This is a genomic window from Rhodobacter ferrooxidans (genome assembly GCF_000176015.1).
GTDB lineage: Bacteria > Pseudomonadota > Alphaproteobacteria > Rhodobacterales > Rhodobacteraceae > Pseudorhodobacter_B > Pseudorhodobacter_B ferrooxidans.
This window is the reverse complement of record NZ_ACYY01000028.1, coordinates 1-43,114: the sequence shown is the minus strand read 5'-3', so window position 1 is coordinate 43,114 and position 43,114 is coordinate 1. Positions and strand designations below refer to the sequence as shown.

The window sequence follows — 43,114 nt, the reverse complement described above, 5'->3', positions numbered from 1 at the left end:
GGGAGGGGGCCGAAACAGGATCGACGAACGTCTAAAGGGGCCAGCTTTCGCTCGGTGAGCCACCACCGTTATCGGTGCAAAATGTACAGTTGCCAATGACAACCGTGCTCCGGCAATGGCTCTGGCTGCGTAAGCAGTTCGAGTCGCCGAAACTAAGTCCTTGGGCTTAGCAGCTCAAGGCGGGGTCCGCAGGCACCTGGCAACAGAAGCCTGCACTCTAATTTCCGATCCGTAACATCCTGATTTTGCATCATTCCTGTTTTCCACTTTTCCACGGTTTTACAGGCTGCTTGGTTTCGCGTTCTCGGATTTCCCTCAGAACAGCCTGCCCGCTAGCCTTCCGGTCCGAGTGACGGCAGTAGTGCTCCACCATCTCAACCGACATTCCGACCATGTCCGAGATTTGCAGGGCGGAGTATCCGCCGACCCTCAGCCGGATCACCGCGTTTGCGCGCAGCCCGTGCGGAACCGCTCCGGCTAGGATCGGGTGCTTGGCCCGTTCCGCGTCGAAGGCCTTCCACATTTGATTCGTGCTGAAAGGCTTGCCCGCGCTTTTGCCGATTTCCTGCAAAAGGTAGGGCCCAAGCCGCCGCTCCCACGTCGCCATTTCCGTTTCGAGTTCCGCAAAGATCGGGCACCACGGCTTCACGCCGGTCTTCTTCTGTCGAAGGCTGAAACCGCCGTCATCCACATCACCGGGATTGAGCCGCACCACATCGCTGATCCGCTGCCCTGTGTAGCGGGACAGGAAGTAATAACGCCGCAGTGGCCCGGTGAAAGTCTGTTCCGCAAAGGCAAGTTGCGCCTCAGTCCAAGGCTCATGCCCAGCACCCTTTTCGAAGCGGTGGACGCCTTTCGTCGGATCATGCGCCAGCAGGTCAACCGGCCCGTTCGCCCACCGGCAGAGCGCCTTGAGCGCATCCAGGACGTTGTTTGCGGCACCAGGGCGTTCGGCCCCAATCTTGCGGATCAGGGCATCAACGTGCTTCGGGCGCAGATCGCGCGCGGGCAGATCGCCCCAAGCCTTGCGGCTCGGTTTAAGGTTTCGCCGGTATTGTTCCTGCGTCCCCTTGGACAGCTTGCGCTGTAGCGTCGGCCAGGCTCCCTCATAGGCGTCGATCAGCGCGCCCACAGTATCGGTCGGGGTCGGGCCGAACGTGCCCTGCGCCTGGCGCACGGCGTTCCAAAACTCGGGGGTCTGCGGTTTGTCGGGCAGGCGGATGCGTTCGCCTTGATGCGGGGTTCCCCGGCCTTCCTGATAATAAAAATAGTCCCGCCCGCCTGATATGACGTGATGGACGTGGCGGGGTAGCGATATCTTAGACATTTTTCAGCCCTGCCATGAATTTATCATCTTCGCCGCCGCCCTGCGGCTTCATGGACGCATCCACGGCAGCCCAACACCAGCGAAGGGAGCCGCCTAGCTTGATCGGCTTGGGCAACAATCCGCGCTTAGTCAAATCGTCAACTGTGCTCTCGCTCATGTCCAGTTCCGCCGCCAGGGTTGCCTTGGAGGGGTAAGCCGGGGGGCGATCACCAGTCAGGGCACGGCGGGCTGCCATCACAGGCCTTTGGAGCTTGAGAAAAGAACGACCCCTGTGCGGGTCATTGAGGCGCGACGGATGCGCGCCTCAATGTCGTTGATTGCGGCGGTCATTTCCGCATCGGACTTATATTCGACCCGCTCAGTGTCCATCTGAACACTGCGCACGCCCCGCGCTCGCGCCCGGATCAGCTCGTCGCGCAGGGCTTCCAGTTCTCCGGGTTCAAGTGCCATCAGCCCACCCGATACCAGCCGCGATGGTCAATCCAGCCGCAGCCGAAGTCCAGCCGGACCTTGATCTGGACCCCGTCCACTTCGAAGCCGGCGCGAGTTTCGATCTGCGGGCCGGGCGCGCCTTCCAGATAGGCGTATTCCAGCCCGTCAATCGTCGCCGGATCGGCCAGCACATACCACTGCGTTCCCGAGGTCAGGCGGGGTTCGACCACCAGAGTCAGATTGGCGAAGGGGTTGGCATCTGCGGTTTTCGTGGCGGCGATGGTGGCAAGCGTTTGCTCGCCCAGCGTTTCCAGTTCGGGCGGCACCAGCAGATATTTCGGAACAACGTCGATCAGTGCGCCGGAAAGCCCGGTCTGTTTGCGCATGGCCAGACGGGCAGCGGAAAGCGAGGTCACTGACAGTTCTGCGGTGGCGGCAAGGTTGCCATGGTCAGCGTGAAACACGGCAACCGCGTCGCTCATGGCCGGGTTGCTGGCAACTTTGGCTGTGAGCTGCGCCGCCTCGAACACAGCGGCAGCGGTGCCCATCATGGCCGGAACGCGGGTAAAAGCCCCAAGATCGTCGTTCACCAGCGCCTGCCGCGAGATTGCGAATATCTTGCCGAAGGTGGCCAAGCTGTAGGATTCGGCGGATTCGTCAAGCGTGCCGTTCTTGAATTCACCGCCCTCTGGCACCTTTTCCAGTTCCGATGCTTCGCCCATCATGATGGACCTCTTGGCGCGGAAGTCGCGAGCGGTGGTCTGCCGCGCAAGGGTGCGGACGCCGGACGCAGGGGCCGCATAGGCGCGGCGCAGCTCGCGCCCCACCGCATCGCCCAGGATCAGCGGGAAGTCGGACGTGCTGTGCAGCGCGCGGGTTATCAGCGTCTCGCTGGTCATGGCGAGGGTCGAGACGCCCCGCAGGTGCAGGACTTCGCGCGCCACGTCACCGATGCTGCGCCACGCCCACGGGCGGGCCGCTTCGGACAACTGGTGCTCAGGGTGCGAACGGGCGAAAATCGCCTCACCCGCCCGCGTGGCAATCACAGCCGGGTCGGTGTTATCGGCGGTGATGACCGCCCGCGTGGTGCGGGTCTGGGTCTGTGCGCTGCGCGTCTGCATCGCGGCAAAGGCCGCGGCACGGGCCGCATCGGGTTCGGCCTGCGCGTCGATCTGGGCGTCGGCCCAATCGCGGGTCAAGCCTGCGGTTTCAGCGATGCTGCGAATCTCGGCATTCGTCTGGGCGCGGGTCAATACCGCGCCGTTGTTGGCCGACTGATCGGCCGTCTGCGTTTCGACTTCCATTTGATGCTCTCCTGCTCGGAAGTGTGCCCCTGCGTCGGCCGGGACGGGAACGATGGAAACCTCGAGTGGCGTCCACCGGGTTGCGGTGCGGATGCGGCGTTCGCCGTCCCGCGTCTCTTTCCATTCGGCAACCGTGTAGCCGATGGACAGGCCGCGCAGCGTTCCTTCGCCGATATCTGTCAGAACGGATTGCGCGGCGTCGTTGCTGCGAAACTTGATGCGGACCCAAAGGCCCTCCGCGCGCAGCTCGGCGGCTTCGACAACCCCGAGCTGATCTTCGATAGAACCGGCGCGGTGAGCGTTCAGGACAGCCGATCCGATCAGGCGCGACAGGTCAGCGCCGCGCAGGTCCAGGCGTTCGACAAAGCCCGGCCTTGCCGTGTCGGCTCCGGTCGAAACTATGGCTTCAACGGTCCGGCTAACTTGGTCGAGGCTTTTCGGGCGCGGTGTCAGCGCGCGAAGATGAATGGTCATTCCTGCCCCCCTTGAGCCGCGCGGCGCGCGTCGGCTGCAATCTCTTCGTCCAGTTCGTCAATGTCGCGCCCACGCCCGGCCACCACCTCTTGCCGGGATTTCAGGCCTGCCGCGATTGCGGCAACCTCTGCGTCAACCTCGTTTTGCGGATCGACCCACTGCCAGCCCGGTGCCACAAACCGCACGGCGTGGTAGTCGGCCAATGCACCGGCGTCGGACGGAATCAGCCCGGCAAGCGCCTGGGTGTCGATCCAGCGCCGCCAAAGCGGACGCAAGTATTGCGCCCGGATCAGTGCACCTTGCAGCATTTCGGCGCGCCGCCTGAATTCCAGCAGGCCAACACGGGCGGACGAATAGTTGGCTTCGCCCAGATCGCCTGTAAGCGCCTCGAAGGTCACGCCTGCCCCAGCGGCAATCTCGCGGTCCTGGGCGCGCAGGAAGTCCACCGCCTGGGCAAGACCCTGACCCGGCTGCGAGAACGTCACATCAGCGCCGGGGGGCAGAATACGCATTGCGCCGGGTTCCAGGGCGACGTTGATCGCTGCGCCGCTGGTGTCGCCGTCCAGACCCGCCGCGCCGCCCTCGGGGTCGCGCACAAATCCGGTGATCAGGCTTTGGGTTTTCAGGCTCATCAGCATGGCATCGGAAGCCGCGTCGCGGTCGGCCAGCTTCAACAGCACCGGGGCCAGCCACGACAGGCCGCGCACCTGACCGGGGAAAAGCAGGTCGAACACATGCAACATGTCAGCAGCCGGGATGCGCAGCGCCTGACCGAAGACCGCAAAGGGCGCGCCGGGGGCTTCGCGCAAGACGTGATAGGCCACCACCCGGTCGGATGCGTCGAATTCGACGCCTGCCACGATCCGGGCACCGTTGCCAAGCTCGCGCGACAGCGAAGCATCCACCTGATCAGCCGGGATGAGTTTCAGCCGCAGCGCGCCAGTCTCTTCGATGATGATTTGCACAAAGGCTTCACCGTCGCGCACCAGTGCCCGCGCCAGCGCAATAAGAATCGGGTTGGCCAGTTCTTCAAAGGCTTCATTCAAGGCGCGCCGGATCGCGGAGTCGGAGTGTTTGGAACGAGTTTGCCAGCCTTTGCCGACAAGCGCCGCGACCCATGTTTCCACCAGGCGGTTGCCGTAGGGGGTGTTGATGTAAAGTCCAGTTGCCCGCGCCTTCGTCACGCCACGCGCCGCAAGAGCCGATTGCTGCGGCATTCCCAGCAGCGGCGTTCCATCCCAGCGCCGCCCGCCGCCGCCCGCTTCGATCTGGCGTTTGGATACGGAGTCCGTGACGCGAAACATGAGGCGGGAGAAAAAGCCCATCAGATTGCCTCGGAAAAATCGCTGCCTTCCGGCAGCCCGTGTTCAAAGGCGCGACGGCGCACAAACGCGGCGGCGCGCGAGGCGTTGGCGAGGAAAGTCCGCACCGGCGATGCGCGCAGCCCCTGATACTCGCCCTCAGCCTTGGCAGTTTCCGCGCTCAACCAGTCGCCAAAGTCGCTGATCGGGCCAAAATACCATGAGGAAAACCGATAGGGCGTGCCTTTAGTCGGCCTGTGTTCGAAGATCACGACACCGGCCCACAGGTCCGGTTGGGCGATAGTGTTCAACGGGTGCCTCTCGGCATAGCCCATCGCGTTGGTGATGACTTTGGGGACGTAGGACGGGGCGAGTCCGCCCAACTGATCATCGCCCGTGCCTTCGCCGCCAATCATGTCGAGCGTCAGCCGCAGGCGAAAAGCGTCGTCGAGCGTGAAGTCGGACCAGCCCCCCTCTTCTGACTGCCCATCGGTCCAGAACGGCAATTGATCGCGCTGTTTCAGGACTTTGTAGCGCGGCGCGTCGATATCGGCGCAGTAAAGCATCGCGGCACGTTTCATTGGCATGTCTCCAAAATGGTATCACTTGATGCTAATCTGCGCCGATCACCAAAGGGTGTCAAGAGATACCTTTATGGCGCCTCAGCTATTCCCGCCCTCGCCACCAACCGATGTGTCTCCTCAAGCCGTTCGATCTTCCATTGCAGCGCGGCGCAAAGGTCGCGCTGCAGCCACACAAGCGCGCCCATTTGCTCTCTGGCGTGAACATCGGACGTGCCACTGGCCATGACTTTCATCCAAGCATCCGCGACACATTCGGCGACTTGCGTCAGTGTGCCTGCGTCGAGGATTGCCGCAGAAAGGTCAAAGTTCTTGAACGAGACTGGCAGGTCTTCGATTGCAACAAAGCCGGGGGCAATTTGTGTATGGGCTGTTTGGTCGGCCATGGTCACAGGTTCCCTTCAATCGGCCTAAGCGCCTCATATCGGGCGATGCAGGTTTTCAGGCGCTGCTCCAGAGCAGACGTAGTGCCAGACAGGGCGTCTCTCGCATTCCGGTCATCACTTTTGAAGAGCGGGACCTGATCGAAGTGATTTTTGATCATCTTCAAGCAGGCGATCATTTCCTTCATGTCGCCAAGTGCAAACTCTAGGTCTTGCAGAAGGTGGAGGAAGGTCGGTTCGGCAGACAAGCCAAGATCGTTCCCCGGGGCTGGGGGTTTGGTGGTCATAATGTTCTCCGTTGCTGAGACAGTATATTTTCTATAACCTAGCCAAGCCATCAAGACAATAGAAAAACTACAAGGTTGAACATGACGCCCGCACAGTCCAGAGCAGCCCGCGCGATGATTGGACTTTCCCAAGAGGAAATAGCGAAGGCTTCCGGGGTCGGCATTCAAACCCTGATTGCCTTTGAAAGCGGGAAGCGCCAGCCCTACGCCCGGACACTGGACGCTATCCGTGCCGCCCTCGAGGCATCTGGCGTCGTGTTCCTGCCAGAGAATGGAAACGGCCCCGGTGTGGCATTAAGAAAGGAACATAAGCAATGATGTCAGAGGAAGCCCGGCTCATCCTCTCAACGCTAAATATGAACCTTGAGGCAAAGGCACTAGTTTCGCGCCAAGCTTTTCAGATCCTTCTGCAAGTGATTGAGCAGACCACGGATCAGACAGTCCGCCCTGCCGTTTTAAAGGCATTTCACAAACTGCGCGAAAGCAGCAGCCTCCTAAGTGACGAGGAAGGCGATTTCCGCGATTTAGTAGCTGAAGAAGTGATGGGCTACATTGACGATCTAACTGACGACTAAGGCCGGGCGCACCTACCCGATTCCGCTCACCTTTTCATCCATTGCGAGGTCAGCACCGGCGCAGGACGCGCCACCGGCTGCGCGCCTGCTACCAGCTCGGCCCGCCGTGCGTCCCAATCCGGGTTGACGATCTGGCGCGCGGCGATGGCATACACCAGGCAGTCCAGCGCCTCGGCCCGCCGCCCTGGGATGCGTTCGAAGTTGCGCACCGGCTGACCGCGCCGGTAGCGCAGCACCGCCCGCTCGCTGGCCACCTGTTCATGCCAGACGCGAGGCAGATCGGATGACAGCCGCATGGATGCGCCGCGCGACAGCCGGGCAAACACCATCGTCTTGATCGTGTCCACTCCGACAATCCACAGCCGCGCGCCGGTCTTGGTTTTCGATCCAGCCCTTTCGATCATCGGACGGTTGCCCGGTGCGCCCTTGATGGCCATGATGCGCCGCCGCGTCCTGGGCGCGGCAAAAGCCGTGACGCGGTGCATGGTCGTGCCGTCGCCCGCGTCCACCGCCACCGCGTCCACCCCGATCCGCCCGCCCAAGGCGTGCGGGAAGCGGGTGCGCAGCAGCTCGTCCAGCTCTTGCCATGTTTCATCCGCATCCCAAGCGCCCCAGATCACCCGGTGCCCCAGCACAAAGGCAGCACCGCCTTCGGCCCAGCCGATGAACGTGCATTCAAGGCGGTCATGCTGCACGTCCACCCCAGCAGTAACGGCCAACGCATCGGCAGGCACCGCGCCCAGCCCGAACGCCTCGCCGCGTGCCGCCATTTCATCGTCGGCCAATTCGTCGCCTTCGCCGCGCCAGCCCTGACCCAAGATCGTGTTGACGAAGGTTTGAAGGGTCGAGGGATCATCCTTCGCGGTCACAAATTCCGCCGCCAGCCGCGCCCAGGACGCGTTGCTGTGCAGGGAAACCAGGGCATTCAGGCGAAAGCCCGCGTGACCGCGAACTTCGGGCCGCGTCGCGCGCCAGACACCTTGCGCGACCATGGCGGGCTTGTGGCGTTCCGCCACCTCTTCTCGGCAATGGGGACAGCGCCAACGTGCCGATTCCGGCGCGCCGTCATCCCAGATGATCTGGTCCCATAGAATCTCCGAAAGCGCGCCGCAGCCTGGGCAAGGAACCTCGAACACCCGCCCGTCAGACTGCGCCCAGGCGCGCAGGACATGGCTTGTGTCTTCGTGCACCGGGGTCGATCCAAGCACGATCTTGCGGTCGGGGAACGACAGGGTGCGGCGTTCGGCCAACAGAATTGGCGACCCTTCGGCGGTTGCCTCCATGCCGTCCACTTCGTCCATGAACAGGATACGCACGTTGTGCCGTCGCAGGTTTCGGGGTGCTTTCGCTGCCACCACCTTCAACGATCCACCAGGGAACCGGCGCGACAACAGCGTGTTGCGCTCGCCCTCTTCATCGTCGCGGGTCAGGGCATCCGCCACCGCCCGACTTGCGCCGAAGATCGGTTCAATATCTGACACCACATAGTCGCGGCAGTCCGCTTCGGCGGGAAGCAGGCACAGAATTGGTGCAGGGTCATTGGCGATGAAGGAAGCCACGGCAGAGGTCAACAACGTGGTGAAGCCGACCCGCACCGGCTTGACCAGCGTTACTCGTTCCACCATCGGATCACCGATGGCGTCGGCAATCTCGCGCTGGAATGGCCACAACCGCACGGGGCCGGGCTGTGCGCTCAGGCCCTCGGGCAGAGTGATGTTGCCCTCGATCCAATCCGAAAGGCGCAACCTGGGCGGGGGAAGCAGAGCGCGCCGGGCGCGAACGGCCACTTCGTCAAGCGTCGCCATTGGCCAACTCCGTCAAGGCGTCGCGCAGCTCGCGGTCGATCTGCTCCACGTCACCCGGTGCAAGGTGCAGCCCCTGGCGCAACCGTGACGGGACGGCAAGGATGCGGGCGCGCACTTGGCGCAGCGTGTCCGCCCAAGCCCGCTCAACTTCGGCTGCCGGGACCAGCTCCGCGCGCAGGGCGGCGTTCTTCATTTCCTGCGCCTCGGCCTGCGCCCGCGACAGCCGCGCCCGTTCGCCAGTGAGGTTAAGCGCCTGTTCTTCGCTACCCCAACCCGCCGCGATGCCACGAAGATGCATGACATAGGCCCGCACGGTCGCCTCGAGGTCGTAAGCATCGTGCCCCAGATGCACCGCGATGCCGCGTTTTTTCAGGTCGGTCAGCGCCCCGGACGATAGGCTCAGAAGGGCGCAAAGGTCCTTGCCGCCTATCCGGTGCAGCCTTTCGCCGTCCAAAGCCAGTTCGTCCAGGATGCGCAATCTCTTATCCCCTTGATTTTATTTGCACAGCTTCAACTGTCGGGGCGCGAATTACCCGCATAGGGGGTGCCCGGGAAGGACCCGCGACATGATCAGGCTCTTCCGGCAGGTGCTGCGAATGCAAGAGACGCAGCGGCAGCCGATGGCAAGTCGTGGATGCGAGCGGCAGCCCGCTTGCAGGCTTCCGCCGTTGCAGGTCCGCCAAGATGCTCGGTCATCGCCGCCACAATCTCGGCGTGGCAACCGGCGAGGATGATATCCCAGGGGACACCGGCTTCGCTGTGAAGGGCTGCGATCTGAGTGCGCAGATAGTCCGCCACTTTGATTGCAACAGTCGTCTTGGCTTCGATGCGCTCTTGGTTTGTCATGGTCTAATCCTCCGTGCTTGGGCGCTCAACGTGTGGCTTGCTTTGCCAGCAGGCGAAGCTGGTGTTCGATCTCGCTCTTCTCGGCGTGGTAGCTTTCGGGGTCGCGGTGCGACGGGGCCAGCCGCCGCACCCTCTGGGCAAGGTCTGACAGCCGATCTGAAAGCCGGGATTGGTCTGGGTCGGGATAAATGGGATATCCCCCCTTTAGGGGGGTATCCCGTTCATCCCGCCCTATCCCGGCTTTACGGGCCAACGGGATAAAGCGGGATATCCCGCATGTATCCCGGTTATCCCGCGCGGTCATGTCAGCCACCACACATCGTCAAAGCAGCGTGCCAAGTCCTTTTTCAGCAGCGCCTCTTTCGCCTGCGAGAAGGTCTTGCGCTCCGATTCCGGTTGCACGCCTTCGAACAAGCCATGCGTCGCGCAGGCTTCTTTCCAATGGTCTGCCGTGACACTGCGACACGATGGATAGTCCGGCCCTTGCCGGGTCAATCCGTGACGCTCAAGCGCCGTCTGGAGCGCCTGCAAGGCAATCATAGCCTTGCCGGTCACTTTAGCCCGCGTCGGCTTCTCGCCGCCCGCCGCCCGCTCCACTACGCATGTCGTCACGTCGTCGCCGTCACGATCCTGACCCATGGCCACTTGCCGCAGCACATAGGGGAAAGTCTTGCCCACCGGCATGTCGCGTTGCTTCGTCGCTTTCGCCTCGATGACGTCTTGTCCTGCCTCCTTTGTCAGTTCGATTTCGGTGTCGATCGCCGCGCGCAGTGAGCTGTGACCGCGCGCGCCCTGGGCGGCATTCTTGCCCATGTGGTGAATCAGCATGACATGCGCACGCGTCCGCTCTTTCAGCAGATCGACTGCGGCAATCAGCTTGCCCATGTCCTGAGAAGAATTTTCGTCGCCGCCTGTCATGGCGCGGGCAAGTGTGTCAATCACCACCAGCCCGACAGGGCCATGGGTTGCTGACAAGTCGAAAAGCGCCTCACAAAGAAAGGTCGAGTCCTTTGCCTTGTCCAAGAATGACAGCGGCATTTTCAGCACCCAGAATTCGGGCGCATCCAGCGCCTTCACACGCAGGTCGAATTGCGCGCCGCCTTCCAGGGTGATGTAGATGACCAAAGCTCGCCGCACCTTGGAACCGGCCCAAGGACGCCCTGATGCAACAGCCTGCGCCATGTCCAGGGCGAGGAAGGTCTTGCCAACATTCGGCTGCCCATACATGACGCTGATCGAATTCGGCGCAATCCAGCCCTTTATGAGATAGTCGGGATCGGTATCCACTTCGATGTGGCTGGCGTGCGTAAACTGCCCGAATATCTCTTGGGCGCGCTTGCCCCGCTTGACCTTCATCGGCGTCACATTGGCAAACGGATCTTCACTCATTGCCGCTGCCCCCGACCGCGTAGGCAAGAAAGCGGGCGCGGTCATCCGCCCCAAGGCTCTTCCACAGTTGAAAGAACAGGCGCTTGCGCATGTCGCGGTGCATTGCCAGATCGCCAAGCCGCTCCAGCGTTGCGCGCATGACAGCCATCAGTTCAACCGGCGTGGCGATGCTGGCCCACCACTTCGCATCCTCTTCGGCACAGACGAAGAGCGAACCTTGGCCGGGATTGCCTGCAGACAGGTCGATAAGCGCGGCGGTCATGATCTGCGCAGCGTCGTCGGGATGCGCGTCCGCAATGGCCTCGGCAAGCTGCGATGCCATCGCCGCCCGCATCTTGATGTCTTCCAGGGCAAGGCTGATGGAGCCTCGCACCGCGCCGGGGTTTTCGTTTTCGGGCGTGCCGGAAACCGTTTTACAAGATGCCAGTCCGTTCCCGTGCCGTTCACGAATGTTCCGGGTATCGCTGTAAATCGCATCCGCTTGATATGCCGACACAAGCGCCGTGTCAGGCAAAAGCCTGCACTTTCCCCCCTTTTCGGTGTGATACGGGTTTGCCAGTGGCAAATATCGGGAAAGACGAGCGAAAATCCTGATCTGTGCAACGGAACTGCCGCGCTGGCGCGTTATACTGGACAAAAGCTTTGCGAGGTTTGGCCGGATGAGAAAAGCATGGATAGCAGGCGCCGTGGCGCTGGTGCTGGCGGGCGGCGTTTACGGCTGGACGCTGTGGCGCGCCGATACCGCCACGGCGGTTCCGGCGACGGTGGCGGTGACGCTGGGCACGGTGGAAAAGACCGTGCTGGCCTCGGGGGTGATCGAAGCGGCAAGTCTGGTGTCGGTGGGCGCGCGGGTGTCGGGGCTGGTGGAAACCCTGGCCGTCAGCCTGGGCCAGCAGGTGCAGGCCGGGGATCTGATCGCGCAGATCGACAGCATGAACCAGCAGAACGCGGTGTTGCAGGCCGAAGCGGATCTGGCGCAGATCGAGGCCGATATCGTGGCCAAGGACGCCTCGATCCATGCCGCACAACTGGTCTATGACCGCGCGCTGAACCTGAACGAAAAGAACCTGTCCAGCACCGAGTCGCTGGAGGCCGCGCAGGCGGCGCTGGCGGTGGACAAGGCGGGGATGCTGTCGCTGCAGGCCAAGAAGGCCCGCGCCGAGGTGACCATCGCCTCGGCCCGGCTGGAACTGCAACGCACGAAGATCACCGCCCCGATTGCCGGCACCATCGTCGCCATCGTCACCAGTGCCGGCCAGACGGTGAACGCAGTCCAGGCCGCCCCGGTGATCGTCAAGATCGCGGTGCTGGACCGCATGGTGGTGAAGGCCGATATCTCCGAGGCCGACGTGGTGCAGGTGGCCCCCGGCCAGGGCGTCAGTTTCACCCTGCTGGGCGAGCCGGACGTTGCCTATGCCGCGACCGTGCGCGCCATCGAACCCGCCCCCGCCTCGATCAAGGACAGCGACGAGATCGCCACCGATCAGGCGATTTATTACAAGGGGTTGTTCGATGTGGATAATCCCGAGGGCAAGCTGCGCATCGGCATGACGGCGCAGGTGTCGATCCTGATCGACCGGGCCGAGGGCGTGCCGCTGATCCTGTCGTCGCAACTGGGGCCGCTGGAAAGCGACGGCCGCCACGTCGTGCAGGTCTATGACCCCGCCACCGGCACCACCACCGCCCGCGCCGTCCGGGTCGGGTTGAACAACAACATCCAGGCCGAGATCCGCGAGGGCCTGAAGGTGGGTGAACTGGTGGCGGCGCCGTCCTCGACCACCGTCGCGCCCACGTCCACCCGCAACGGCCCACCGATGGCATTGTGACCGCCATGTCGTTGATTTCATTACAGGGCATCGGCCGCGAGTTTCTGGCAGGCGACGAGCATATCGTGGTGCTGGACGGCATCACGCTGGACATCGACGCCGGCGAGATGGTGGCGATCATCGGCGCCTCGGGGTCGGGCAAATCGACGCTGATGAACATTCTGGGCTGTCTGGACCGGCCGACCTCTGGCACCTACACCTATGCCGGGCAGGACGTGGGCGAATTGGACGGCGAAGACCGGGCGCGGCTGCGGCGCGAGCATTTCGGCTTCATCTTCCAGCGCTACCAACTGCTGCCCGATCTGGATGCGCGGGCCAATGTCGAGGTTCCGGCGGTTTACAAGGGCACCTCACGGCGCGACCGCAAGCTGGCGGCCACGACGCTCTTGACCCAGTTGGGCCTTGGCGACCGCATGGACCACCGCCCCAACGCCCTGTCGGGGGGGCAGCAGCAGCGGGTCTCGGTGGCGCGGGCGCTGATCAACGGCGGCGAGGTCATTCTGGCCGACGAACCCACCGGCGCGCTGGACACCAAGGCCGGCGCCGACCTGATGGCGCTGCTGGCCCAGTTGCACAGCCGCGGCCACACCCTGATCATCGTCACCCACGACCCCGATGTGGCGGCACTGGCCAACCGCATCGTGGAGATTCGCGATGGCCGCATCGTTTCCGACACCCGCAAGACCGTGGCCAGCCCCGCCGACAGGCTGGTGATCGCGGAATCCCGCGACGGTCGCGGCGGCACGTTCGACCGTATCACCGAGGCGTTCAGCATGGCCACCCGCTCGATGAACGCCCACCGGCTGCGCACCTTCCTGACCATGCTGGGCATCATCATCGGCATCGCCTCGGTGGTCTTGGTGGTGGCGCTGGGGGCGGGCAGCAAGCAGAAGGTGCTGGAGGATATCTCGTCGATCGGCACTTCGACCATCTCGATCCGCGCCGGCACCGGCTTTGGCGACCGGCGGGCCGAGGCGATCACCACGCTGGTGCCCGCCGACGCCACGGCGCTGGCCAGCCAGCCCTATGCGGTGTCGGTCTCGCCCTCGGTCAACACCAATGCCATGCTGAACTACCGCAGCGTATCAACCGCGGCACAGGTGCAGGGGGTGGGCGGCGGCTATTTCGACCTCGCTTCCTATGACGTGACCGAAGGTCAGGTGTTCGGTGACGATGCGATCAGCCGCCGCGATCAGGTGGCGGTGATCGACACCGACACCGCCACCACGCTGTTCACCAGCGGCGAGGCGGCCACCGGATCGGTGATCCTGCTGGGCCGGGTGCCGGTGCGGGTGATCGGCGTCGTGAAGAACTCTGGCGCCAGTTTCGGGCCGCAGACGCTGAAGGTCTTTGTGCCCTACACCACGGTGTCCAGCCGGATCACCGGCAAGGACAGCATTGATTCGATCTCGGTCAAGATCGACGACGCCTACGGCACCAGTGCCGCCGAGGCGCTGATCACCGATCTGATGATCCAGCGCCACGGCGTGCGGGATTTCTTTCTGACCAACTCGGACACCATCCGCGAAACCATTGAAAGCACGGCCTCCTTGCTGACCATGCTGGTGTCGGCCATCGCGGTGATCTCGCTGATCGTCGGCGGCATCGGGGTGATGAACATCATGCTGGTGTCGGTGACCGAGCGCACCAAGGAGATCGGCGTGCGCATCGCCGTGGGGGCGCGCAGTTCCGACATCGTGATGCAGTTCCTGATCGAGTCGATCCTGGTCTGCCTGCTGGGCGGGATATTGGGGGTGGGGCTGGCCTGGGGGGTGGCGCTGATCGCCAGCGCCTTCCTGCCGTTCAAGCTGGTGTTCTCGCTGACCGCGGTGCTGGCGGCCTTTGCCTCATCCACCGTGATCGGCATCGCCTTCGGCTTTCTGCCCGCAAGGTCGGCCTCGAAGCTGGACCCGGTGGTGGCGCTGTCGCGGGAATGAGCGGGCGGTTGCAAGGGCGCGGGCTTGGGCTACAGTGGGGCCTTGTCCTGAAGGGGAACCGCATGAGATTTCTGATCGCCACCGCACTGGCGCTGACGCTGGGCCTGCCCGCGCTGGCGCAGGAGGAATCGCTGGCCAAGCTGGGGCCGAACGCGGTGCCGGTCACCGCCGACAACGGCTGGCTGCGCAACAACCCTGCGCCGGATTACTGGGCCTTCAACCCCTTCGTGAAGCCGCAGGTCACCACCTCGGCCTGTTCGGTGGCCGCCATCACCGCGGCGCTGAACGGCCTGAGCGGATTGCCGGCAAAGTCGGAAGACACGGTGATGACCCAGCAGCAATTGCTGGACCTGACCGCCAATGCCGACTGGGCCAAGCTGTCCGCCGAGGGCGGCGACGGCGTGACCTTCGATCAGCTTGTGGGCTTTGCCAAGGCGGCGCTGACCGCCCGGCAGATGGCGGATTACAAGGTGGACGCCTTCCACCCCGCCGTGGCCGATGCCGAAGCGGGCAAGACCATGCGCGCGCTGCTGACCGCCAACGAAGCCTCTGCCACCGATGCGCTGCTGGTCTATTTCAACCAGGGCGTGGTGACCGGCGACTGGGACGGCCCGCATGTGGCGCTGATCGGTGCCTATGATGCCACCGCCGACCGGGTGCTGGTGCTGGAGGTCGATCAGGAGTGGTATATCCCCCTACTGGACCCCGGCCGAGGTGTTGCTGGCCGCCATGCTGAAACCCGCCCCCGCCGATCAGGGCGTGCTGGCGGGGCAGACCGGCGGGCTGGTGCGTATCGGCAAATGACGGTGTCGCTGGCCGATCTGGGCCGGGTGTTCGGCCGCATCGGTCTCGTGTCGTTCGGCGGCCCTGCGGCGCAGATTGCGCTGATGCACCGCGAGCTGGTGGACTCCCGCCGCTGGCTGACCGAGGCGGAATTCCTGCAAGCCCTGTCGTTCTGCATGTTGCTGCCGGGACCAGAGGCCATGCAACTGGCCACCTGGTGCGGCTGGAAATTGCAAGGCCTGCGTGGCGGGCTGCTGGCGGGGCTGCTGTTCCTTGGCCCAGGTGCTGTGCTGGTGCTGGGTCTGGCGATGGCCTATGCCGCCTGGGGCCAGATGCCACTGACGGCGGCGCTGTTTGTCGGCGTGCAGGCCGCCGTGGTGGTGATCGTGTTCGAGGCGCTGCTGCGGGTGTCGCGCCGGGCGCTGAAGACCCGGGCACACTGGGCCATCGCCGGGCTGGCCTTTCTGGCGCTGTTCGCCTTTGACCTGCCGTTTCCGCTGGTGCTGCTGGCGGCGGCAGGGGCCGGGGCGCTGCTGGGGGCGGCAAAGCCGCCTGCCGATCGCCCGCCGCCCCTGCCCTCGCCGCCCGGCCTGTGGCGCCAGACCCTGCGCACGGCGCTGATCTGGACAGCCCTTTGGCTGCTGCCGCTGGCGCTGCTGTGGCTTTGGCCGGGCGGGTTGCTGCTGCAGATCGGCCAGTATTTTGCCAAGCTGGCGCTGCTGACCTTCGGCGGCGCCTATGCGGTGCTGGCCTGGATGGCGCAGGCGGTGGTGGCCGACCTGGGCTGGCTGCAGCCGCGGCAGATGATCGACGCGCTGGGGTTGGCCGAAACCACGCCGGGGCCGCTGATCCTGGTGACCGAGTTCGTGGCGTTTCTGGCAGCTCAGCAGCAGGGCGGCATGGCTTACGGGATGGCGGCGGCGCTGCTGACGCTGTGGGTGACCTTCGTGCCCAGCTTTCTGTTCATCTTCACCGCCGCCCCGCACCTCGCGCGCCTGATGGCGGTGCCGCAACTGGCCGCGGCGCTGGCGGGCATTACCGCGGCGGTGGTTGGGGTGATTGCCAACCTCGGGCTGTGGTTTGCCGCCCATGCCGCCTTTGGCCGGGTGGGGCACTGGTCGGCAGGCCCGCTGCATCTGATCGCACCGGATCTTTCCAGTCTGAACCCGGTCAGCCTGGGGCTGAGCCTGCTGGCCCTTTGGCTGCTGGGGCGGTGGCACTGGGGCATCCTGCCGACGCTTGGCCTTTGCGCCCTGCTGTCGGGCGGAATATCGCTGCTGGCCATCGCCTGAGATTTGGCCGCAACCGCCCCCTTCCTTTCGGCAAGCGGCGCTCCTATGGTAAAGCTGTGGACGAACAGGTGAAGCATGACGCAATCCATTGATTACGGAAATCTGATGCACCGCGCGATGCGCGGGCTGATCCAGTCGGTGCTGGCCGATGTGGCCCGCGACGGCCTGCCCGGGGCGCATCACTTCTTCATCACCTTCGACACCACCCACCCGGATGTGCAGATCGCCAAATGGCTGCACGACCGCTATCCGGCGGAAATGACCGTGGTGATCCAGCACTGGTTCGAAGACCTGATCGTGACCGACAAGGGCTTTTCCATCACCCTCAATTTCGGCAACCAGCCCGAACCCCTGGTGATTCCCTTTGATTCATTGCTGACCTTCGTTGACCCCTCGGTCGAGTTCGGTCTGCGATTTGAACCGCAGGGCGATGCCGAGGATGACGAGGACGAGGCCGGCGATATCGACGATGACGACGACGAACCCGAGGCAAAGCCGCATGCCGCCGAAGTGGTCAGCCTGGACAAGTTCCGCAAGTAGCTGCGGCGTGGCGTCTCACGGTATGCCACGGTATGCCAATTGATTTCGCAAGCCTGACGGCCTAGAACGGCGCCAACCCATTCAGGAGTTTGCGCCATGACCAACACCCGCACCGAAACCGACAGCTTTGGCCCGCTGGAGGTGCCTGCCGACAAGTATTGGGGGGCGCAGACCCAACGCTCGATCCAGAATTTCCCGATCGGCTGGGAACGTCAGCCGGTGGCGATCATCCGCGCCCTGGGCATCATCAAGAAAGCCTGCGCGCTGGTGAACATCGACCAGGGCGATATTTCTCCGGAACTGGGCAAGGTGATCGCCGCGGCGGCGACCGAGGTGATCGACGGCAAGTTCGACGACAACTTCCCGCTGGTGGTCTGGCAGACCGGCTCGGGCACCCAAAGCAACATGAACGCCAACGAGGTGATCTCGAACCGCGCCATCGAGATGCTGGGGGGCGTGAAGGGCTCGAAAAAGCCGGTGCATCCGAACGACCATGTGAACATGGGGCAAAGCTCGAACGACACCTTCCCCACCGCCATGCATGTGGCCATCGGCATGATGGCGCGCGACGTGCTGCTGCCGGGGCTGGAAAAGCTGCATGCGGCATTGGTCGACAAGGTGGTGGATTTCAAGGACATCATCAAGATCGGCCGTACCCACACCCAGGACGCGACGCCCTTGACGCTGGGGCAGGAGTTTTCCGGCTATGCGCATCAGGTCAGTCAGGGGATCTTGCGCATCCACAAGGTGCTGCCCGAGATTTACGAACTGGCGCAGGGCGGCACCGCGGTCGGCACCGGGCTGAACACCCGCGTCGGCTGGGACAAGCGGGTGGCGGCGAAGATCGCCGAAGTCTCGGGCCTGCCTTTTGTGACCGCACCGAACAAGTTCGAGGCGCTGGCGGCGCATGACGCGATGGTGATGTTCTCGGGTGCGCTGAAAACCGTCGCGGTCAGCCTGTTCAAGATCGCCAACGACATGCGCCTGCTGGGGTCTGGCCCGCGCTCGGGTCTGGGCGAGTTGATCCTGCCGGAGAACGAGCCCGGCAGTTCGATCATGCCGGGCAAGGTCAACCCGACGCAAGCCGAGGCGCTGACCATGGTCTGCGCGCAGGTGATGGGCAATGACGCGGCGGTGGGATTTGCAGGCAGTCAGGGGCATTTCGAGCTGAACGTCTACAACCCGATGATGAGCTACAACGTGCTGCAATCCATGCAGCTTCTGGGCGATGCCGCGGGGTCTTTCACCGACAACATGGTGAAGGGCACGCAGGCCAACCTGCCGCGGATCGACAAGCTGATGAAGGAAAGCCTGATGCTGGTGACGGCACTGGCCCCCACCATCGGCTATGACGCCGCGACCAAGGTCGCCAAGACCGCGCATCACAACGGCACCACCCTGCGCGAGGAGGCGATTGCGCTGGGCTATGTCGATGCCGAAACCTTCGACCGCGTGGTGCGGCCCGAGGACATGATCGGCCCCAAGGGCTAGGCCATGGGCGATCTGGTCAACCTGAACAAGGCGCGCAAGGCCAAGGCGAAGGTAGCGGCCAGGGCGCAAGCGGCTGAAAATACGGTGAAGTTCGGCCTGACCAAGGCCGAACGCGAGGCCGAGGCGGCACGGGCCGAAAAGGCGAAGCGCGATCTGGACGGGCACGAGCGGGAATGACCGGGCGACCCGAAAAGCACTCGCTGACCCTGCACGGCCACCGCACCTCGGTATCGCTGGAGGCCGAGTTCTGGCGCGCCTTCCGCGACATCGCCGCCCTGCGCGGCGTTCCGGTCAACGCGTTGGCGGTCGAGATCGACGAGGCGCGGCAGGGCGATATCGGGTTGGCATCGGCGATCAGGCTGTTCGTGCTGCGGCATTATCGCGGTTAACCACGGTTTAACCATGCCGCGGCAGGATGGGGCAAACCGCAGGGAGGAGCCCATGACCGAACTTGCCGAAATCGTGACGCCCGAACAATGGCTGCGCCATATCTTCAGCGCCCGCGCCGCAGCCGAAGGCGGCATCGTGCGCCGCAAGGTGCGGGACGTCGAACGCCTGCTGGGGCGGCAGAATTTCGAACGTGAATTGCGCAGGCGGGGCTTTCACGCCGTGGAAAATGCCGGGCAATTCGTGATCTTCTGCAACAACGAGCCGGTGCGGGTGTTGTGCTGAGTCAAAATCCTTCGAAGGATTTTGCAAAAGTTTTCGAAAACTTTTGCGCTTACCCCCGCGGCCGCAGCCTCAACCAGATGCCGTCTTTCGCCCGCACCGTCAGATGCGCCACCGGCACCGGATCGCGCCCCTCGACCCGCTCGAACCGGAAGGCTTTCAGCAGCAGCGCCAGCAGCAGCGGCCCCTCGGCCATGGCGAAGCTTGACCCCGGGCAGACCCGCTGGCCCACCGAGAACGGGATATAGGCCGACCGCAGCCCGGCGCGACCGTTTTCGGTATCGAAGCGGTCGGGGTCGAACTCGTCCGGTCTGTCCCAGATCCGCTCGTGCCGGTGCAGGTGCCAGGGCGAGATCACGATCTGCGCCCCCGGCGCTATATCGCGGCCACGGAAGGTTTCCGGGCAGGTGCTTTCGCGCACCATCATCGGCACCGGCGGGTAAAGCCGCATCGCCTCGCGGAACACCGCGCGGGCCACGCGCAGCTTGTTGACGATGGAGAAATACGGGATCTCCGGCCCGATCATCTCGTCGGCCTCGGCGGCCAGCCGGTCCTGCCATTCCGGGTAAAGCGCCAGCAGATACAGCGCCCAGGCCAGTGCCGAGGCACTGGTTTCGTGGCCGGCCAGAAAGAAGATCGCCACCTGATCGACCATCTCGGCGGTCTCGAAGGTCTCGCCCGATACCGGATCGACCGTGGTCATGATCTTGGTGGCCAGATCATCGGGCGCTTTGCCCGCGGCAATCGCCGCAGCGCGCTCGGTGGTCAGGCTGGCGATCAGCGCCCGGATGCGGGTCGCCGTGGCCTTGGTGCGGCGCGAGTGAAAGCGCGGAAACCAGCGCGGCAGCGGCAGGATGGCGCCGATGTTGACGATGGGCTGCGCCCGCTGATGCTCGCGGAACTCGGAAAATACCGCCCCCGCCACCGCATGTTCGATGGGGATGGAAAACAGCGTGCGGAAGATCACATCCGCCGCGGCATGGCTGGTTTGCGCCTCGATTTCAATTGGTTGACCATCGGCCAACCCGCGCAGCCGTTCCACCGCCGCAACCCCGGCATCCCACATCGCCGGGAAGGTGTCGCGCAAGCGGCCTCCCTCGAAGGCCGGGTCGATGATCCGACGCTGGCGTTCCCAGGTCGCGCCATTGGTGATGAACACCGACTCGCCCAAAAGCGGCTTCAGCCCCTCGCGGATGCGGTCGGATTTGGGAAAATCGCCGGGCCGTTCCTTCAGCACCAGATCGACCAGTGCCGGGTCGTTGCACATGTAGCTGCGGAAGAACGGCGTGCGGAACTCGGCCATCCAGGCGCGATACAGCCGCGCCGGTTGCGCCGACAGGATATCGGCGCGGAACAGTTGCAGGTAGCGGCGCAGCGACACCCGGTCGGGGCGAGCAAGGGGCTTGGGAGGTATCATGCCGCCATACTGGTATGCCCGGAGATCGCCCGGTCAATGCGGCTTTTTGACGGCTCCCGCCCGGCGTAGCGCGCGCCCAGCGTGATCGGCCCGGCGGTGATGCGGAAGTAGTCGTAGTCGCCGGGTCGGTCAAAGGCGCAAAGATATTGAAAATGCAGCCGGAAAAACCGCCAGCGCAGTTCCTTCCAGCGCTCCGGGCTGAGCGTCTGGGTGAAGGCCGCCGACATCACCAGCGGCCAGCGTTTGCCGGGCGGCGACACCCCCGAAACCGCCACCGGATCGCACAGCGCAAAGGCGCAGCCGTCGCCCGGCGCCGTGACATCGACCCAGGTCAGTTCCGGCCTGGCCGACAGATAGTGCAGATCGGCGCGCAGCCGCTGCGCCTTTGGCAGGAACGACACCATCGGCACCACCTGCCCCAGCGACAGGAAGGCCAGCGCAGGCCCGCCCGGCGCCAACCCATCGCGGATCAGATCGGCTAGGATCGACACCGCCAGATGCGCGCCAGAAGAATGGCCGACCACCAGCACCTCGTCGAAATCGCCCTGCATCGCCTCGGCAATCGTGTGGCGAAAGGCGGTCATCCGCGCTTCAAGCTCGGGTGGGTTGGCGCCGCCGACCTGTGCGGAATAGGCGTAATCATGCATCAGGTAATAGGCGAAGAACTTGCCATCCTTGCGGCGGAACCAGCGCAGGATCAGCCAGACCAACGCCGCGCCGGCCAGCCCCCCCGGCAGCGGCCCTGCGGCCTCGGGCAGCAGCATCCCGATGCCGATAGCCAGCCCCCAACCGGCCAGAACCGCCACGCCAAGCTGCGCCAGCAGCGCGAAAATCGGGTAAAGGGCGGCAATCATCGGCCCCTTGCGCAGCCGCATCAGCCGGAACAGCGCCCCCGAGGCGATATAGGCCCAGGCGGTGCGCAAAAGTTGCAGGTAAGTGCCGGGAATCGAAGGGTCCATGCTGTCGCGCACGATATCCGACCAGACCAGCACCTCGACATCGGCATCGGCAGCAGCACCTTCGATGCGGGCCGAGACGTGCCAGCCGTAAGGGCCTTTGACCTTTTTCGGTTTCAGTTCAAGCGTGTAGCCCGAAATTTCCGCCTGCGCCGTGCCCTCCTTGCGGTAAAGCTCGCGGTAGCGGCGCGGGTGGATCGGGTCGTAGCCGGGGATGTAGAACACCCGGCGCGAAAACGCCCGCCGAGGTTTGTCGGTGCCGTTGGTATCGGAATCCATGTTCACTCGTCCTGTTCGCCGCGCAAGCCTAGCGCGAAAATCGGGCGGAAAACAGGCGGCGGGTCAGCCAAGCTGGCCAAGGAAGGGCAGATTTTCCAGCAAATACCATGAAAACATCGACATCGCCCCGGTCAGCAGCGCGATGCCCACCAGCAAGAGCAACAGCCCCATGGCCCGCTCGATCAGCTTCATGTGGCGTTTCAGGCGGGTCATCACCCCCATGGCGCGCTCGATGAACAGGGCTGCCAGCAGGAACGGCAGGCCAAGCCCGGCGGCATAGACCGCGAGCAGCAGCGTGCCGCGGGTCAGGCTGGCTTCGGAAGCCGCCAGCGACAGGATGGCGCCCAGTTGCGGGCCGATGCAGGGGGTCCAGCCGAAGGCGAAGGCCAGCCCCAGCACATAGGCGCCCAAGGCCGAACCGCCACGGTCGCCCGCGTCCATCCGCGCCTCGCGGTCCAGAATGGGGATGCGGAACACACCCAGGAAATGCAGCCCGAAGATGATGACCACGGCGCCCGAGGCTTTGGCAAAAATCTCCTGATTTTGCAGGAAAAAGGCCCCGAAAGCCGAGGCGGTGAAGCCGAGGAACAGGAACACCGTCGAAAGCCCCAGCACGAAGAACAGCGCGGGCAGCAGCACCCGGCGGCGGGCGGTGGTGCCGGTCATCTCGCCCATCGAGATGCCGCCCATGTAGGCCAGGTAAGGCGGCACGATCGGCAGCACGCAGGGGCTGAGGAAGGACAGCACCCCGGCCAGCAGCGCCACCAAGAGCGAGGGCAGCAGGGCGGCGTCGATCAGGTCAATTCCGAACATCTGGGCTCCTGTTTTGCACGGTGATAGCGTATCGCTGTGGGGGCGTCACCGGAAGATCGGTCACAATGGCGTGGCGGTGCGGGCGGGAGCCTCCGGCGGGGATATTTGAGAACAGATGAATACCGGAGTTGGGCAAGGCGAGGTGGAACTGGATTGCGAAGGGTTGTTGTGCCCCTTGCCGGTGCTGCGGGCGCGCAAGCGGTTGCTGGCGATGGCGCCGGGGCAGGTTCTGGCGTTGCGGGCCAGCGACGCGATGGCGGCGGTGGACTTGCCGCATTTCTGCGCTGGGGCCGGGCATGAGTTTCTGGGGGCAGAAAGCGTTGGCGCGGTGACCGTTTACCGCATCCGGCGCGGGGCGGACCAGCAAAACGCCGGGGAGTGACCCCCGGCGTTTCGGATTTCAGGCAACAGGTTCAGCGGCCCAGCGACCACCAGCCCTTGCGTTTGGTTTTCGGCTCGCCGGTTTCGGTTTCCGCAGCCTCGGCCTCGGTCGGGTCGGCAACCGGCGGTTCGGCGCGGGCCAGACCGGGGTCGGGTTGCAGCGCCACCGGGGCGGCAGCGGTTTCTGCCACCGGTTCGACGGCAGCTTCGACAGCGGCTTCGGCCACCGGGGCTTCAGCCACGGGCGCTTCGGCTTTCGGCTTGCGCGACCGGCTGGATTTCGGCTTTGCCGGGGCCTCGGTTGCGGGTGCCGCTTCGGCCTCCGCGGCGTCGATCTTGGCCTTGCTGGTTCGCGCCGGTTTCGCCGGAGCCTTGGCGGCACTGTCGCTGGCAGCCCTGGCAGAAGGCTTGCGCGAGCGGCTGACGGTCAGCTTTTTCGGCGCGGCTTCGGCTTCGGCCTCGGCGGGCGCATCAGCGGCTGCGCTTTCGGCTTCGTCGCCGTCTTCCGCTTCGTCGCCGTCGTCGTCGCCATCGTCATCGCCATTGGCGGCCTGATCGGCATCACCGGCAGCCCCCGAACCCGGCTTGCGGCGGCGGCGGCGGCGGCGTTTCTTCTTGCCGGTGCCATCGCCCGCCACTTCGGGGCGCGGCTCGCGGGCTTCGGCCACCGGAGCGGCTTCGACCTCGTCTTCGTCGTCCTCGGGGATATCCTCGTCGATCAGATCGTCGTCGGCCTCGTCCACCGGCGCGCCCATCATCGCGGCATTGCCCGAGATCGCCGCCGAATGGTGTTCCGGCACCACGCGGGTGGCGGTCTTGAACTTTTCGATCAGGTAATCCGGGCTGACCAGCGCCGGATCGGCCTCGATCCGCACCGACATGGCATAGCGCGCCTCGATCAGCGCGATATGCTCGCGCTTCTGGTTCATCAGGAAGTTGATGACCGCAACCGGGCCTTTCAGCAGCACCTCCTTGCTGCGTTTGCGGGTGCCCTCCTCCTCCAGCGCCCGCAGGATCTGCAGCGCAAGCGAGTCGTCCGAGCGGATCAGCCCGGTGCCGTGGCAATGCGGGCAAGGCTGGGTGGTGCTTTCCAACATGCCGGGGCGCAGGCGTTGGCGCGACATTTCCATCAGGCCAAAGCCCGAGATGCGGCCGACCTGAATCCGGGCGCGGTCGGTTTTCAGCTTGTCTTTCAGGCGCTTCTCGACCGAGGCGTTGTTGCGCCGTTCCTCCATGTCGATGAAGTCGATCACGATCAGCCCGGCAAGGTCGCGCAGCCGCAACTGGCGGGCCACCTCTTCGGCGGCCTCCAGGTTGGTCTTCAGCGCGGTTTCCTCGATCGAGCCTTCCTTGGTGGCGCGGCCGGAGTTCACGTCGATCGCCACCAGCGCCTCGGTCACGCCGATCACGATGTAGCCACCGGATTTCAACTGCACCGTCGGGTTGAACATGCCCGCCAGATAGCCTTCCACCTGAAAGCGCGCGAACAGCGGCATCGGTTCGTTGTAAAGCTGCACCGCCTTGGCGTGGCTGGGCATGATCATCCGCATGAAATCCTTGGCGGTGCGGTAGCCCTCGGCCCCCTCCACCAGAATCTCGTCGATCTCGCGGTTGTAGAGGTCGCGGATCGAGCGTTTGATGATGTCGCCTTCTTCGTAGATCGGCGCGGGCGCCATCGAGCGCAGCGTCAGTTCGCGCACCTGTTCCCACATCCGCATCAGATATTCATAGTCGCGGCGAATCTCGGCCTTGGTGCGCTTGGCACCGGCGGTGCGGATGATCAGCCCGGCACCTTCCGGCACCTCGATCTCTTGGGCGATTTCCTTCAGCTTCTTGCGGTCGGCGGCCATGGTGATCTTGCGACTGATGCCGCCGCCACGCGCGGTGTTGGGCATCAAGACGCAGTAACGACCGGCGAGGCTGAGGTAGGTGGTCAGCGCCGCACCCTTGTTGCCGCGTTCTTCCTTGACCACCTGCACCAGCATGATCTGGCGCACCTTGACCACTTCCTGGATCTTGTAGCGCCGGATGCGCGGCTTGCGCGGGGCCTGAATTTCCTCGGCCACGTCTTCTTCGGCGATGGATTCGATCTCGTCATCGGTTTCCGAGGCGTGATCGACGGCGCGGTAGGGCTGTTCGGCCTCGTCATCGCGGCTGACTTCGGCGCGGTCGGCGTTGCGCTGCACGAACAGCGCATCGGCACCGGTTTCCTCGCCCAGATCGACGACATCCATGCCCTCGATCTCGGCGGTCTTCACCGGGTCGGCGGCAACTGCCTCGGCGCGCGGCGCATCGCGGCGCGGGCGCGGGCTGCTGCGGCGCGAGCGGTTGTTGTCTTCGTCATCCTCGGCGCGGTTCAGCGCGCGTTCTTCTTCCAGCAGGGCTTTGCGGTCGGCCACCGGGATCTGGTAATAGTCCGGGTGAATCTCGGCAAAGGCCAGAAAGCCGTGCCGGTTGCCGCCGTAATCGACGAAAGCCGCCTGCAGCGAGGGTTCGACCCGCGTTACCTTGGCAAGGTAGATGTTGCCGGCAAGCTGGCGTTTGTTGACGGTTTCAAAATCGAACTCTTCAACCTTGTTTCCGTCCACCACCACAACCCGAGTTTCCTCGGAGTGCGTGGCATCTATCAGCATTTTCTTGGCCATTGTGTTCCATGGCACCCAGACGCACCGCCCGACCCGGAGAATCCCCCGGCAAGCAGACGACAGACCTGTGGTGACTTGTTCGGGCAGGGCCGCGCCAAAGGGAAAGCGCAGCAGTGCCCGGCGGGCACCTGTCGCTTGTCACCTTGGTCGTTGCGCGGCGCATTGCGGTTCTATATCCCAGATGCCGATACCGGCATCCATCTGAAAAGCCCGTTTTGTCAACGACTTGACGGGCAAACTTGCGGCCTTGCGGCCAATCGGTCTGCCAAGTTGGCGCGTTCGGACCTGTGGCCCGCCCTGCGCACTGGGCAGCAAAACTGAAAGGCGGGGTCAGGTCGGTGCGACCTCAGACCCGCTTGACCTTACAATAAGGCCAGAGGCGGCAAAAACACAATGCCATATTTGCCGGGATATTTGCGAAGATACACGCGGGGGTTGCGCGTGGCGTCGAGGGCAGACGGGGGGCTGTCTGCCCCCCGAAGTTCCGGCGGCGCCACGGGCGCCGCGTTCCGCCCTGAAAATGGTCCACCGGACCATTTTCCGGGCGCGCGTCACCCCCGAGGATATTTGTGCAAAGGTGAATGGGAAGTTCAGACGTATTCGCCGCGGCTGAGGCCGTATTTCGCCATCTTCTCGTTCAGGGTGCGGCGGGGCAGGCACAGCTCCTCCATCACCGCGACGATGCTGCCCTTGTGGCGGCGCATGGTGTTGTCGATCAGCATGCGTTCGAAGGCATCGACGTAGTCTTTCAGCGGCTTGCCTTCGGTGGTCAGCGCCGGGCCCGAGGCCTCGTTGTCGGCCATCAACAGGCTGGCGATGGAGCCCGAGCCGCGGCGGTTCTGCAGCACGGCGCGTTCAGCGATGTTCACCAGTTGCCGCACGTTGCCGGGCCAGGGGGCTTGCAGCAGTTGTGCGGCCTCTTGTGCGGTGACCTGCGGCGCGTCGCAGCCGTATTCTTCCGAGAATTGTTCCGACATCCGGGTGAACAGCGTCAGGATATCCTCGCCGCGCTGGCGCAGCGGCGGCAGCACGATGGTCATCGCACCCAGCCGGTAGAACAGGTCGGGGCGCAGCACGTCTTCCAGCGTCTTGTCGGGCGCGTGTTCGTTGCAGATGGCGATGATCCGGGTTTCGGGCGGGGTGCCGGCCTCGTTGATCAGCGTCAGCAGCCGCGACTGCACCGGATGGCTGAGCGCCTGAATATCCTCCAGACACAGCGTGCCGCCGCGCGCCTCTTCGACCAGCGGGACGGTGCCTTCTTCCGAGGGGCCGAACAGCTTGGCCACCAGTTGATCCTCCGACCAGGCGGCGCAGGAGATGGTGACGAACTTGCGCCCGGCCCGCGGCCCCACCGCGTGCAGCGCATGCGCCACCAGCGTCTTGCCGGTGCCGGTTTCGCCGTCGATCAGCACATGGCTGTCGGCCTGCCCCAGATCGAGGATATCCTCGCGCAGCCGTTCCATCACCGGCGAGGTGCCGATCAGCTTGCGCATCAGCACGGTGCCATCGGACAATTCGCGGCGCAGCGCCCGGTTGTCCAGCGTCTGGCGGCGGCTTTGGGTGGCGCGTTTGGCCAGTTCGGTCATCCGGTCGGGGTTGAACGGCTTTTCCAGAAAGTCGAAAGCGCCGACCCGCATTGCCTCGACCGCCATCGGCACGTCGCCGTGGCCAGTGATCAGAATCACCGGCAGACCGCTGTCCATGCTCATCAGCCGTTTCAGGAAGGCCATGCCATCCATGCCGGGCATCTTGATGTCCGAGACCACGACGCCGGGGAACTCCGCGCCGATCCCGGCCAGGGCTTCCTCGGCCGAGGCATAGGTTTCGGTGTCGAACCCCGACAGGGCCAACCACTGGCTGATGGATTGCCGCATGTCGGCTTCGTCATCGACGATCGCGACTTTCATTGCACGGGCCATTTGGTCCTCATTCCGCTGCTTCGGTTTCCTTGCCCAACAGGGGCAACTGCATCTCGAACACCGCACCGCCATCTTCGGCATTATGCGCCGTCAGGCGGCCGCCCAGATCGGTGACGATACCGGACGAGATCGCAAGGCCAAGCCCCACCCCCTCGCCGGCCTTCTTGGTGGTGTAGAACGGCTCGAACAGGTTTTCGAGATCGGTGATGCCGGGGCCGTTGTCGCGCACCGTCAGGGTGGCAGTGTCGCCCGCGGTCAACAGCAGGTCGATCTGCGGGCTGGTGCGGCCCTTGGTGGCATCCAGCCCGTTGCGCAGCAGGTTGATGATCACCTGTTCCAGCCGGATACGGTCGGCCATCACCATTACCGGCTGGCGCGGCATCGCCCGGGTGATCCGCACCACCCGCAGCTTCAGTTGCGGCTCCATCATCGACAGCGCCGACGACACGCAGGTGCGCAGATCGACCGGCTCGAACGCCTCGCCGCCTTTGCGGGCATAGGATTTCAACTGCCGGGTGATGGCGCCCATCCGGTCGATCAGATCGTCGATCCGCTGGAACGACGACAACGCCTCGTCGGGGCGGCGGCGCTGCAACAGCAGGCGCGCGCCCGCCAGATAGGTCTTCATCGCCGCCAAGGGCTGGTTCAGCTCGTGGCTGACCGCCGCCGACATCTCGCCCAGCGCCGCCAGTTTCGAGCTTTGCGCCAGCGTCAGTTCGGCCACCTCCAGATCCTTCTGCATCTTCTCGCGCTCGGCCACCTCGCGTTGCAACCGGGCGTTCAGCAGCCGCAGTTCCGCCGATTCGCGCTGCGCCGAGATGCTTTGCGACCAGGCCTGCCGCGACAAAAGGTAGAAAGTCAGCGCCAGCAGGATGGCAAAGGCCATGATCTCCAGCGCCAGCACGCCGTTCACCCGCTCGCGCACCGAATCGTAAGCGGTGAAGGTGACCAGACGCCAGCCGCGGAACGGCACCTTGGCCTCGGTCTGCATCACCGCCTTGCCATAGACATAGGCATCGGGCGGCTCTTGCGCCCAGTCGGCAGTGGCCTGCAAGGCCCGGCGGATCGCCGAGGGCGGATCGCGCACCGCCAGCGCCTCGGCCAGCGGATAGCCGCGCCAGCGCGGTTCGGTGGCCAGGATCACCGTGCCCGCGCTGTCGGTGACCAGCACGGCATCCTGCAACCCGGCCCAGGCGCGTTCGAATTTCATCAGATCGACCGCGACCACCACGACGCCCAGCACCCGGTTGTCGGACCGCACAGCGCGGGAATAGGTGAAATCGAAGCCGCCCGCCTCGCGCTTTTCGGCGGTGAACACGGTCTCCTTCAGCCGCTGCGCGTCGATGAAGGCGCGGCTGGCGCGCAAGTTGGTGCCCAGCAGATTGCGGTTGGTCGCCCCCACGGTGCGGCCATCGGCATCCAGCAGCAGGATCGACGCGGCCCCGATCTCGGTCTGGAACGAGATCAGCCGGGCCGAAGTGCTGGAAAACTCGCCACCGTTCAGCGCGCCGATCAGCGCGGGGTCGCTGGCCAGCAGCAACGGCACTACCGAGGTGCGCTGCAACTCGGCCATCATGTTGCCGGAGTAAAGCGCCAGCCGCAGCTCGGCGCGGTTGCGCGTGGCGTCGGTGAAGCGGTTGCCGAGCCAGTGGTTGGTGACGATGACGACGCCGATGGCCAGCAGCACCAGCAGCGCCACCACAAGCTTGATGCGCCAGGAAATTCCTTGCGCTGCGGCGGTGCCATCGAACTGGTGGTCGGTCATCTGCATCGGCCAAAGGTAAAGCGCGCCTGCCGCAGCCTCAAGGCCGGGGCCGGAATGGAGCTTCAGGCCAGCGCCATCTTGCCGATCAGCCCCGCAAACAGCGCCGCACCGTCCGCGCCGCCGGTTGCTGCGTCCACCACCCGCTCGGGGTGCGGCATCATGCCCAGCACCCGGCGGTTGGCCGACAGCACCCCGGCAATGTCGCCCATCGCGCCATTGGGATTGGCGACATAGCGGAACGCCACCCGGTCCTCGGCCTGCAACTGCGCCAGGGTCTCGGCATCGGCGGTGTAATTGCCGTCGTGATGCGCCACCGGCACCTTGATCACCTGCCCGGCCGCATAGCCGCAGGTATAGGCGCAATCGGTGGTCGCCACCTGCAATTCCACGGTCTTGCAGATGAATTTCAGCCCGGCATTGCGCATCAAGGCCCCCGGCAGCAGCCCCATCTCGGTCAGCACCTGAAAGCCGTTGCAGATGCCCAGCACATGGCCGCCACGCGCCGCGTGCCGCTTGACCGCGGCGCCAATCGGTGATTGCGCGGCAATGGCACCACAGCGCAGATAGTCACCAAAGGAAAAGCCGCCGGGAATACCCACCACATCGACGCCCGCCGGCAGTTCGGTGTCCTTGTGCCAGACCCGCAGCACCTGCGCCCCCGCCCGCTCGAAGGCCACCGCCAGATCGCGGTCACAGTTCGAGCCGGGAAAGGTGATGACAGCGGCTTTCATGGGCGGCACTCCAATCAACGGGTTTTCCTGCGTCCTAAAGCAATCGCCCGGCCGTTTCCAGCCTTCCACATTCACCTTTGCGCAAATATCCTCCGGGGTGACGCGCGCCCGGGAAATGGTCCGGTGGACCATTTTCCGTGCGGAACGCGTCGCCCGTGGCGACGCAGGGGGGTGGAAAACCCCCGGCTCTGTCACCGAGTAAAATCGGTGATCACCGCCACCCCCGGCGGCGTCGGCCCGTCAAACGCCCGCAACTCGGCAGAAGCGTCGGCAAGCCCGACCCGCCGCGCCACCAGCGGCGACAAATCCACATGCCCACCATCAATCAGCCCGAACAGACTGGGATAACGCCAACCCGGCATGCCGCGGGTGCCATAGATTGCCAACTGGCCCGAATAGACCGCATCCATCGGCAGATGCATGTTCAGATGATCCCCCGCAGGCATCCCCACCTGCACCATCCGCCCCAGCTTGCGCAGCGAGCGCAGCGCCGCCAGCGTGGTCGCCTCGATCCCCAAAGCCTCGACAGCTACATGCGCGCCGCCGCCGGTGATGTCGCGGATCGCCGCCACCGCATCACATTCGGCGGCATTTACCACCGCGTCCGCCCCCAAGGCCTTGGCATAGGCCAGCTTTTCCGCCACCACATCAACCATCACCACCCGCGCGCCGATCGCCCGGCCCAGCAACAGCGCCGCCAGCCCCACGCCGCCCGCACCCTGCACCGCCAGCCATTCGCCCGGCGCCAGCGCCGCCCGCCCGGTCAGCGCCTGCCAGGCGGTTGTCACCCGACACCCCAGCGAGGCCGCCAGTGCTGGCTCCATGCTGCCCGGCAACCGCGCCAGATTGGCATCGGCATGCGGCACCGCCAGCATCTCGGCATAGGCGCCCGCCATGTTGAAGCCGGGCAAAGCCTGCGTCGCACAGATGGTCTGATGCCCGGCGCGGCAATCGGGACAAGTGCCGCAAGCCAGGATGAACGGCGCAATCACCCGGTCGCCCAGCCGCCAGCCGGTGACCAGCGGCCCCACCGCCACCACCTCGCCGCAGTATTCATGGCCCAGGATATGCGGCAAGGCCACCGGATCGGCGCCGGTCCAGGCGTGCCAGTCAGAACGGCAGATGCCGCAGGCCAGCACCCGCAGCACCACGCCATCGGAGGGGCAAGCCGGATCGGCAACCGTCTCGATCGACAGGCTTTCCGAAAATCCCCGCATCACCGCTGCGCGCATGTCTTGCCCCCCAAAGCCGCACGCCCCGAAGCGGCGACCAAAATCCTTCGAAGGATTTTGCAAAAGTTTTCGAAAACTTTTGCCTTTCCCGCGGCAACCGCCTCAGACGATCTCGACGCTGTATTTCTCGATCACGGTGTTGGCCAACAGCTTTTCGCACATTGCCCGCACCTCGGCCTCGGCCGCCGCCTTGTCGCTGCCCACCAGATCCAGCTCGATCACCTTGCCCTGCCGCACGCCCTGCACTCCGGCAAAACCCAGCGTGCCCAGCGCATGGCGCACCGCCTCGCCCTGCGGATCCAGAACCCCATCTTTCAGCATGACATGGACACGGGCTTTCATCGGCAGGGCCTTTCAGTTGATCAGGGTTGGCTTGGTGGTATGGGTGACGTTCGAGGGCAGAACCCCCAGCCGCCGCGCAAGTTCGGTATAGACGTCCGCCAGCGGCCCCGGCTCGCGGGTCACGCCTTCGCGGTCGGGCGCTTCGGTGCCGCGGGTATCCCACAGCCGGCAACTGTCGGGGCTGATCTCGTCGGCCACGATCAGCCGCATGAAATCGCCCTCCCAGATCCGGCCCACTTCCAGCCGGAAATCCGCCAGCCGGATGCCGATGCCCATCATCACGCCCGACAGGAAATCATTGACCCGCAGCGCCAGCGCCACGATGTCGTCCAGGTCCTGCTGGCTGGCCCAGCCGAAGGCGATGATATGTTCCTCGGCCACCATCGGGTCGCCCAGCTTCTCGTCCTTGAAATAGTATTCCACAATCGGCCGCGGCAGCGCCGTGCCTTCGGGGATGCCCAGCCGGGTTGAAAGCTCTCCGGCGGCAAAATTGCGCACCACCACTTCCAGCGGCACGATTTCGGCCATCCGCACCAGTTGCTCGCGCATGTTCAGGCGGCGGATGAAATGCGTCGGCACCCCGATGCTGTTCAGCCCCGACATGAAGAATTCCGACAGCCGGTTGTTCAGCACGCCCTTGCCTTCGACCGCGGCTTGCGGCGGTGTGGCCCCGGCGCGGCCATCGTCCTTGTAATACTGGATCAGGGTTCCGGGCTCGGGGCCTTCATAGAGGATCTTCGCCTTGCCCTCATAGACCTTCTTGCGACGTGCCATGAACTCTCCGATCGAACGCCAAACAGGGCGGCAAAAGCCTCCCTTCGCAGTTGGGGGCCTTCTACGGCAAGGCGCCGCCGCTCGCAAGGACAACACGCCGCCGGGTGCGACAACCTCTTGCAGCGCCGCCGCCGGAAGGGCATATGAAGGGGGAACGGAACCGCCAGAAGGGGCCCCGCCATGACCACCTTTGACAATCGCGAAAAGGCTTTCGAGTCGAAATACGCCCATGACGCCGACATGCAGTTCCGCGCCGAGGCCCGGCGCAACAAGCTGGTCGGGCTTTGGGCGGCGGGTCTGCTGGGCAAGACCGGTCAGGAGGCAGCCGACTATGCGCTGTCGGTGGTGCAGGCCGATTTCGAGGAAGCCGGCACCGAAGACGTGGTCCGCAAGGTGGCCGCCGACCTGGGTGGGCTGGCCGATGTCGAAACCATCCGCGCCAAGCTGGCCGAACTGCTGCCGGTGGCGAAATCGCAGTTGATGGACGAATTCTGATCGCTGCGATCTTGTGACCAAAGCCAGGCCGTCCTTCGGGGCGGCCTTTGCATTTTTGCCGACAATTTTACCGGTCCTGGCGGCGTTAATCCGATGTCCATGGCCCTGCCCTAGCCCTGCCCCCTGAACGGGTGCGGAGCGGATGATGGCAAAGGCAACGACGGCGCTGGCCCTGGTGCAAGCGGAGGCGGCGGCAGGGCAAAGGCGGGTGCTGCGCCGGATCGGCCTGTCGCTGGCGCTGGCGTCGCTGTTTCTTGGCCTGTTGTGGCAAAGGCTGCAGACGCTGGACCTTGCCGAGGTGGCCACGGCCTTCGCCTCCGTGTCACCAGCACAATGGGGGCTGGCGCTTGCCGCAACGGCGGTCAGTTTCTGGGCGGTGGCGCAGTATGACGTGACCCTGCACCGGCATCTGGGCAGCCGGGTGTCGCCGCTACGGGCCGGGCGGGCCGGGGCTGCGGCGATTGCGGTCAGCCAGACGCTGGGGCTTGGCGTGGTGACCGGCGGTCTGGTGCGCTGGCGGATGCTGCCCGAGCTGTCGCTGTGGCAGGCGACGCAGATCACGCTGGCGGTGACGGCTTCATTTCTGGCCGGTTGGGCGGTGGTGACAGCCTGCACGCTGCTGCTGCTGCCCGCAGCCCCGTTCAAGGCGGCAGCGCTGGCGGTGGTGCTGCTGGCTTTGGTGCTGACGGTGCCGGGCCTGCTGGGCCTGCGGCTGCGCTGGCGCGACAAGGCGGTTGCCCTGCCCAATGGCTTCACCCTTGCCCGGGTGCTGGGGCTGACGGCGGTCGATACCATCGCCGCAAGCCTGGTGCTTTTCGCGCTGTGCCCGCCCGACCTTGCCCTGCCCTTCGCCACCCTGCTGCCCGCCTTTCTGCTGGCGCTGGGGGCCGGGATGGTGTCCGGCGCGCCGGGCGGGGTTGGCGCTTTCGAGGTGGTATTGCTGGCGCTGCTGCCCGGCGGCACCGAGGCGCCGTTGCTGGCGGCGATGCTGGCCTTTCGCGGCTGCTATTATGCGCTGCCGGCGCTGGTCGGCGCGGCACTGGCCAGTCTGGCACCACAGCGACCGCGGGCAACGGCGCGGACATCGGACCCGATGACCTCCGTCGCTGCCCCGATGCCACATCTGGCCGAGTTCGGGCTGGTGCATCAGGGCACGCTCAGCCTGCTACCGACGCCGGAAGGGGCTGTCTGGCTGACCGGTCGGACACCACATGCGCTGGTGGCGCTGCGCGACCCGATGCTGCGCGCCGAGGCGGTGGCGATTGCCACCCTGAAGACGCAGGCGAAAACCGAGGGCCGCCTGCCCTGCCTTTACAAATGCGGCGCCCGCAGCGCCGCTGCCGCCCGGCGCCTGGGCTTTGCCACTTTGGTGGTGGCGCGCGAGGCTCACCTTGACCCGCGCAGCTTTACTACCGCCACGCCCGCCCGCGCCGGTCTGCGCCGCAAACTGCGCCGGGCACAAAGCGCCGGGCTGCGGCTGACCTCTGCCGCCCCCAATGATGCCCTGCCACAGGCGGCGATGGCGCAGGTCAACGCCGCCTGGGCCACGGCGCATGGCGGCGAGCGCGGCTTTTCGATGGGACGTTTCTGCCCGCGCTACCTGTCGCGGCAGTGGGTGGTGCTGGCCTGGCTGGGCTGCGATCTGGTGGGCTTTGCCAGCTTTCACCAAGGCGCGCAAGAATGGACGCTTGATCTGATGCGGCAGACCACAGCCGCCCCCGATGGCACCATGCAGGCGCTGGTGGCCGCGGCGATTGCCGAAGCCGGGCGGCTGGGCCTGCCCCGACTGTCACTCGCTGCGGTGCCCGAGGCGACCCTGAAAACCCATGCAATTCTGAACCGACTGCTCAGCCCGCACGGCGCGGGCCTTGCGCAGTTCAAACACAGCTTCGCGCCGCGGTGGGAGCGGCTCTACCTCGCCGCCCCCTCGCGCCCCGCTCTGCTGCTCTGCGCCGCCGAGATCGCCCGCGCCATCCACCGCCCCGGCCCGCTGCGCCCCGGCCCCTCGCCCCGGCGCGACGAATTTCCTGCGCCACAGGCCGAATATGAATTTGCGCCCGCGGGCGCCGCGTGGCACAGCAAGGCAGACTGACCGGCCGCCGCCGCGGCCTGCCCCTGACCCCTGCGAGGCCCCGATGACCAACGCCCTGTCCCGTCTTTTGTCCACCCACGACTGGCTGATGGCCGATGGCGCCACCGGCACCAACCTGTTCAACATGGGGCTTTCCTCGGGCGAGGCGCCGGAATTCTGGAACGCCGACCAGCCCGACAACATCCGCAAGCTCTATCAATGGGCGGTTGATGCCGGCTCCGACATCTTCCTGACCAACTCGTTCGGCGGCAATGCCAGTCGGCTGAAACTGCACGGCGCGCAAGGCCGGGTGCACGAGTTGAACCGGCTTGCCGCCAGCCTTGGCCGCGAGGTGGCTGACAAGGCCGGTCGCCCCGTGGTGGTGGCAGGCTCGGTGGGGCCGACGGGCGAGATCATGGCACCGATGGGCACCCTGACCCATGCCATCGCCGTCGAGATGTTCCATGAACAGGCCGAAGGGCTGAAGGCGGGCGGCGCCGATGTGCTGTGGGTCGAAACCATCTCTGCCGCCGCAGAATATCAGGCGGCCGCCGAGGCCGCAGCGCTGGCCGGCATGCCCTGGTGCGGCACCATGAGCTTTGATACCGCCGGGCGCACCATGATGGGCGTCACCTCGGCGGCGATGGTCGAGATGGTCGAGAAACTCGCCAACCCGCCGCTGGCGTTTGGTGCCAACTGCGGCGTTGGCTCCTCGGACCTGCTGCGCACCGTGCTGGGTTTCGCGGCCCAGGGGTCGGAACGGCCGGTGATCGCCAAGGGCAATGCCGGCATCCCGAAATACAAGGACGGCGCCATCCATTACGACGGCACGCCAGCGCTGATGGCCGATTACGCGGTGCTGGCGCGCGATGCAGGTGCCCGGATCATCGGCGGCTGCTGCGGCACCATGCCCGAGCATCTGCGCGCCATGCGTCAGGCGCTGGAAACTCGCCCGAAAGGCCCGCGCCCGACGCTGGAGGCGATTTCCGCGGCGCTGGGGGCGTTTTCCTCGGCATCGGACGGCACCGGCGACGACAGTGGTGCGCCCAAGCGCGAGCGGCGGCGCGGGCGGTAAACGCCGCTCCTTGCTTCCTGTCGGGCGCGCGTCGCTGAACAGCGAAGACGCCCGTGCGGGCGGATGAGCGCGCCGGTCAGAACAGGCTCAACTGATCGCCCGCCCGCGGTGGTGCCCTGAACAGATCGCAGCGCAACGCGGGCAGGTCGCCAAAACCCAGCCGCGCCGTTGCCTTGGCGAACCGTTGTTGCAGCAGATCGGCCCACACCCCCTGCCCGCGCATCCGCGCCCCGAACGCCGGGTCATAGTCCTGCCCGCCATGCAATTCGTGCAGCCGCGCCAGAATCTTGTCGGCCCGCCCCGGCAGCCGCGCCTCCAGCCAGTCGCGGAACAACCCGGCCACCTCGCCCGGCAACCGCAGCAGGATCCAGGCGGCGGCACGCGCCCCGGCAGCCTTCGCCGCCGTCAGGATCGCCTCCATCTCCGGGTCGGTCAGACCTGGGATCACCGGCGCCAGCATCAGCCGCACCGGCACCCCGGCCTCGGTCAACCGCCGGATCACCTCCAGCCGCCGCATGGGCGCCGCCGCCCGCGGCTCCAGCGCCCGGCTGAGGCCCGCATCCAGCGTTGTCACCGAAATGCCCACCGACAGCAGCCCCGCCCGCCCCATCGGCCCCAGAATGTCCAGATCGCGCTCGATCAGCGTGCCCTTGGTGGTGATGGTCAGCGGATGGTTGAAATCGCGCAGCACCTGCAGCACCTCGCGCATCACCCGCTGCTGCGCCTCGATCGGCTGATAGGGGTCGGTGTTGGTGCCGATGGCGATCGGTGCCACCCGGTAGGCCTTGGCGCGCAATTCCGCCGCCAGCACCGCGCCGATGCCGGGCCGCGCGATCAGTTTCGTTTCGAAATCCAGCCCCGGCGACAGGTTCAGAAAGGCATGGGTCGGCCGGGCATAGCAGTAGATGCAGCCATGCTCGCAACCGCGATAGGGGTTCACCGAGCGGTCGAACTCGATATCCGGCGAGCGGTTCCACGCCAGCGCCGAGCGCGGCACTTCCAGCCGCACCTCGGTGCGCAACAGCCGGTCGTCCTCGGCCATATCCCAGCCGTCGTCGGCAGCCACCCGGCGCAGCGGCTCGAACCGCCCGGCAGCATTGCCCAAAGCCCCACGGGCGCGGGTTCGGTAACCGTTTGGCAAGCGGGTTTCGGGCGGTTCCATGGGGCAATTATAGAACATTGGATGAACATTGCGCAAGGTTGCCGGCGCTGCGCCTCTTGCCTGTCGGCTTTCACCCTGCCAGTGTCGCAATCCGAAAAGTCCCGCCCCGGCTTTGCCCGCATTGAAGCTGAGACACATCCCCGCAGGAGCCCCCATGGCCGAAGATGACATCATCCTCTCCGAACTTTCCGACGACGAGCTGGTCCTGCAGATGCACGACGACCTTTACGACGGGTTGAAGGAAGAGATCGAAGAGGGCGTCGGCATCCTGCTGGAACGCGGCTGGACCCCCTATGACGTGCTGACCAAGGCGCTGGTGGCGGGCATGACCATCGTCGGTGCCGACTTCCGCGACGGCATCCTGTTCGTCCCCGAAGTGCTGCTGGCCGCCAACGCCATGAAGGGCGGCATGTTCATCCTCAAACCGCTGCTGGCCGAAACCGGCGCGCCGCGGATGGGCAAGATGGTGATCGGCACCGTCAAGGGCGACATCCACGACATCGGCAAGAATCTGGTCGGCATGATGATGGAAGGGGCCGGGTTCGAAGTGCTCGACCTCGGCATCAACAACTCGGTCGAGAAATACCTGGCGGCACTGGAAAGCGAACAACCCGACATTCTGGGCATGTCGGCGCTGCTGACCACCACCATGCCCTACATGAAGGTGGTGATCGACACGCTGAAGGAAAAAGGCATGCGCGAGGATTACATCGTGCTGGTCGGCGGCGCGCCACTGAACGAGGAATTCAGCCGCGCCATCGGGGCCGACGCCTATTGCCGCGATGCCGCCGTTGCGGTGGAAACCGCCAAGGCGTTCGTCGCCCGCAAGCATAACCAGCTTGGCGCCTGAAGAAGCCTTGCAGGTTCGCTCTGGCCCCCGGCGCAATCCGGGGGCTTTTTCTTTTGCCGGGGGCGCCTTGGCAAAGCCCGGTGGCCGCGCCATCTAGATGGTATTGCTTGCAAAGGCCCTGCCCATGCCCGCCCGCACTTTCGTATCCTTGCTGCTGATCGTGATCGCCGCCGCCGGGCTGACGCTGCTGGCGGCGCAGCGCATCGGCCTGCCGCTGGCGGCGCTGTCGCTGGTGGCTGTGCTGGCGGCGCTGGCGCTGCGGCTGTGGATGGACAAGCGATGACCCCCGATGACGCCACCCTGACCGAAGCGGGGCTGGAACCGACGCATCACGGCCGTATCCTGCTGATCGCCTGCGGGGCGCTGGCACATGAAGTTCTGGCGCTAAAGCGTTTGAATCATTGGGATCATCTGGATCTGCAATGCCTGCCTGCCAACCTGCATCTGTGGCCCGACCGCATCCCGGCGGCGGTCGAGGCGGCGGTGGAGAAGCACCGCGATGCCTATGCGTCGGTCTTCGTGCTGTATGCCGACTGCGGCACGGGCGGCCAATTGTTCGAAAAGTGCAAGAAACTTGGGGTAGAGATGCTTCAAGGCCCACATTGTTATTCGTTTTTTGAAGGTAACGAAGACTTCGCCGCCAAGGCCGAGACCGAATTCACCGCGTTTTACCTGACCGATTTTCTGGTGCGGCAGTTCGATGCCTTTGTCTGGCGCCCCATGGGTCTGGACCGCCACCCCGAGTTGCGCGACATGTATTTCGGCAATTACACCAAGCTGGTCTATCAGGCGCAGACCGACGATCCGGCGCTGGACCTGAAGGCGCAGGACTGCGCCCGCCGCCTTGGTCTGGCCTATGAGCGGCGGCTGACCGGCTATGGCGATCTGGCGCGGGAACTGGCGGTCGTGGCGGCAGGCTAGACCCGCCCTACCCCGCCAGCAGCGCCCGCGCCGCCGCCCTTGCGGCATCCGACACCGAACCACCCGCCAGCATCCGGCCGATTTCTTCCACCCGCGCGGCATCGTCCAGCGGCGTGACAGTCGAGGTGGTCATCTCGTCCCGCACCGCCTTTTCGACCCGCCAGTGATGCGCCCCCAGCGCCGCCACCTGCGGCGAATGGGTCACCACCAGCACCTGCGCGCCCGTGGCCAGCGATTTCAGCCGCCGCCCCACCGCATCGGCGGTCGCCCCGCCCACGCCGCGGTCGATCTCGTCGAAGATCAGCGTCAGCCCCGGCGTGTCGCCGGTCAGGCAGACCTTCAGCGCCAGCAGAAACCGCGACAGCTCGCCGCCCGAGGCGATGCGGTTCAGCGGTCCGGCCGGTGCGCCGGGGTTGGTGGCAACTGTAAAGGCCACCGCGTCGCTGCCCTCGGGGCCGGGGTCGCCGGGGCTGATCTGGGTGGAAAACTGCGCCCGCTCCATCTTCAAGGGGGCAAGTTCCGCGGCCATCGCCGCATCCAACGCCAAGGCGGCGGCCTTGCGCGCGCCGGTCAACTGGACGGATTCGCGCAGAAAATCCGCCTCGGCCTCGGCCTTGGCGCGGGTCAGCCCGGTCATCACCCGCGCGCCGCCATCCAGCGCCGCCAGCCGCGCCCGCAGGCCTTCGGCAAAGCCGCCCAGATCGTCGGCCAGCACGCCATGCTTGCGCGCCAGCGCCCTTATGGCAAACAGCCGCTCCTCCAGCGCCTCCAGTTCCAATGGGTTGAAATCCAGCGCCGCAAGGCAGCTTTCCACGCCGGCCTGCGCCTCGTTCAGTTCCACCAGCACCCGGCCAAGCGCCGCAATCGGTGCCTCCAGCCGCCCCTCGGCGCGGTCGGCCACCCCCTCCAGCCAGCGCAGGGCGTTGCCGATCAGCCCTTCGGCGCCCTGTTCCGACAAAGCGCCGTGAGCGTTGACGATATCGGCGCGGATGCGTTCGGCGCCCTGCATGGCGCGGCGGCGGGCGTCCAGCACCGCCTCCTCGCCGGGCTGCGGGTCCAGCTTGTCCAGTTCCTTGACCGCATGGCGCAGATAGTCTTCCTCGGCCTGCATCGCCGCAAGCGCCGCCTCGGCCTCGGTCAGCGCCTTGCGCGCCGTGGCCAGCCGGGTCCAGGCCGCCCGAACACCTGCCACATCGACCCCGGCAAAGGCGTCCAGCATCTGCCGGTGGCCGCGCGGGTTCAGCAACCCGCGATCATCATGCTGGCCATGCAGTTCCACCAGCGTGTCCGACAGTGCCCGCAACACCTCGCCCGACACCCGCCGGTCATTGACCCAGGCGGTCTTGCGGCCATCGGCATGATTGATGCGGCGCAGGATCAGCTCGTCTTCAGCGGCAATCCCGGCCTCGGCCAGCACGTCGCGAGCGGCATGTCCGGGCGGCAGATCGAAGGCTGCCACCACTTCGCCCTGCTCGGCGCCCTGGCGCACCAGTTCGGCACGGCCCCGCCAGCCCAGCACAAAACCCAGCGAATCCAATAGGATCGACTTGCCCGCGCCGGTCTCGCCCGTCAGCACGTTCAGCCCGGGCTGGAACGCCAGGCTGAGACGGTCGATGATCAGCATGTCGCGGATTTCAAGACCGCGCAGCACCAGCCCGCCCCCCGATCAGATCCACTCGCCCCTGATCACCTGCCGGTAAACCTGCTTCAGCCAACTGTCGCCCTTGGCTTCCGGCTTCAGCCCGCGGTCGGTCAGCAGCTTGTAGCTGTCCTGATAGAACGGGCTGGCCTGGTAGTTGTAGCCCAGAATCGCCCCGGCGGTCTGCGCCTCGTCGGTCAGACCCAGCGCCAGATAGGCCTCGACCAGCCGGTGCAGCGCCTCGGCGGTATGGGTGGTGGTCTGGAAATCCTGCACAACCACGCGGAAGCGGTTGATGGCGGCGGAATAGTTGCCGCGCTTCAGGTAATAGCGACCGATTTCCATTTCCTTGGCGGCCAACTGATCGAAGGCCATGTCGAATTTCAGGATGGCCGAACGGGCGTATTCGGTGTCGGGATATTCCTCGATCACCGCCCGCAGCGCCTGCAGGGCCTGGAAGGTCACACCCTGATCGCGGCCAACATCGTCGATCTGGTCGTAATAAGACAGAGCCAGCAGATACTTGGCATAGCCCGCATCTTCGTCGCCGGGGTAGTAGTCAAGGTAGCGCTGCGCCGCCGAACGGGCCTCTTCATACTTCTTGGACTTGTGATAGGTGAAGGCCTGCATGATCAATGCGCGCTTGGCCCATTCGGTATAGGGATAAAGCCGCTCGACCTCGGTGAAATAGCGGATGGCTTCGGTCGGTTTCGGCCGGGTTTCCAAGGCGTATTCGCCGCGCTTGTAGATTTCCTCGGCGGTCAGGCTGTCCAGCGGCACCTCCTTGGTGCCACCGCCGCCGCAACCTGCCAGAGTCGCCACAATCAGCGCCGTGCCCAAAAGTCGCGCGCCCGATTTTCCGCCAATCATCTTTCGCCTACCTGCCTCGTCGTTTCCGGCCCAGCCGAGGGCAAAGTCTGGCACCAAGCGGCCGGTTTGGCCTTTGTCCTAGCACAGAAAATTCCGGGGCGCAAAACGCCTTTCGCACCGGCCGACAGGTTCAGGCAGACAGAGGGATGTCGGACACATGCACGCCAACGCCGGGCAACTTGCAGCCGCTGTGCAGGCCGCAATCGACGTGGTCAAACGCCATTTCCTGCGCGAACAGCGCCCGCAGCAGCCGGTTGGTCAGCGCGTGCCCGGCGCGGATGCCGGTGTAACGCCCCAGAATCGGCGCCCCGGCCAGCGCCAGATCGCCCAGCGCGTCCAGCATCTTGTGGCGCACCGGCTCGTCGGCATAGCGCAAACCGCCCGGCGACAGCACGTCCTCGCCCGAGAACACCACCGCATTTTCCAGCGTGCCACCCAGCGCCAGACCATTGGCGCGCATGTGATCGACATCCTGCTGGCGGCAGAAGGTGCGGCTGTCACACAACTCGCGCACAAAGGCGCCGTTGGCCATGTTCAGGGTCTTTTCCTGACGACCGATCGCGGCATCAGCGAAATCAATGCTGAAGTCGATCTCCAGCGTATCGGCAGGCTCCAGCCGCGCCACGGCGTCACCGTCGCGCACTTCAACCGCGCGCAGCACCCGGATCGCCTGCAACGGGGCCGACTGGTTGGCCACACCGCACGCAAGGAACCCCGCAACGAACGGCACGGCAGAGCCGTCAAGGATCGGCACTTCCGGTCCGTCGATCTCGATCCGCGCGTTGTGGATGCCGCAACCGGCCAGCGCCGCCATAAGATGTTCGATGGTCGAAACCGAGGTGCCGGCAGCATTGGCCACCAGCGTGCACAGTTTCGACGCCACCACCGCATCCCAGCGCGCCGGGATCATCGCGTCAGCGGCGGCCACATCGGTGCGCTGAAACCAGATGCCGAAATCAGCGGCGGCAGGATGCACGGTCATCTGCACCGGCGCGCCAGAGTGTAGCCCGGTTCCGGCAAAGATCGCAGAGGATTTCAGCGTATGTTGCACGTCGCACTCCAGGCACTACCAGATTTGGTCACCAGTCACTCTGACGAGTTCGGTCAATTTTAGGTAAGGCCGAAGGCGCTGCGCCACAACTCACTCTTTGTGACGGGATGTAACACTGGGCGGGAAGCCCTGCGACAATCCGCCCACTTATGGCATAACATACTGACTTTAATAATGAAAAAGCCCGGCGAGCCGGGCTTGTCCACAGAAAATGTGACCGGCTTCAGTTGGCCTGACGGCGCAGGAAAGCCGGAATTTCGATGCGTTCCTGGTCGGCCCCCAGGTCAGGCTCGTCGTCATAGCTGGTGACGGGGGGCTGCTGGCGCGGCGCCGGTGCCGCGCGTTCGGCCTGCGGCTCGGCATGGCCTGCCATGCGGTTGATCAGGCTGCCAATACCAAAGCGCGGCTTGTCAGCCGGGCGCGGCGCCGGGGCAGCGGGACGGGTCGGTTGCATCGTGGCTTGCGGCCGGGCGCCGGGGTTCTT

General features: G+C 65.3%; 44 protein-coding genes, 1 other RNA gene and 1 pseudogene. 18 read left to right on the top strand and 28 right to left on the bottom strand.

Annotated features, from left to right (window positions below; all coding sequences use genetic code 11):
• Positions 1–217: a transfer-messenger RNA gene (gene ssrA / locus RSW2DRAFT_RS17570) on the top strand; the annotation flags it as partial.
• A 33-nt stretch (positions 218–250) separates the two neighbouring features.
• Here the strand turns inward: ssrA and RSW2DRAFT_RS15385 are convergent.
• The 8 genes from RSW2DRAFT_RS15385 to RSW2DRAFT_RS15350 form a co-directional block, all read right to left on the bottom strand.
• Positions 251–1,327 carry a tyrosine-type recombinase/integrase gene (locus RSW2DRAFT_RS15385; protein WP_008032595.1) on the bottom strand — a complete coding sequence of 359 codons (1,077 nt, stop codon included), beginning with the start codon at positions 1,325–1,327 and terminating at the stop codon, positions 251–253.
• On the bottom strand, positions 1,320–1,484 hold the full coding sequence (locus tag RSW2DRAFT_RS15380; protein WP_232209701.1) for a helix-turn-helix transcriptional regulator: 165 nt from the start codon (positions 1,482–1,484) through the stop codon (positions 1,320–1,322). The genes RSW2DRAFT_RS15385 and RSW2DRAFT_RS15380 overlap by 8 nt, the downstream gene beginning before the upstream one ends.
• A 77-nt stretch (positions 1,485–1,561) precedes the next feature.
• Positions 1,562–1,777 (bottom strand): phage head-tail joining protein, encoded by a 216-nt coding sequence (locus RSW2DRAFT_RS15375; protein ID WP_008032593.1) that lies wholly within the window; start codon positions 1,775–1,777, stop codon positions 1,562–1,564.
• Positions 1,777–3,537 carry a prohead protease/major capsid protein fusion protein gene (locus RSW2DRAFT_RS15370; RefSeq protein WP_008032592.1) on the bottom strand — a complete coding sequence of 587 codons (1,761 nt, stop codon included), beginning with the start codon at positions 3,535–3,537 and terminating at the stop codon, positions 1,777–1,779. The genes RSW2DRAFT_RS15375 and RSW2DRAFT_RS15370 overlap by 1 nt, the downstream gene beginning before the upstream one ends.
• Positions 3,534–4,862 carry a phage portal protein gene (locus tag RSW2DRAFT_RS15365; protein ID WP_008032591.1) on the bottom strand — a complete coding sequence of 443 codons (1,329 nt, stop codon included), beginning with the start codon at positions 4,860–4,862 and terminating at the stop codon, positions 3,534–3,536. The genes RSW2DRAFT_RS15370 and RSW2DRAFT_RS15365 overlap by 4 nt, the downstream gene beginning before the upstream one ends.
• Positions 4,862–5,419 (bottom strand): hypothetical protein, encoded by a 558-nt coding sequence (locus RSW2DRAFT_RS15360; RefSeq protein ID WP_008032590.1) that lies wholly within the window; start codon positions 5,417–5,419, stop codon positions 4,862–4,864. The genes RSW2DRAFT_RS15365 and RSW2DRAFT_RS15360 overlap by 1 nt, the downstream gene beginning before the upstream one ends.
• 71 nt (positions 5,420–5,490) lie before the next feature.
• Entirely contained in the window at positions 5,491–5,805 is a 315-nt protein-coding gene (locus tag RSW2DRAFT_RS15355) for a hypothetical protein (RefSeq protein ID WP_008032588.1), read from the bottom strand.
• 2 nt (positions 5,806–5,807) lie between these two features.
• Positions 5,808–6,089, bottom strand: coding sequence for a hypothetical protein (locus RSW2DRAFT_RS15350; protein WP_008032585.1), 282 nt, complete (start codon positions 6,087–6,089; stop codon positions 5,808–5,810).
• Between the two features lie 81 nt (positions 6,090–6,170).
• On the opposite strand from RSW2DRAFT_RS15350, the gene RSW2DRAFT_RS17565 reads away from it, so the two are divergent.
• Both RSW2DRAFT_RS17565 and RSW2DRAFT_RS15345 read left to right on the top strand, forming a co-directional pair.
• A complete protein-coding gene (locus tag RSW2DRAFT_RS17565) occupies positions 6,171–6,407 on the top strand; it encodes a helix-turn-helix domain-containing protein (RefSeq protein ID WP_008032582.1) in 237 nt (78 codons plus the stop codon).
• Complete coding sequence (locus RSW2DRAFT_RS15345; protein ID WP_008032580.1) at positions 6,404–6,664, top strand: hypothetical protein; 261 nt, start codon at positions 6,404–6,406, stop codon at positions 6,662–6,664. Before RSW2DRAFT_RS17565 ends, RSW2DRAFT_RS15345 begins: the two co-directional genes overlap by 4 nt.
• 26 nt (positions 6,665–6,690) lie before the next feature.
• Here RSW2DRAFT_RS15345 and RSW2DRAFT_RS15340 read toward each other — a convergent pair whose 3' ends face one another.
• The 5 genes from RSW2DRAFT_RS15340 to RSW2DRAFT_RS17275 all read right to left on the bottom strand — a co-directional run bounded on the left by RSW2DRAFT_RS15340 (position 6,691) and on the right by RSW2DRAFT_RS17275 (position 11,341).
• Positions 6,691–8,469, bottom strand: coding sequence for a phage terminase large subunit family protein (locus RSW2DRAFT_RS15340; protein ID WP_008032577.1), 1,779 nt, complete (start codon positions 8,467–8,469; stop codon positions 6,691–6,693).
• Positions 8,456–8,947, bottom strand: coding sequence for a hypothetical protein (locus RSW2DRAFT_RS15335; RefSeq protein ID WP_008032575.1), 492 nt, complete (start codon positions 8,945–8,947; stop codon positions 8,456–8,458). Before RSW2DRAFT_RS15335 ends, RSW2DRAFT_RS15340 begins: the two co-directional genes overlap by 14 nt.
• Before the next feature lie 92 nt (positions 8,948–9,039).
• Entirely contained in the window at positions 9,040–9,315 is a 276-nt protein-coding gene (locus RSW2DRAFT_RS18100) for a hypothetical protein (RefSeq protein WP_008032573.1), read from the bottom strand.
• Between the two features lie 300 nt (positions 9,316–9,615).
• A complete protein-coding gene (locus RSW2DRAFT_RS15330) occupies positions 9,616–10,704 on the bottom strand; it encodes an AAA family ATPase (RefSeq protein WP_008032571.1) in 1,089 nt (362 codons plus the stop codon).
• Positions 10,697–11,341 (bottom strand): hypothetical protein, encoded by a 645-nt coding sequence (locus RSW2DRAFT_RS17275; RefSeq protein ID WP_156790760.1) that lies wholly within the window; start codon positions 11,339–11,341, stop codon positions 10,697–10,699. The genes RSW2DRAFT_RS15330 and RSW2DRAFT_RS17275 overlap by 8 nt, the downstream gene beginning before the upstream one ends.
• A gap of 22 nt (positions 11,342–11,363) precedes the next feature.
• Here RSW2DRAFT_RS17275 and RSW2DRAFT_RS15320 point away from each other — a divergent pair, with 22 nt between their 5' ends.
• The 8 genes from RSW2DRAFT_RS15320 (at position 11,364) to RSW2DRAFT_RS15290 (ending at position 19,245) form a co-directional block, all read left to right on the top strand.
• Entirely contained in the window at positions 11,364–12,530 is a 1,167-nt protein-coding gene (locus RSW2DRAFT_RS15320) for an efflux RND transporter periplasmic adaptor subunit (RefSeq protein ID WP_008032568.1), read from the top strand.
• Positions 12,531–12,535: 5 nt separating this feature from the next.
• Entirely contained in the window at positions 12,536–14,467 is a 1,932-nt protein-coding gene (locus RSW2DRAFT_RS15315) for a MacB family efflux pump subunit (protein ID WP_008032566.1), read from the top strand.
• 62 nt (positions 14,468–14,529) lie between these two features.
• Positions 14,530–16,542, top strand: coding sequence for a chromate efflux transporter (gene chrA / locus RSW2DRAFT_RS18770; RefSeq protein WP_332250916.1), 2,013 nt, complete (start codon positions 14,530–14,532; stop codon positions 16,540–16,542).
• A gap of 75 nt (positions 16,543–16,617) precedes the next feature.
• Complete coding sequence (locus tag RSW2DRAFT_RS15305) at positions 16,618–17,082, top strand: SspB family protein (RefSeq protein ID WP_008032562.1); 465 nt, start codon at positions 16,618–16,620, stop codon at positions 17,080–17,082.
• Positions 17,083–17,178: 96 nt separating this feature from the next.
• Positions 17,179–18,573, top strand: a complete 1,395-nt coding sequence (fumC, locus tag RSW2DRAFT_RS15300; RefSeq protein WP_008032560.1) for a class II fumarate hydratase — start codon at positions 17,179–17,181, stop codon at positions 18,571–18,573.
• Between the two features lie 3 nt (positions 18,574–18,576).
• Entirely contained in the window at positions 18,577–18,750 is a 174-nt protein-coding gene (locus RSW2DRAFT_RS17555; RefSeq protein WP_008032559.1) for a DUF4169 family protein, read from the top strand.
• Positions 18,747–18,962 (top strand): ribbon-helix-helix domain-containing protein, encoded by a 216-nt coding sequence (locus RSW2DRAFT_RS15295; RefSeq protein ID WP_008032557.1) that lies wholly within the window; start codon positions 18,747–18,749, stop codon positions 18,960–18,962. The genes RSW2DRAFT_RS17555 and RSW2DRAFT_RS15295 overlap by 4 nt, the downstream gene beginning before the upstream one ends.
• A gap of 52 nt (positions 18,963–19,014) precedes the next feature.
• Complete coding sequence (locus RSW2DRAFT_RS15290) at positions 19,015–19,245, top strand: hypothetical protein (RefSeq protein WP_008032554.1); 231 nt, start codon at positions 19,015–19,017, stop codon at positions 19,243–19,245.
• A 49-nt stretch (positions 19,246–19,294) separates the two neighbouring features.
• Here RSW2DRAFT_RS15290 and RSW2DRAFT_RS15285 read toward each other — a convergent pair whose 3' ends face one another.
• From RSW2DRAFT_RS15285 to RSW2DRAFT_RS15275, 3 genes are all read right to left on the bottom strand, one after another.
• Positions 19,295–20,659, bottom strand: coding sequence for a cytochrome P450 (locus RSW2DRAFT_RS15285; RefSeq protein WP_008032553.1), 1,365 nt, complete (start codon positions 20,657–20,659; stop codon positions 19,295–19,297).
• The gene (locus RSW2DRAFT_RS15280) at positions 20,656–21,894 is read right to left on the bottom strand and encodes a SoxR reducing system RseC family protein (RefSeq protein WP_008032551.1); all 1,239 of its coding nucleotides are present in this window, start codon (positions 21,892–21,894) and stop codon (positions 20,656–20,658) included. Before RSW2DRAFT_RS15280 ends, RSW2DRAFT_RS15285 begins: the two co-directional genes overlap by 4 nt.
• Positions 21,895–21,957: 63 nt before the next feature.
• Positions 21,958–22,707, bottom strand: a complete 750-nt coding sequence (locus RSW2DRAFT_RS15275) for a cytochrome c biogenesis CcdA family protein (protein ID WP_008032549.1) — start codon at positions 22,705–22,707, stop codon at positions 21,958–21,960.
• 115 nt (positions 22,708–22,822) lie between these two features.
• On the opposite strand from RSW2DRAFT_RS15275, the gene RSW2DRAFT_RS15270 reads away from it, so the two are divergent.
• Positions 22,823–23,089, top strand: a complete 267-nt coding sequence (locus tag RSW2DRAFT_RS15270; protein ID WP_008032548.1) for a sulfurtransferase TusA family protein — start codon at positions 22,823–22,825, stop codon at positions 23,087–23,089.
• A gap of 31 nt (positions 23,090–23,120) precedes the next feature.
• Here RSW2DRAFT_RS15270 and RSW2DRAFT_RS15265 read toward each other — a convergent pair whose 3' ends face one another.
• From RSW2DRAFT_RS15265 to RSW2DRAFT_RS15235, 7 genes are all read right to left on the bottom strand, one after another.
• The gene (locus RSW2DRAFT_RS15265) at positions 23,121–25,733 is read right to left on the bottom strand and encodes an Rne/Rng family ribonuclease (RefSeq protein WP_008032546.1); all 2,613 of its coding nucleotides are present in this window, start codon (positions 25,731–25,733) and stop codon (positions 23,121–23,123) included.
• A 590-nt stretch (positions 25,734–26,323) separates the two neighbouring features.
• Positions 26,324–27,652: a sigma-54-dependent transcriptional regulator gene (locus RSW2DRAFT_RS15260; RefSeq protein WP_008032543.1), complete on the bottom strand. Its 1,329-nt coding sequence runs from the start codon at positions 27,650–27,652 to the stop codon at positions 26,324–26,326.
• A 7-nt stretch (positions 27,653–27,659) separates the two neighbouring features.
• Positions 27,660–29,423: a sensor histidine kinase gene (locus tag RSW2DRAFT_RS15255; protein WP_008032542.1), complete on the bottom strand. Its 1,764-nt coding sequence runs from the start codon at positions 29,421–29,423 to the stop codon at positions 27,660–27,662.
• Between the two features lie 56 nt (positions 29,424–29,479).
• A complete protein-coding gene (gene purQ / locus RSW2DRAFT_RS15250; RefSeq protein ID WP_008032541.1) occupies positions 29,480–30,148 on the bottom strand; it encodes a phosphoribosylformylglycinamidine synthase subunit PurQ in 669 nt (222 codons plus the stop codon).
• A gap of 191 nt (positions 30,149–30,339) precedes the next feature.
• Positions 30,340–31,380, bottom strand: coding sequence for a zinc-dependent alcohol dehydrogenase family protein (locus RSW2DRAFT_RS15245; protein WP_008032540.1), 1,041 nt, complete (start codon positions 31,378–31,380; stop codon positions 30,340–30,342).
• A 102-nt stretch (positions 31,381–31,482) separates the two neighbouring features.
• A complete protein-coding gene (purS, locus tag RSW2DRAFT_RS15240; protein WP_008032539.1) occupies positions 31,483–31,722 on the bottom strand; it encodes a phosphoribosylformylglycinamidine synthase subunit PurS in 240 nt (79 codons plus the stop codon).
• A gap of 12 nt (positions 31,723–31,734) precedes the next feature.
• Positions 31,735–32,496: a phosphoribosylaminoimidazolesuccinocarboxamide synthase gene (locus RSW2DRAFT_RS15235; protein WP_008032538.1), complete on the bottom strand. Its 762-nt coding sequence runs from the start codon at positions 32,494–32,496 to the stop codon at positions 31,735–31,737.
• Positions 32,497–32,676: 180 nt separating this feature from the next.
• On the opposite strand from RSW2DRAFT_RS15235, the gene RSW2DRAFT_RS15230 reads away from it, so the two are divergent.
• From RSW2DRAFT_RS15230 to bmt, 3 genes are all read left to right on the top strand, one after another.
• Positions 32,677–32,991 (top strand): DUF1476 domain-containing protein, encoded by a 315-nt coding sequence (locus RSW2DRAFT_RS15230; RefSeq protein WP_008032537.1) that lies wholly within the window; start codon positions 32,677–32,679, stop codon positions 32,989–32,991.
• A 145-nt stretch (positions 32,992–33,136) separates the two neighbouring features.
• Entirely contained in the window at positions 33,137–35,083 is a 1,947-nt protein-coding gene (locus RSW2DRAFT_RS15225; RefSeq protein ID WP_008032536.1) for a phosphatidylglycerol lysyltransferase domain-containing protein, read from the top strand.
• 43 nt (positions 35,084–35,126) lie between these two features.
• Positions 35,127–36,137: a betaine--homocysteine S-methyltransferase gene (bmt, locus tag RSW2DRAFT_RS15220; RefSeq protein ID WP_008032534.1), complete on the top strand. Its 1,011-nt coding sequence runs from the start codon at positions 35,127–35,129 to the stop codon at positions 36,135–36,137.
• Positions 36,138–36,213: 76 nt separating this feature from the next.
• Here bmt and RSW2DRAFT_RS15215 read toward each other — a convergent pair whose 3' ends face one another.
• Positions 36,214–37,299 (bottom strand): PA0069 family radical SAM protein, encoded by a 1,086-nt coding sequence (locus RSW2DRAFT_RS15215; RefSeq protein ID WP_050786839.1) that lies wholly within the window; start codon positions 37,297–37,299, stop codon positions 36,214–36,216.
• Positions 37,300–37,453: 154 nt separating this feature from the next.
• Here RSW2DRAFT_RS15215 and RSW2DRAFT_RS15210 point away from each other — a divergent pair, with 154 nt between their 5' ends.
• The 3 genes from RSW2DRAFT_RS15210 (at position 37,454) to RSW2DRAFT_RS15200 (ending at position 39,070) form a co-directional block, all read left to right on the top strand.
• Positions 37,454–38,149 (top strand): corrinoid protein, encoded by a 696-nt coding sequence (locus RSW2DRAFT_RS15210; RefSeq protein WP_008032530.1) that lies wholly within the window; start codon positions 37,454–37,456, stop codon positions 38,147–38,149.
• 124 nt (positions 38,150–38,273) lie between these two features.
• A complete protein-coding gene (locus tag RSW2DRAFT_RS15205) occupies positions 38,274–38,432 on the top strand; it encodes a hypothetical protein (protein ID WP_008032528.1) in 159 nt (52 codons plus the stop codon).
• Positions 38,429–39,070 (top strand): DUF1638 domain-containing protein, encoded by a 642-nt coding sequence (locus RSW2DRAFT_RS15200; protein ID WP_008032526.1) that lies wholly within the window; start codon positions 38,429–38,431, stop codon positions 39,068–39,070. Before RSW2DRAFT_RS15205 ends, RSW2DRAFT_RS15200 begins: the two co-directional genes overlap by 4 nt.
• A 7-nt stretch (positions 39,071–39,077) precedes the next feature.
• Here the strand turns inward: RSW2DRAFT_RS15200 and recN are convergent, their stop codons facing one another.
• From recN to RSW2DRAFT_RS15180, 4 genes and pseudogenes are all read right to left on the bottom strand, one after another.
• Entirely contained in the window at positions 39,078–40,721 is a 1,644-nt protein-coding gene (gene recN, locus RSW2DRAFT_RS15195; RefSeq protein ID WP_008032525.1) for a DNA repair protein RecN, read from the bottom strand.
• Between the two features lie 15 nt (positions 40,722–40,736).
• Entirely contained in the window at positions 40,737–41,579 is an 843-nt protein-coding gene (locus RSW2DRAFT_RS15190; protein ID WP_008032524.1) for an outer membrane protein assembly factor BamD, read from the bottom strand.
• 130 nt (positions 41,580–41,709) lie between these two features.
• Positions 41,710–42,630, bottom strand: coding sequence for a UDP-3-O-acyl-N-acetylglucosamine deacetylase (gene lpxC, locus RSW2DRAFT_RS15185; RefSeq protein ID WP_008032523.1), 921 nt, complete (start codon positions 42,628–42,630; stop codon positions 41,710–41,712).
• A gap of 223 nt (positions 42,631–42,853) precedes the next feature.
• A pseudogene (locus RSW2DRAFT_RS15180) lies at positions 42,854–43,114 on the bottom strand (cell division protein FtsZ); the annotation flags it as partial.

Coding starts and splice junctions, on each gene's coding strand:
- RSW2DRAFT_RS15365 (WP_008032591.1), bottom strand. CDS start 4,862: ATGGGCTTTTTCTCCCGCCTCATGTTTCGCGTCACGGACTCCGTATCC.
- RSW2DRAFT_RS15380 (WP_232209701.1), bottom strand. CDS start 1,484: ATGAGCGAGAGCACAGTTGACGATTTGACTAAGCGCGGATTGTTGCCC.
- RSW2DRAFT_RS15280 (WP_008032551.1), bottom strand. CDS start 21,894: ATGGATTCCGATACCAACGGCACCGACAAACCTCGGCGGGCGTTTTCG.
- RSW2DRAFT_RS15200 (WP_008032526.1), top strand. CDS start 38,429: ATGACCCCCGATGACGCCACCCTGACCGAAGCGGGGCTGGAACCGACG.
- RSW2DRAFT_RS15275 (WP_008032549.1), bottom strand. CDS start 22,707: ATGTTCGGAATTGACCTGATCGACGCCGCCCTGCTGCCCTCGCTCTTG.
- RSW2DRAFT_RS15210 (WP_008032530.1), top strand. CDS start 37,454: ATGGCCGAAGATGACATCATCCTCTCCGAACTTTCCGACGACGAGCTG.
- RSW2DRAFT_RS15190 (WP_008032524.1), bottom strand. CDS start 41,579: ATGATTGGCGGAAAATCGGGCGCGCGACTTTTGGGCACGGCGCTGATT.
- RSW2DRAFT_RS15260 (WP_008032543.1), bottom strand. CDS start 27,652: ATGGCCCGTGCAATGAAAGTCGCGATCGTCGATGACGAAGCCGACATG.
- RSW2DRAFT_RS15230 (WP_008032537.1), top strand. CDS start 32,677: ATGACCACCTTTGACAATCGCGAAAAGGCTTTCGAGTCGAAATACGCC.
- RSW2DRAFT_RS15355 (WP_008032588.1), bottom strand. CDS start 5,805: ATGGCCGACCAAACAGCCCATACACAAATTGCCCCCGGCTTTGTTGCA.
- RSW2DRAFT_RS15350 (WP_008032585.1), bottom strand. CDS start 6,089: ATGACCACCAAACCCCCAGCCCCGGGGAACGATCTTGGCTTGTCTGCC.
- RSW2DRAFT_RS15205 (WP_008032528.1), top strand. CDS start 38,274: ATGCCCGCCCGCACTTTCGTATCCTTGCTGCTGATCGTGATCGCCGCC.
- RSW2DRAFT_RS15215 (WP_050786839.1), bottom strand. CDS start 37,299: ATGGAACCGCCCGAAACCCGCTTGCCAAACGGTTACCGAACCCGCGCC.
- RSW2DRAFT_RS15320 (WP_008032568.1), top strand. CDS start 11,364: ATGAGAAAAGCATGGATAGCAGGCGCCGTGGCGCTGGTGCTGGCGGGC.
- chrA (WP_332250916.1), top strand. CDS start 14,530: ATGAGATTTCTGATCGCCACCGCACTGGCGCTGACGCTGGGCCTGCCC.
- RSW2DRAFT_RS15360 (WP_008032590.1), bottom strand. CDS start 5,419: ATGAAACGTGCCGCGATGCTTTACTGCGCCGATATCGACGCGCCGCGC.
- RSW2DRAFT_RS15345 (WP_008032580.1), top strand. CDS start 6,404: ATGATGTCAGAGGAAGCCCGGCTCATCCTCTCAACGCTAAATATGAAC.
- RSW2DRAFT_RS15340 (WP_008032577.1), bottom strand. CDS start 8,469: ATGGCGACGCTTGACGAAGTGGCCGTTCGCGCCCGGCGCGCTCTGCTT.
- RSW2DRAFT_RS17565 (WP_008032582.1), top strand. CDS start 6,171: ATGACGCCCGCACAGTCCAGAGCAGCCCGCGCGATGATTGGACTTTCC.
- fumC (WP_008032560.1), top strand. CDS start 17,179: ATGACCAACACCCGCACCGAAACCGACAGCTTTGGCCCGCTGGAGGTG.
- RSW2DRAFT_RS15270 (WP_008032548.1), top strand. CDS start 22,823: ATGAATACCGGAGTTGGGCAAGGCGAGGTGGAACTGGATTGCGAAGGG.
- RSW2DRAFT_RS15295 (WP_008032557.1), top strand. CDS start 18,747: ATGACCGGGCGACCCGAAAAGCACTCGCTGACCCTGCACGGCCACCGC.
- RSW2DRAFT_RS15225 (WP_008032536.1), top strand. CDS start 33,137: ATGGCAAAGGCAACGACGGCGCTGGCCCTGGTGCAAGCGGAGGCGGCG.
- RSW2DRAFT_RS15265 (WP_008032546.1), bottom strand. CDS start 25,733: ATGGCCAAGAAAATGCTGATAGATGCCACGCACTCCGAGGAAACTCGG.
- purQ (WP_008032541.1), bottom strand. CDS start 30,148: ATGAAAGCCGCTGTCATCACCTTTCCCGGCTCGAACTGTGACCGCGAT.
- RSW2DRAFT_RS15330 (WP_008032571.1), bottom strand. CDS start 10,704: ATGAGTGAAGATCCGTTTGCCAATGTGACGCCGATGAAGGTCAAGCGG.
- RSW2DRAFT_RS15255 (WP_008032542.1), bottom strand. CDS start 29,423: ATGCAGATGACCGACCACCAGTTCGATGGCACCGCCGCAGCGCAAGGA.
- RSW2DRAFT_RS15385 (WP_008032595.1), bottom strand. CDS start 1,327: ATGTCTAAGATATCGCTACCCCGCCACGTCCATCACGTCATATCAGGC.
- RSW2DRAFT_RS17555 (WP_008032559.1), top strand. CDS start 18,577: ATGGGCGATCTGGTCAACCTGAACAAGGCGCGCAAGGCCAAGGCGAAG.
- purS (WP_008032539.1), bottom strand. CDS start 31,722: ATGAAAGCCCGTGTCCATGTCATGCTGAAAGATGGGGTTCTGGATCCG.
- RSW2DRAFT_RS15290 (WP_008032554.1), top strand. CDS start 19,015: ATGACCGAACTTGCCGAAATCGTGACGCCCGAACAATGGCTGCGCCAT.
- RSW2DRAFT_RS18100 (WP_008032573.1), bottom strand. CDS start 9,315: ATGACAAACCAAGAGCGCATCGAAGCCAAGACGACTGTTGCAATCAAA.
- RSW2DRAFT_RS15370 (WP_008032592.1), bottom strand. CDS start 3,537: ATGACCATTCATCTTCGCGCGCTGACACCGCGCCCGAAAAGCCTCGAC.
- RSW2DRAFT_RS15375 (WP_008032593.1), bottom strand. CDS start 1,777: ATGGCACTTGAACCCGGAGAACTGGAAGCCCTGCGCGACGAGCTGATC.
- RSW2DRAFT_RS15305 (WP_008032562.1), top strand. CDS start 16,618: ATGACGCAATCCATTGATTACGGAAATCTGATGCACCGCGCGATGCGC.
- RSW2DRAFT_RS15245 (WP_008032540.1), bottom strand. CDS start 31,380: ATGCGCGCAGCGGTGATGCGGGGATTTTCGGAAAGCCTGTCGATCGAG.
- RSW2DRAFT_RS15285 (WP_008032553.1), bottom strand. CDS start 20,659: ATGATACCTCCCAAGCCCCTTGCTCGCCCCGACCGGGTGTCGCTGCGC.
- RSW2DRAFT_RS15315 (WP_008032566.1), top strand. CDS start 12,536: ATGTCGTTGATTTCATTACAGGGCATCGGCCGCGAGTTTCTGGCAGGC.
- RSW2DRAFT_RS15235 (WP_008032538.1), bottom strand. CDS start 32,496: ATGGCACGTCGCAAGAAGGTCTATGAGGGCAAGGCGAAGATCCTCTAT.
- bmt (WP_008032534.1), top strand. CDS start 35,127: ATGACCAACGCCCTGTCCCGTCTTTTGTCCACCCACGACTGGCTGATG.